The following is a 45,781-nucleotide window of genomic DNA, read 5'->3' as shown; positions in this document are numbered from 1 at the left end:
CCGCACACAGATAGGCGTGTCCTCGCGCCATGGGCACATAAGGTGATGTCGGCGCACCACACCTGGTTGGGACGCTCCACAGCCAGCTCCCGCAGCAAGTACGGGTAGATGCGGTGCCCTTCTCCAGGCTGGCTCGTGCGCGGACGACAGTAGATGGCCTCCAGCCCCATCTGACGTCGCAGACGCTGCAATCGCTTGCGGTTGGCCTTGATGCCATGGTCGCGCTCCAGCACCTTCAACAGGCGCCGGGTTCCCAAGCAAGGATCCTTGAGATAAAGCTCATCGAGCAACCTCATGATACGGCGGTCCTCGCCGCTCTCAGGCACAGCCTCATAGCCAAGCATCGAGCGGCACACCCCCAGCAGTTCACACTGGCTTCTCATGCTCAAAACGGGGTGTTCTTTTTCGACCAGCCCGGCAGGTCGTTCCAGATGCCGAGCTGTTTGGACTTTTTTTGCAGAAAGTCCACTTTCACGGCCAGCTCCCCGATCTTGGAGTGCAGCTGGGCTCGTTCGCGCTCGTGCTCCTCCTGGTCGGCACGGCCATGATCCTGACCAAAGACCCCGGCCATCCCTGCCTGTAGCGTCTTCTTCCAATCAGAGACCTGCACCGGATGGATGTCGTTTTCCTTGGCGATCTCAGCGATGGTCTTGAGGCCCTTGAGCGCTTCGAGCGCCACACGGGCCTTGAATTCGGGGTCGTGTCTTCTACGTTTGGCTTTCATTTTCGAGTTTCAGGTTCTGGTTTACTCCAGCCCCGCCCAAATCCAAAACTACAACTTCAGCACTGGTCCGATTTTCGGGGTCCACCTCATACTGCCGCGCCCGTGCCCGCCTGCCCAAGTTGCTCCTAAAGGCTGCCCGCCGCATGGCGCAATGCGTCTGCGCACATTTCAGCTCCAACAACCAAGGCAGGGTGCTGGTCATGGACGGCACTGGTATCACCCTGCAAGATACCTGGCACAACTCCCAGGCCTGTGCCTGCGGCCCCAGTCAAAAAAAGGCTGCGGCTTTCCCCTTATGAAGCTGGTGGGCCTCTTTGATTTGAGCTTAGGAGCGTGGCTGGCCACCGTCAAACGAGGAACCCGTGTCCATGATGCGGCCATGGCGTGGCGTCTCCTCAAGCACCTTCACCCAGGGGACATCCTGGTGGCTGACCGCGGATTTTGCTCCTACGCCTTCATCGCCGTGCTCAAAGAGCGGGGTGTCGAGGTGGTGATGCGAGTTCACCACTCACGCCAATGTGATCTGCGCAAAGGCCGATGGCTGGGCAAAGGTGACCGCATGAAGACTTGGTCCAGGCCGCCACGCATTGCCAAAAGCATCAACGCAGCGCGTCATCACACCCTCCCTGAGCAACTGCAGGTGTGTCTTTTGAGCGTCGAGATCGCGGTGAAGGCTCATCGTACACGCAAGTTGTGGCTGGTGAGCACTCTCATGGATGCGCGTGAGTGGAACGCCTCTGAGATCGCGAAGCTTTACCTGAAACGCTGGCAGGTGGAGTTGTTCTTTGCTGACATCAAGACCACCATGAACATGGACATGTTGCGCACGCGCAGCCCTCACATGGTGGCTCGTGAACTGCTTATGCACATGATCGCTTACAATGTGGTCTGGCTGCTGATGGCGCAGGCCGAGCCCCTCAGAGACCTTGAGTCCAAAGGCCACCTGAGCTTCAAAGGAACCAGGGACAGGATCGACCAGTGGCAGTGGAGCTTGTGGAGTGCTGCGAGCAACCGGCAGGCCCAAACGTGGTATGTACAGATGCTGCAGAGCATCGCAGATGACCCTGTGTTGGAGCGACCGTTTCGGCGGGAGCCGCGCTGCTTGAAGCGCAGGCCCAAGAATTACCAGTTATTGACTCGACCAAGACACCTGCTGAAGGAGGAACCTCACCGGGCGCAAAGAAAAACCAAAATCAAGGCCGCCGCTTAAGTCAGTGCCATTCTAGACAGGCTATTTGTAGAGAAAGCGGGTCAGCATCGTTCGACGCAACGGCATCAGAGGCCGCCCGACGAGAGCGGGCGACGACTGGTGGTGGAAATGAAAGCACTGAGTGAAGCGCATCCCCGGTGGGGACAGCGGCGCATTTGGCGGCTGTTGCGCAACCAGGGCTGGAAGATCAATCACAAGCGGGTGCATCGGCAGTAGTACCACGAGAAGTACCACGAGACAGGCTATGCGCACGCTGTCCTACGCTTGTGAGCAATTGGGCGTGTGCCAAGATCGCTTTGTCACGGTATTGGCAATCCGTCGAAGCCGAGCGATTCCGGGCTTGCTTCCTCCACCTCCGTATGAGTGGGCAGGCGCGAATCGGGGGAGGAGGTTAACACTCATCTCATGTCACGCGCATCGTCTGATACTGGCAAGGCAGGTAGGCTCAAGGGCTGGACGACCATTCGCTGGGGGAAGCTATCCCTCCGAGGGTGGGCTGAGCTTTTGGGTCTGGTGGCCGCGACGGCGTGCATCGTCGCCATCCTCTTTGTGCGACGTGAGTACGTGCCCTACCGGCCTGGTCACACCTTCAATGTGCACGACGCTACCTTCTTTGGCTCCGCCCATGCGGCGGCGGATGCCGTGCCCATAGAGGGCAACAAGGTGACTCTGCTGCACAATGGAAATGGCATCTTTCCACCCATGTTGGAAGCCATCCGGGGAGCCCGACACACCGTGAATTTTGAGGCGTTCCTGTTTCATTCCGGGAAGGTGGGAGACCAGTTCATTGAGGCATTTAATGAACGCGCCAGGGCTGGTGTGGAGGTTCGTATCCTGCTGGACGGCATCGGTTCCGGCACATCACTGAAGAACAGTGATGTGAAGAGGATGACGGACGCGGGTTGCCGGTTCGCCTATTATCACCCCACCCGGGCGCTGCGTCTGGACCGGATCAATCGCCGTACCCACCGTCGGGTGCTTGTGATCGACGGGAAGGTGGGATTCACCGGTGGGGCTGGTTTTGCCGACGAATGGGAGGGGGATGGTGCTAAAGTGGACAACTGGCGGGAGATCCATGCGAAGTTGGAAGGGCCGGTGGTGGCCAAGCTGCAAAGCGCCTTCCAGCAACACTGGTTGAGCGAAACAAAAGAACTGCTTACGGGCGCACATCACTTCCCGGTGCTGGAGAAGGCTGGCACGTTGAGGGTGCAGGCTACCAGTTCCAACGAATTCACCGTGGCAGCCCTGCCTCTGATCCAGGCGGTGGCCATGGCCGCGGCGGAGAAGACCATCTACATCACGAATCCCTATTGCACCCCGACCGAGGATCAAGTCTGGGTGTTGCGTGAGGCAGTGAAGCGCGGCGTCGACGTACGGATGATCCTGCCGGGCAAATACAACGACCAGCCTGCTACGAAGGCCGCCGGCCGCGGAAGCTACGGCGAGTTGCTCAAAGCCGGCGTTAAGATCTACGAGTTCAATCCCACAATGATCCACTCCAAGACCATGGTGGTGGATGGAATGTTCTCAATGATCGGTACCTCGAACCTGGACGCCAGGTCCTCCCTCATCAATGAAGAGATTGACATTTCAGTCTATGACGAAAGTTTTGGTGCGGAGATGAACCGTGTATTCCTGGAGGACTTCAAGAACTCCAGAGAATACACCCTGGAAGACTTCAAGAAGCGATCAATCAAGGAGCGTTTTGTGGAGTGGGTGGTAAAACCTTTCCGCTCTCAGCTTTAGCCCGCCGGACTGCAAGGGGGGCAGCATCGCTGGGAACAGAAATAACGTTATTTGGTGGGCATGGGGCTCGATCAAGCCCCTTCAATGGCTGCATCAGGCCTGCCCGTTCCTGACGTGCGTACAACTGCTCAAGGTTCAAGAATAGTGCCGTTGCTGCGGATGACTTCGCTGAACCAATGCGCGGAGTCCTTGAGGGTGCGGACTTGGCTCTCGTAGTCAACATGGATGAGGCCGAAGCGCTCCCGGTAGCCGCGGCTCCATTCAAAGTTGTCGAGCAGCGACCAGTGGAAATAACCGGCAAGCGGAATGCCCTCCGCATGGGCGCGATGCAACTGGCGGAGGTAGCGTGTCAGAAAATCAATCCTCTGTGCATCATGCACCCGGCCGTCGAGGGCGACCCAATCCATGGAGGAGAGGCCATTTTCGAAGACGTAGAGCGGCAGTCGATAGCGCTCATGGAAGAAGCGCGAGGCCCAGTACATCCCTTCGGGATGCAAGGGCCAACCGGTCAACGTGCGGGGTTCGCCGGGGCGCTCAGGAAGCACCTGCCATTGGGAATCGACGGCACTTTCAACAATGCGTCCGAAGTAGTAGTTGAATCCAAAGAAATCGAGCGGCTGCTGAATCTCCATGAGATCGGACGCGGGTAGGGCGTCCAGAAAAGCAGGCAGGTTCTGACTGAGGATCTTGGGATAACGGCCGTAGATCATCGGTTCGGGCCACCAGACATTGTCCAGCCAGAGGTCATGGTCCGGCCGCCATTCGGGTTCCAACGTGAGACGTCTCGCTGCTTCCACGCAGGCTGGATCGTCCGGTCGAGCGGGAATCCCGATCTTGGTGGCAATGGCGAAGCCGATCCTGGAACCATTGGAGCGTTGGCGGATGACGGGGACTGCCCGACCGTGAGCAAGATTTACATGATGGACGGCTTGCATGGTCTCCAGGTGCGAGAGCCTGAGTCCTGGAGCGTGGCTGCCCTCAGAGTAGCCCAGTCCGAGGAAGATCTGAGGTTCGTTAAAGGTGATCCAGTCCTTGACGCGATCACCAAGACGGGTGGCTACACCGTCAGCGTAGTCGGCGAAATGGCTGGCGATCTCGCGATTCAGCCAGCCTCCGCGTGCTTGAAGTGCTTGAGGCAGATCCCAGTGGTACAGGGTTAAATACGGGCGAATGCCAGCTTCAAGCAATCCATCGACCAGGCGAGAGTAGAAATCTAGACCCGCCTGGTTAATGCTTCCCGTGCCTTCGGGGAGAATGCGGGACCAGGATACGGAGAAACGAAATGCCTGGAGACCGATTTGCTTCATCAAGGCAATGGCCTCAGGCCAGCGGTGGTAGAAGTCACACGCGGTGGCAGTGGTGTCGCCATTGAGGACTCTTCCGGGCTGACGACAGAACTCGTCCCAGATCGACGGACCCCGGCCATCGGCGGTTGCCCCGCCTTCAATCTGGGCAGCTGCCGTGGCGGCACCCCAGACGAAGTGGTCAGGGAATCTAAAAGGCGTCGTCATCCCATTCATCCGTTTCCCCCTGTGCTGGCTAGCTGGCTTCCAATTGGAGCAGTTTTTGCGCATGGCGTGAAGCAAACAATTGGGGACTCAGAACCTGTTTGGATAAAAACATCTGGGTGTGGCAGGATAAATTAAGGGATTAAGATAAGAGAGGCTTCGCCGAGGCTGAGATCTGCCCCTCCGGGTTGCGGTCCTTTTGAGCCTGGACGGCGTTGCTCATCGGTTGTGAATCTCGATTCACGCCCTCTTCACGCCTTGCCCAGACTCAAAATGCCTCGCAACACACCCAGCGTTTTTATCCAAACAGGTTCTCAGGATTCAGCGGACGCAGACGAAGTGTCATTGTAGGAATTGCCCTTCTTTGAGAGCTGTACGCAAAGTCAGCTTTGATGGGGGTACCAGGTGCGGTTCCAGCAATTGACTATCGGAAAGGGGGAACGGAGTTAGTGTGGCCCAGCTCTACTTGATCCTTGTACTCAATTCCGCCAACAATATACTATCCGATAAAATAAACCCCCAATCATGCGTCGCTCAAATTCCCGTCTCGTCACCATTGCCCTGCTTCCGATTGCCTTGCTTACTGGCTGTGACTTCCGGCTCTCCACCAACGACTCTTCAAGCGGGTCGTCAGGCGGATCGAATCGGAAGGAAATTGCCGAGAGCATTGACAAGGAGGAGGCCCTTGAGGCGATTCGCCTTCAGTCCGTAACCGATCCAGGTGGGGAAAAGGCTGCGGCTTTTCGCAAGCAGATGGCGGAGCTGTTGTATGCTCAGAAGTTTGACGAAATGGAGATGGAAGCTGCCGCTGCGCGCGCCAGCAAGGAGGTGTTCGGCAACGGTTCCTGGAAAATCTCGCAGTTCTATCAGGCGTTTGAGCGCAAGAACCGCGATGCTCAGGGGCTCTGGAACGTGACGGAAGATGCTCTCCAGGCTTGGCAAAAGGCCTATCCGAACTCGGTGACGGCCCGCATCGCTTACGCTGACTTTCTCGTGGACTACGCCTGGCACGCGCGGGGCACCGGCTATGCCAACACAGTTACCCCTGAAGGATGGAGACTGATGAAAGAACGTCTCACCCAGGCGAACAAGGTCCTTGTTGAAGCTGGCAAGCTTCCCGAGAAGGATCCCGTGCTGTACCTCGTCGCCCTTCAGGTTGCCTTGGGGGTGGGACTCGATAAACCCGGTTATGAAAAGCTCATGGATGAAGCTCATGCGTTTGAGCCTACATTTTGGGGCTATGACGCCTCTCGTGCCTACTCCTTGTTGCCCCGATGGCATGGAGAGAAAGGCGAATGGGAAGCATTTGCTGCCAAGATGGCAGCACGCCCGGATGGTCTTGGTGCGGAAGGATACGCTCGCATTGTGATGCGCCTGGTGGACTTTCACGAAAACATCTTCAGGGAATCGAAGGCCTCCTGGCCCAAGACCAAGGAAGGGATCGAGATCCTGAAGAAGAAGTATCCTGACTCGGTGGAGATTCTCAGCTATGGCGCTCTTCTGGCCACCTGTGCCTACGACAATGCGACCGCCAAGGCGTACTTCGAGGAGCTCGGGGATCGATACCTTGAAGACAGCAATGTCTGGCCCTCGAAGGAGAGCTTCGTGCATTACCGCAAGTGGGCTCGCACGGGCAAGTGGTGAATGAAACTGGAGGGGGCTGAAAGTCTCTGGGCAAAGAGACGATTTCAATGGGCCGCTCGTGAAGGCACCAGCATAACCCCGGAAGAGCTCGCTGAGCCGCAATTGGGTGCCAACCGCACATAAGGCTGATCGGCTGGGGTGGAGAACTGAGAGAATCTATGAGAAGTGTCTTTGGAATACTCGCGCTGTTGTTAGGAGTGCTGCTGGCTCTTGCCCCGTTTCATTTTCTGGGAGGAAGAGCCAACGCGGCGGGTGACGGGGGGCCAAACTTTGTACCCGCATTCAAGGCGCTCTGTTCGCTGGGCGGTTCCGTGGTGGCCTTTCTTGTTGCTTGGTTTCTTCTGAAGCGTCGTATCTGAGAGCGGTGTTCAGCTAGAGGTGGGCATGCTCTTTCTTTGCGATTCTCACGGTACCGTATGCTGAGGTGTGAAGTGCATAGGGACTATCGCGAGGCTGCTGAAGAAGGCGGAAAGAGTGACGATTACGGTCATCAACCTCTCAATTTGGACGTGAACAATGGTGCCAGATCATGAAAGGCGTTGAACATGCTATGCGCCCCCAAATCAAAGTTGAAGCCGTCTCAGCAGACGCCATGAGCTGGTTGTTTGAAGGTCCTTTCAATCCGCCGGCGCTGGGCGATGAAGGATTTGATGAAGAGTATTGGCACGCGCAGGATGCCGTTCGACAGCAACTGGAGAGAATGGGGGGGCGTTTGTGATCCCATGCATGGCAATTTTGTGATGAACGACTCTCACAGGAGGTCCCGGTGGATGTCGGTTGAGCTGAGCAGTGAGGCGCTGGTGGGCACAGACTTCTTGCCTGCAATCATCGAGACACTGAACGAGTTGCCGATGAGCTACGCGATTTATGTATCACACGAGTGCCCTGAAGACCCTATCTTTCATCTGGTTGTGTTCCGTGATCGTATCGTGCACCAGACATCCAGTTCGAAGTGGCTGCGTCAGTTAGTGAGTGGGATTGGCTGGTAGGGCACCTTTGTATCGGACGATAGTTCAACCAGTCAGAACCCTGTTGACGGATGAGCCCGCGACAGAAGATGAAGCATTTCCCATCACATGAAAATTCACCACCTCAACTGCGGTATTCTGCACGCTCCGCCCGGGCCGAAGGCCTCATGCCATTGTTTGCTGATTGAGCATGAGGGCAGGTTGGTACTGGTGGATACAGGCATCGGCCTGGAGGATATCAAGCGACCTCTTGAGCGGATTGGGCCGTTTGCGATTAGAGCCGCAGGGTTTCAGTTTCACGAAGAACTGACGGCGGCGCGGCAGGTGGCGGGGCTCGGCTTTCGGGTGGGGGACGTGACAGACATTGTTCTCACCCATGGCGATCATGACCATGTAGGTGGATTGGCAGATTTCCCGGCGGCGAAGGTGCATGTGGCAGCCGAGGAGTTGGCCCAGATCGAGTCTGGCAACGGGCGATACTCAGCGGCTCAGTTTGCGCATGGCCCCCTGTGGGTTGTGCACGGGGTTTCATCTGAGCGCTGGTTCGGGTTGGAGGCTCGGCGGATGGCTTTGGTGCCGGGGTGCGATATTTACCTCGTACCGCTCTTTGGGCACACGCTCGGACATTGCGGGGTGGCAGTTCAGGTGGGTGAGCGATGGCTCTTGCATGTGGGGGATGCGTATTACCTGAAGGTGGAGCTCTCGATGGACGATCATCCGGTGTCGGCGCTGGCGGCGATGCGGGCCGAGGATGATGGGTTGCGGCGGGCGAGTTTGGCGGAGTTGCGCCGACTGGTGAAGGACAATGCGGCGGAGGTCGATCTGGTGGGCTACCATGATTTCAGTGAGTTTCCGACTGGGACGTGAAAGGGGGGGCGATTTGTCTCGCGGTTAGCGGCAATAGCGCGGGGGTCACTCCAGAAGTGGCAGGCGGTCATTGGGCTCAGGGGTATGACTCGATTCCTCGCTCCGCTCACGCAGCCGGTTGGCACAACCGTGCTACGCGGCAGGCGATAGCTGTGAGTAGCAGGGCGCTTTGACTCGGCATGGATAGCGTCCGGCAGCGCGAGTGACGCATCGAAATGCTGTACTACTTTGCCAGTGAAGCTGAAGGCTGCATCAGCTCTGCACCGCTATTCACGGTTCACGGAATAATATGCACCTCATCACCCACGCGGACCATGCCGAAGATCTTCTTGGCGATTTCGTTGGGCAGGCGGATGCAGCCATGGGAGGCAGGGCGTCCGGTCACGTAGCCGCTGTGCAGGCCGATGGAGCTGCAGTTGAGGCGCATGAAGTAGGGCATGGGCACCTTGTAGATGGTGGAGGTCCAGTCCTTGTACTTGTTCGTGATGACGTAGCGCCCGGCAGGGGTGCGGTAGCCAGCACGGCCGGTGGAGATCTTGGTGTCGATCTGCCGGACACCTTCGATTTCTACCCAGGCTTTCTGGTTGCTGAGATCCACTGTGACCAGAATGTGAGGTTCAGACTCAGGCTGGCGGCCCAGAAGGATGCGCATGACATACAGGAAGCGCTGGTCGGCGGCGAAATTGATCGCGTACCGATAGCTGGGCATGGTGTGCGACTGCTTGTTGGCCCCGTACTCCAGCAGGAGGGCGACGGCCTCGACATCGCCGCGGCCAGCGCAGGCCATGAGCGGGGTGATGTGCTTTTCTCTCTTCAGCTGCCAGCGCAGGAATTCATCGGCCACGGAGTTGACAATCTCGGACGAGACGGGGGACGCGAACGGCTTGCTGGGGTTACCACCTGCGGCCAGAAGGGCCTTCAGGAGGAAGGGGTGGCGCCGCAGGGAGGCCAGGGCTACGGGAGTCTGACCATCTGCCCCCGCCAAGTTGGGATCCGCCCCGTGGAGCAACAGAAAGATCGCCATGGCAGGCTGGCCGGAGCGAAGCGCCAGGCACAGGGGAGTGTCCTTCTCAGGGGTGATCTCGTTGGCCGAGTACCCTTCATTCAGCAGACCTGACACGAGTTCCTGATCGCCTGCGAGCACCGCCTCATAGATGCCAGGCTGACCGGGCACCTGATTTACTGCATTGGTAGGCAAGGTGGGGGCCACCGTCGCGGGCAACTCCGTCACCGCAGAGGGCCTGGGCACCTCGGTTACGGCACTGGAGCGCCGCGTGCTGGTCTCCATCGACAGGAGTTCTTCCGCCTCCAGGCTGGAGAACGCAAGAAGGGGCACGCACAAGGCCGCGAGGGAGAGCGGTTTCATGAATCGCCGTGGGTGAGGGTCGGGGAACAATGTGGGATAAAATACGATCTGCAAGCAGTGTCTCGTTTCTATTCGGAAGTGAGCCGGGTGGGGAAGTCTTAAAAGCGGCAAAAAAGTCGGAAAAGTTTGCGGCATGAGTCTGCGTTAGACTTTCTCCCCATTTTGCCCAGTTGCCCCTGATTGACTTTCGACCCCCACCATGAGACGCCGCGACTTTCTCCGATCTGCCACGCTGGGCACTGCCGCCCTCGCTATTTCCCCTGCGCCCGCACCGGGTGCGGAGGCCCCTTTTGCCTTTCGATACCTCACCAGCTCTGCGATGTACGGCAATCTCCCGCTGGAGGCGGTGATTGCTGAGACCCCGAAGACCGGGGCGGCGAGTCTGGATGTGTGGCCGCGTAGGCATGGTACCCAGCGGGAGCAGATGGACGAGCTCGGGCATGAGAAGGTGGCCGCCCTGCTGGAGACTCACAAGGTGAAGCTTGACTGCATCACCCGCTATGATCTGGGCCCGTTCAAGCTTCAGGAGGAGATGCTGGTGCTCAAAAAGTTTGGGGGGAAAGTGCTCGTCACGGGAGGCTCCGGTCCGGTGGGCCTGACGGGGCCGGACCTGAAAAAAGCGGTCCAAGAGTTTGTGGAGAAGCTGAAACCCCACCTGGCGAGGGCAGGGGAGCTCGGCTTGACCATCGCCATCGAGAACCACGGCAAGAACCTGATCGATGCACCTGACGCTATCCGCTGGCTCGCTGAGTTCGGCAAGGATCTGCCAATGGGCATTGAACTCGCGCCTTATCACTTGCCTCAGGATCCGGAGCTCATTGCTGGTCTCATTCGTGAACTCGGCAGCAAGCTCACGGTTTTTCTGGCCTGGGAGTACGGGATGGGATGTATGAAACCGATGCCCAAGGACGAGGAACTACAGCAACTGCCTGGTCGGGGCAAGCTGGACTTCGTCCCCATTGTGAAGGCGCTCAAGGAGATTCGGTTTGCCGGGTACACCCAGGTCTTCATGCATCCCACCCCGCGGGGCATCCCCATCCTGCCCACGGCGGAGCAAACGACGGCGGAGATCAATCACTCCCGGACCTATCTGGAAAACTGTCTCGCCAAGGCTTAGGCTGGCACATCCGGCCCTTCATTCATCCACTCCACAGCCCTGGCATGCTTCTGCTGCGCTATCTCACCCCTCTGGCATTCTGTCTGGCACTGGCCAGTAAATCTGCTGCCCATCCTGGTCAGGCGGATCCCGTTGAGTATCCCTTCGTGGCGGGCTTTGACCGCTTCTACTCTGCTGAGGATGATGAAGATCACCTCGCGCAGGGCGGGATGCTGCTGCTCCAGGAGTTCAACTGTACGGGCTGTCACGCAGCGCCCAAGAGCTGGGAGGATCGCCTGGAAACACGTCCAAAAGTGGCGCTGGATGGAGTCGGCAGCCGCTTGAGTGCCGACGAACTCTGGCTCTTCATCCGCAGTCCCCAGCATCGCAAGAAGGGCACCCTCATGCCGGGCCTGTTCGCGGGTGAGGATCGGGATCCGAAGGTGGTGGAGGCGCTCACGGTGTACCTCTCCAGCCTGAAGAAGGAGCCCAAGAAGTTTCCGCAAGGGGATGTGGAGCGGGGACGCCAGCTCTACCACACAATCGGCTGTGTGGCCTGCCATGAACCCGCAGCGCTTACGGACTACAAGCCCGTTGAGGCTCCGCCTGGACTTGATGTGGAAAAGCCGGGGCTGCCCTCTGTGCCCCTGCTGCTGGCGGACAAGTATGACTTCCACGCCCTGGCGGCGTTCCTCCAGGATCCGCTGAGCATCCGCCATGCCGGGCGCATGCCCGCGACAGAGCTCTCCGACCAGGAATCGGCCGACGTGGCGGCGTACCTCCAGTTAAACCGCGAACCCTCCAACACCATGGAGCGCACGCTGCTGGCGTTGCCTCCTCAAACCCCGGAGGAGGGGCGCAAGCAGTTCGTGGCCCAGGGCTGCACGGCCTGTCATGACGCTGGCAAGGTGGAGCCTCTGCCCCGCGTGAAGCCGCTGAAAGACTTGCGGGTGACGGAGGGATGCCTCTCCATTGCGAAGAAGGCGGGCATTCCAGACTACGGCATGAGCGATCTGCAGCGTCGGGCCATGCTGCTGGCGCTGAAAGACGTGCAGGGCACGACACCGCAACCGCGGTCCACCCTGCAGACCGTGGATGCCTTCCTCATGAAGATGAACTGCTACGCCTGCCACGAATGGCGGGGCACGGGTGGGCTGGAGGAGCCCCGGGCGCAGTACCTGACCGTGTACGAGGCCGCCGCGCACTCTCTGGGTGAACTGGGCCGTCTGCCGCCCAAGCTGGACGTGGCCGGGCGTAAACTGACGGATGAATGGTTTGCCAGGTTGCTCTGGGGCACAGGTGGCGGGGTGCGGTCTTACATGACCACCCGCATGCCCCGCTTTGGCCAGGACAACTGCGTGGGCTTCCTCCCGGCGCTCAAGGAGTCGGCCAAGCCTGAGAAACCGATCGCGATCGATACCAGCGGTCTGCTCAAGCACCATCGCTCTGAGCTGGGGCGCGGCCTCATGGGTGTGGGCACGGGCGGCCTGGGGTGTGTGTCCTGTCACGGGCTGAAGGATCGCAAGTCGCTGGGGGTGCCGGTGATCAATCTGACCCACACCGTGCACCGGTTGACGCCAGAGTATTTCAAAGAACTCCTGCTCAATCCCCAGGTCACGCAGCCTGGCACGCTGATGCCGCCGCTCTTCATGGGCCGGAAGAAGGCCGACCAGGAAATCGAGCAGCTCTGGACCTACCTCAAGGAGCTCGACCAATCCCGTTTGCCAGAGGGCCTTCTCCAGACTGGAGACTATGAGATCAAGCCGGAAAAATCAGATCGGCCGGTAGTGTTCCGCACTTTCCTAGAAGGGGCCGGCATGCAGGCCGTGACCGTAGGCAGCCCCAAGGGCGTGCACGCTGCATTCGACGCGCTCGAGATGCACTGGGCCGTGGTCTGGAAGGGACGCTTTATCGATGCCATGACCACCTGGGAAGAGCGGGCCATGACCCCCGCGAAACCGCTGGGTACCTTGGGACCTGCCCTGCCACCACGCATGCCTTTGACCCGCCTGAAATCCGCCAGTGATTCCTGGCCGGAAGCTTGTGGGGAGGCGGCAGGTTACCACTATGTTGGCTACCGTATGTCCAAAGATGGAACCCCCATCTTCCTCTATGAGGTGGGCGGGCTGAAGGTGGAGGATACGATGAGCCCGGCTCCCAAAGGGGACGGGCTGCTCAGGAAGATCAAGATCACCGGGGCCAGTGATGCGGTTGCAGAAGGCTGGTACTTCCTGGGCGTGGACAAGACCGCCCAACCCAAACCCGTGAGCCTGACCAAAGGAACGGTGGAGTTCGAGGAATACATCAAGTTTTAACGCCACATGCGAAAGTACATCTCCACCGGGCTGCCCATGCTGGCCGCCCTCCTCATGGCCCAGCTCCCATCGGTGGCGCATGCTGCCAGCGCGAATCCCGCCTACACGGTGACGCCATATGTGCTGCCGGATGGCGTGAAGCTGGAGGCCAGCGGCCTGGCGCTGCTGCCCGATGGGCGGCTGGCGGTCTCCGTCCGCAAGGGGGAGATCTGGATCCTGGAACATCCCGAGGCTGATCCCACGGATGCCAAGGCCGTGGGTTACCGTCTTTATGCCTCGGGCTTGCACGAGCCACTGGGGCTGCTCTGGCATGACGGTGCTCTCTATACGGTGCAGCGTTCGGAGTTGACCAAGATCCGTGACACTGACGGGGATGGCGTGGCTGATGAGTATCTGGCGGTGGCCAAGGGCTGGGGGGTAAGCGGAAACTACCACGAGTACGCCTACGGTCCGGTGCTGGACCGGGAGGGGAACTTCTGGATTACCCTGAATGCCTCGATGGGCGGGCCGGTGAAACTCGCCGGTCATCGCATGCAGGAGAAACACTGGCGTGGCTGGGCGGTGAGCGTCTCACCTGATGGCAAGCTGTCCCCGATGAGTGCAGGACTACGCTCGCCCTGCGGCATCGCCGTGAACGGGGAGGGGGACGTTTTCTGTACGGACCAGCAGGGCAACTGGTGGAGCACCAACCCGCTGCTTCACCTGCGCAAAGGTGCGTTCTTCGGTCACGCGGACTCGTTGCCGGATGCCCAGCTTCCGGAGTCGCCAGTGGCCGATCCCGGGAAACTGCCCCAGGGCATCACCGTGGTGGAGGCCTCCCGTCAGGTGAAGGGGTTTGCGCTGCCCGCTGTATGGTTTCCATATGTAAAGGCAGGGCAGAGCCCCACGGGGTTGGTTTGTGACCTCACGGGTGGAAAGTTTGGCCCGTTTGAGAAGCAGATGTTCGTGGGAGAGTTTGTGCTTTCTGGCGTGAACCGCGTCTTCCTGGAAAAAGTGGGCGGCGAGTACCAGGGGGCGGTGTTCCGTTTCCAAGACGGTTTGCAGAGCGCGGCTCTGAGCCTGGCCTTTCTAAAGGACGGTTCCCTGCTGGTGGGCGAGTCCAACCGGGGCTGGAACTCTCAGGGCACACGTTCATTCGGTCTGGAGCGCATCCAGTGGACTGGCCAGACACCCTTTGAGATTCAGAAGATGGAAGCGCAACCTGACGGCTTCCGGGTGACCTTTACCGATGAGGTCGATCCTGCGACCACCAGCGCCGTTGGCAGCTATCAGATGAGCAGCTACACCTACCTCTACCACCAGAAGTACGGTGGCGACGAGGTGGAGACCAAGCCCGTGACCATCTCCCGGGTTACCCTGGAGCCAGGCGCAAAAAGCGTCCTTCTGAAGTGCGAGGGCCTCCGGGAAGGCTATGTGCACGAATTAGTCGTCCCCGGTGTGCGGTCAAAAAAGGGGGCGCAACTGGCTCATGCTGAGGGTTATTATACATTAAACCGGATTCCCGGGAAATGAGTGGGATCAGGCCAGTGAAAATAATTTCAAAAAGATTCGCCCCGCATTGAACACAGTGGGTAGCAGCAACTCTAATCTATCTGTAGTGCTGAGTGAGTGATTACCAGCACTGCTGTCTTGAGAGTGATTGGTTGTTGTCAATCAAACCCGCGCAAGCGGGATATGTGTTGAGGTTGATGCCAAAAGGGCTGGGCGAATGGGAGTTCGCCCAGCCCAACTCTTTTTAGGGGCCATGCAACCGACACCAGCTGCCGCGAACGGTTGCAGGACCCATTTCCAACAATTTGGGATTCTTTGAACACTCTCCACCCTACCGATACTAACTCTTCTGTAGTGCTGAGTGAGTGATTACCAGCACTGCTGTCTTGAGAGTGATTGGTTGTTGTCAATTAAGCCCGCGCAAGCGGGATATGTGTTGAGGTTGATGCCAATAGGGCTGGGCGAATGGGAGTTCGCCCAGCCCAATTTTTTGTGGGGAGCTGGTCACTTTGCCTTTACAATGTAATAGCATCGATGATACAGATCGCATCGATGAAACTTACCCCCGTTATTTTAACTCTTGTGGCCCTGATCTTTCAGGCCTCCTGCGCCTCGAGTCCCCATACAGGGGATATCGTCTCTGAGAAGGTTGTCCACTTTGCGGGGAAAAGGTTCGTGCACCAGCGGATAGTGCGGAGTACCAATCCCTACGAGACGGAGCTTCGGACGATCCAAATTCGCTGAGGCTTATGAAGTTGGGCGTCCTCAGGGGTGCCCCGCCCGCACCACCTTCACCCAGGTGGTCTCACCACAGTGCGCAGCAGCCTTGGTTGCCAGGGCTGCTGCATCCGTTTCCGATTGCGCCACGGCAAAGACGGTCGAGCCAGAGCCCGACATGAGGGCCGCCCGGGTCTCTACTTGATCCAGCAGCCACATCTTAAGGGCGGGGAGGAGTGACCACTTCTCAAAGACCGGTCGCTCCAGATCGTTCACCATCGGGCCCCAAGGACAGAGTTGGGGAGCGTAGAGCACCCCATGCAGTTGGGTGGATGTGCTCCACTGCTTGTATGCCCATGGGGTGGGGATGCCAAAAGGCGGTTTGATCAGGACCACAGGGAGCTGCCAGGGGAAATCCAAGGGGGTCAGGACCTCGCCCCGGCCAGTGGCATCGCAAACGGCGTCGTACAGGAAAAAAGGCACATCAGACCCCAGCTGGGAGCCGAGGGTGACCAACGTTTCCTGGGACAGGGGATGTCCAGAGAGCAAGTTGAGCCCTCGCAGCGTCATGGCGGCGTTGCTGCTGCCGCCACCCAGTCCAGCCCCGTGGGGAATGCGCTTTTCCAGATGCAGGTTCCAAGATTGAGGGGTTCCCGTGGCCTTTTCAAAGGCACGCAGGGCCTTCATCACCAGATTCGTCTCATCGGTGGGCAGGGAGGCGTCAGAGCAGGTCAGTTGGCTGATCCTAGGAGTCGCTGAAGCCTCGGAAAAAGAAAGGGTGTCACTCAGGTCCAGCGGGCAGAGTCGGGTGTCCAGTGCGTGAAAGCCATCCTCCCGCTTCCCCAACACGCGCAGGTGCAGGTTGATCTTGGCAGGGCAGGAGAGTTGGAGAACGGGTGACGACATCGCCTTCGTGAATACGCGGTTCGGGCCTTCGGTCAACGAGGATGCTTTCCGATGCAAATGTTCAAAAAAGCCAGACAACTGTCCAAAAAACTTGTCAAATTCCTGCTAATTCAAGTAGCCTTGGCAAAAATTCACCAGGACCTTTGAGGAGGTTCATGGGGCGGACATCTGGCACGTTTTTGTCATTCACGTCATGAAGAATCTCAAGCGACCCCCCGCTAAGAAGTCGCCAGCCAAGACGGCCGCTCCACTTGCAAGGAAACCAGCGTTGGTAAAGTCAAAGGCTGTACCGGTCTCTATTCCGGCTTCTAAGAAGCCCGCCCCCAAGGCGGCTGCAAAAGCTACAGCGAAGCCCGCGGCTCCGACAGTGGTTTCCGTCGCCGCTTGGGAGGACGATCCGGAATCGGGCTTGAAGCTGGCTCATCGCTCGCCTGCCACCCTCACTCTGGGAAGCTTGCCGCTTCAACTCCGTGGAGAGGCTCCCAAGCCGGGTGTGTACCCGCCAGGGACCGACAATTTTCGATACTGGAATGCCGCCGACGCCCTCCGTCGGGCGAGGGAAGTCTGGAGGCCGCATCTTCCCGAGACTGTGCACTGGCAAGGTGGGGCACCTCTGGAGGTGGACGTGGCTGGCACGAACGACCTCAACGCCTACTATGACCGCAAGACCATTTCCTTCTTCACGGGAGAGGTCAAAGGCCGCGCCATCCATACTGCCGAAAGCCCTGACATTGTCGCCCACGAACTGGGCCACGCCGTGCTGGATGCCCTGAGGCCGGATCTGTGGGATGCTGCGCTTGATGAGGTGGCCGCATTTCACGAGTCCTTTGCCGATATCACGGCGTTGTTGACCGCATTGCAGCTGGAGTCGGTTTGTGAACACGTTATCAAAGAGACCGGCGGGCTGATTTATCAGAATTCCACACTGTCACGCATTGCCGTGCAGTATGGCAAGGCCGTGCATGATCTGAACTCCGGCTCTGCGCCGCCGGACTGCCTGCGGAACGCGGTGAATTCCTTGTTCTACCGGGAGCCCATGCACCTGCCGCCCATGGCGCCGCATTCGGAGTTGTCCTCAGATCCACACTCATTCTCCCGCGTTTTCACTTCAGGATTTTTCGAGGCCATGGCGGGCATGCTCAAGGTACATGCCGCTGAGCCGACTGCCGCTGATCTGCTCTCCGTCGCAAAAGACGCCGCTGCCTTGCTGGCCAAGGCCGTGCGTACCGCGGCGCTGAGCGCTGCCTTCTACAGCGAAGTGGCCGCGCAGGTGATCTGGGCGGACGCCGCCCTGTTCAGCGGCAAGTATGACGAGGTGCTCCGCAGCGCCTTTGTGCGTCGTGGTCTGTTGAGCCTGGAAGCGGTGCGCAGCCTGCGCGCTGAGGCCAACCGGGCGCTCAATGCCGGCAAACCCACCCCAGGAGGCGATGAGATGCCCCGTGGTCGCGACATGATGATGCGTGCTACGGCCTACGGCTTGGGCGAAGGGGCGCTGGTCGTGCGGACGGCGTCCTTCTCACGGCGTGGGATGATTGCTCCGGCCGCCCCGGATGCAGGGTCCACACCGGTGCCGGGAGTAGAACAGGCTACCCAATCATTTCTGGAAACGCTGTTCCGAAGGGGACGCGTTGATTTCAGCCTGTGCAAACCTGGATTGAGCAGTGTGCCGCACACGCATGTGAAGCGGAAGACCCACTATCTGGTGGAACAAAATGGACAGTATCACTTGCGTCGCCGATGTTTTGATGAAGGGTTCGAGGACTTGATCGTCTGAACGAACTTTTCCCATGAAACTCGAGAAGGTAAAGTATGTCCTCATGGCCCAGGACATGGAGCGGGCCGTTGCATTTTATGTCGACACCTTTGGCCTGAAAAAGGGCTTCGTCAGCCCATGGTGGTCGGAGTTGTTGTTTGGGGATGCCATCGTCGCCTTGCATGGTGGCGGGGAAGGGGAGCAGAGCGTCACCAGTCTAAGCCTCCAGGTGGATGATGCCGCGGCAGCTTGTGCCATCGTCGAAGCGGCGGGCGGGAGCATCGTGGAGCCTCCTGTGCAGCGGGAGGGCGAGCCCATCAAGCTGGGAAGGTTTGTGGATCCAGAGGGGAATCTGGTGATGCTGACGGAGTATGTGGGGTGAGAGGATGGCGTTTGGCTTAATGGGGAGTTCGATAAAACGATGGGCTGGCAGGGTGCGTTGAGCTTCTGCTGAGCCGTCCCGCATGCGGGACCTATCCCATCAAGGTAGCAAGTCGCCACTCATCACAACTCCTCCCTGGGTGTGCAAATTTGAGGGCTGTGGGCCCGGTTCATTCAGGGATGTTAGCGGTGGGCAGGCTTGATGAGTCCCAGCCTTCGGTTCTTTTGAACCTGTGATTTCACCAACTGGAACCTAAGTTTGCCAGCCTCACGACGATCCAATTCTGAAACCCATTGGCAGTCAAAACAGCGGTGCCATCGCTTTTCCCTGATGGCATTGTTCCCGCATGCGGGACGGCTCAGAAGCGAGTGTCCTCACCGAACTCGCTCTAATGCTCCGATCCGACCTGGAGGCAACGGACTGTGCCTCCAAGTGGTTGGTTGAATCGCACGTTCGTGGCCCTACCACTTGGCCGAGGGCGCCCAAGTCATGGACAGACGGTTGGTGCCGCTCGCAAAGAGGTTTGCGGATTTTGCGCTCTCCGGTTCGGGGTAGTCGAACACCTTGCCCTCGTAGTTGCGGATGAGGGTATGGTGGCTGTCCTTCGCGAGGACGTATTCCGGGTTCACCGGCACCTTGCCGCCGCCGCCGGGGGCGTCGATGACGAACTGGGGGACACCGTAGCCAGTGGTGTGGCCACGAAGACTTTCGATGATCTCCAGCCCCTTGCTCACGCTGGTGCGGAGGTGGGAGCTGCCTTGGATGAGGTCGCACTGGTAGAGATAGTACGGGCGCACACGGCTCATGAGAAGCTTGTGCACCAGGGCCTTCATCACTTCTGGATCGTCATTCACGCCGCGCAGCAGCACGCTCTGATTTCCCAGCGGGATGCCGTGGTTGGCCAGGCGTTCGAGAGCTTCTTTGACCTCAATCGTGATTTCACGCGGATGGTTGGTATGCACGCTCATCCACAAGGGATGGTACTTGGCGAGCATGGTGCACAGTTCGGGCGTGATGCGCTGGGGCAGGAAGATGGGCACCCGGGAACCAATACGCAGGAACTCGATATGGGGGATGGCGCGCAGGCGTTTGAGGATGCCTTCCAGCTTCGCGTCGGAGAAGAGCAGGGCGTCGCCACCGCTCAAGAGCACGTCACGCACCTCGGTGTGGGCTTCCAGATACTTGAAGACAGCTTCAAACTCTGTGTGCAGTTCCTGGTCACCTACGCCGCTCACCACGCGGCTGCGGGTGCAGTAGCGGCAGTAGCTCGCGCAGCGGTCCGTCACCAGGAAGAGCACGCGGTCTGGATAGCGGTGCACCAAGCCGGGAACTGGCATGTGGGAATCCTCGCCACAGGGGTCGGACATCTCATCTGGGTCGTCCCAGGTCTCCTCAATGCGGGGGATCACCTGACGGCGGATGGGGCAGTCTGGATCGGTGGGGTGGATCAGGTTGAAGAAATGGGGCGTGATCGCCATGGCCAGCTTGTTGCCGGAAAGCAGCACCCCGGCGCGCTCTTCCTCGCTCAAGACCAGATGCTCCTCCAGTTTGGCCAGGGAGTTGACCCGGTTCTTCAGCTGCCACTGGGCGCTGTTCCACTCCGCTTCGGATACGTTCTTGTCTTTCCAGTAGCCGGGGGCGTGGCTGCGGAACGCTTTTTCAGGAAGGCTGGATGTGAGCATGGAGTGTTGTGCCGTGATGCTAGAACGGCCGTTGTTGGTGTCAAATTCGTAAGAAGTACGACAGCTGCGGCTGTCTTGGTCTCCTTCTGGATTGAAACTTTTCATGGGGATTGGTTGCGGCGGGATGGAAATGTTTCAGCGTAGCGCTACCCTGTGTTAAAAAGACGCCATGTTGCAGCACGCCCGTGAAATTGCCCCCTCGGTCTCCTGGGAGATCCTTGTCCGGGTGAAACGCAGCGGCGGCATGTCCGTCAACGAACTGGCGGCGGAGTTGAAAATGTCCTACATGGGCGTCAAACAACACTGCGATGATCTGCGAAAGCAGGGTTATGTGGATACGTGGCGTCGCCCGAAAGGGACGGGCCGCCCCGAGAAAATTTATCGGCCAGCTCCCAAGCTCGATCTTGTGCTGACCAACTGGGGAAGTGAACTCTGCCTGGGACTGCTGGCCCACGCCGCCCAGGCGTATGGCGAGTCTGCCCCGGACCGCCTGCTGTACAGCTACCTCCAGCAAAAGGCGGAGCGCTGGGCATCGAAGATGAAGGGGAAGACCCTGCGCGAACGCCTTGTGGAACTGGTGAAGATGCGCAATGCGGACGGGTGGATGTCTGAGCTGGTGACGGATGAGCAAGGCACGCGGCTGCTCGACCACCACAGCCCTCTTGCCGAGGTGGCGCGGCTCTACCCAAATGTCTGGGAGATGGAGTCCCGGGCGCTGACCAAGGTCCTTGGCATTCCCATTGAGCGCACGGTGAATGGCACGCGCAGTGAGATGCGACTGATCACGGGCGATGAGGTGCCCGCGCCGGCGGTAGTGCCTGTTTCAACTCTGGTGGAAGAGGTGGCCCCCGTGTTGGAGACCGAACCTGTTCCAGAACCTGAACCTGAGCCGGACATTCAGCATGCCCCTGAGCCTCAGCCAGAGCCCGTGCCGATAGCGGAAGCTGAGGTCGAATTCGTCGAGCAGGCAGCGCCAGTGCCGGAGCCTACTCCTGCTCCAGTGGTCGAGGAAATCCCGTCATGGCCCGAGCCGCTCATGCCTCCAGTTTTTGCCGATGTGCCCGACGTTAAGTTCGAGCCGGAGGATGTGGTGGCGATCGTCGAGGAGGAGCCGGCTCCGGCAAACGAAGTGGAGGAGCCGGACGCACCCGCGCGCGCCTCGGCCTCGGCCGAGGTGGTGCCGACTGCTCCGGCTCCGAAGTCCAAGCAGACCACCGCGTCTGCCAAAAAAGGTCAGGCAGTGCAGGCTGACTTGTTCGATTTCTAGAGATTCGTACGAAGGGCAGCCCAAAGAGGGATTGCCCTCCACGGTCCAAGAGCCCGTTTACTTCTCGGTTTCTTTGTTCTCGCCAGCGGGCGCAGGCATTCCCAGGTCGGCGGCGATTTTTTCATGAAGGCGCACGACGTATTCCTGAAGGCGTTTTGGGGTGTTGGGATCTCTCTTGGGCAGCGCGGCAATGCGATCTTTGACAGGCAGAGCTTTTTCATCCAGCGCGTCCAGCCCGTTGAGTGCCTCCATAGCCGCAGGTTGGCTGCTCCGAGTGGGATCTGCCTCCTTCACCAAGAGATCAAGGCAGGCTGCCAGGTCAGCGGGGTTGCCGTACAGGCCGAGTGCGGAAGCGGCGGCGATGCGCACACTCGGGGAGGTGTCGCCGAAAAGAACAAGCAGGCGATCGTGACCAGCTTGAACCCCGGAGGCTCCCCGCATCTGGAGGCCTAGTACACCCCAGTAACGTATGATGGGATGAGCATGCGAGAGCGCGCTGACGAACGGGGTCGGGTCGGCATCCGTGTAGCGGGAGGCGCGAGATGCCAAATCGAACACCGCCTCAAACGGATAGGCCGCCTCTGTCTGGAAGGCGTCCCGGGGTGATTGCTGGTTCCCGGAAACTCGCAGCCGTTCAGCTTCTGGAATGAAACCCAAATCGCGAACCTGACGGGCCTGGTTCTCCAGCGCTTTCCGCAGGACGCTCAGACGTCCCTGCTGTTCGGGAACCTCTGCCAGATTGTGGACCTCCCAGGGATCAGATTGCAGATCATAGAGCTCTTCCACTGGCTTTGGCTCCCAGAAATGGCGTTGGTCGGTATTCAGCTTGCCAGCGGCGGCCAGATCCCGCCAGACGCGGGCGGTGGGCATCTGGAACATGTAGCCGAGATGCTGGCCGTAGGGCAGGTGCGGCATGAAGTGCCGCAGGTAGACGAAGCGGCCATCCGTGACACTGCGCAACAGGTCATAGCGTTCGTCCATGCGACCACGAAAGCCGTGCAGAAACTCCGGGGCTGGTGCGGGATGAGTCCCAGCGAAGGCTCGTCCTTGCAGATATGAGGGTGCTTCTTTCCCGATGAGGCTTAGCAGCGTGGGGGCCAGATCCACAAAGCTCACCAACCGATCGGTGGTGCCGCCTGCCTGGTAGCCCTGTGGGGCCAAGTGGGCGTACTTGGGTGGGAAACAGACGATGAGCGGCACCTGCAGTCCGCTGTTGTACGGCCATCGTTTGCTCCGGGGCATGCCCGCGCCGTGGTCGCCGTAGTAGAAGACGATGGTGATCTCGGCCAGCCCGGATTCTTCCAGCTCCTTCAGTCGCCGGCCCACCTCCTGATCCATCTCTGTGAGTTTGTCATAGTACTGCGCCCAATCGTGCCGCACTTCCGGCGTGTCTGGGTGATAAGGGGGGAGCGGGGCCGCAGCGGGGTCGTGCACCAGCTTGTGACCGGGTGTCCGGATCTGGCTCTCGTGCGAGATCGTCGTGTTAAAGACCGCGAAGAAGGGCTGACCTGCCGGCCGCTTCTTGTAGTGAGCCTTGGCGCTGCTTTCGTCCCAGGTGCCGTCGGGCTTCTCCAGGTTGTAGTCTTCTTTGCTGTTGTTCGTGCAGTAGTAGCCCGCTGCCCGCAGCAGTTGCGGATAGAGCTGGGTCCCGGCAGGCAGGGGAACCATGGAGCGCATGTGTTCACTGCCATCGCCAGTAGGGATTCGACCGCTGATAATAGTGGTGCGGGCCGGGGCGCACACGGGTGCGTTGGACCAGGCTTTGTTGTACCTCAGACCTCGGGCCGCCAGAGCATCGATGTTGGGCGTCCTGGCATACTTGTCGCCGTAGCAACCGAGCTGTGGACCGTTATCCTCGCTGGTCAGCCACAGAATATTGGGCGGGGCCTCTGCCTGGGACACGGCATGGGGAATGAACAACAGCAGGAAAAAGAGCAGAAGAGGGCGACGCGGAAGCATCCCGCTAAGACGAAGTCGGAGAGTCCTCAATTGCAACCATTTGCCCATGGGCCGAAAGCCTCTATGGTGGGCGCATGCCAGAGCACGTCATCCATCACAAGGTCAAACGGCCGTCGTCCATCACCGTGGGCGAGTTCTTTGAGCGAAATCGGGAGGCGCTCAAGCTCAAGCTGATGGGGACTGTGACGGGATTTTCCCGGAAAATCAATGAGCCCTCGGTCAACCGACCGGGCCTGGCCCTGAGCGGATTCTTCACCTACTTTGCCTACAAGCGGATCCAGGTCATCGGGAATTCAGAGGTCTCCTATCTCAACGGGCTGGCCCCCGAGGAAGCCAGCCGCCGGTTCCGACAGCTCTGCATGGCCGATATTCCGTGTCTGGTGGTAGCGAGGGAGAAACGCCTGAACCCAGATTTGATCCGGGTGGCGGATGAGAATGGCATCAGCGTCTTCCAGACCTCCATGGTGACCATGAAGTTCATCAATGCCGCCACCATCCGGTTGGACTGGGCGTTTGCGCCAACGACGGTCATTCACGGATGCCTCGTGGATGTCCAGGGGGTGGGAGTGCTGATCCAGGGCCCCAGCGGTAGTGGCAAGAGTGAGGCCGTTCTCGGATTGTTGGAGCGCGGGGCCAGCATGGTGGCGGATGATGCGGTGCACTTTCGCATGATTGAGGAGCGCGAGATCCACGGCCGGGCTCCTGACCTGACCCGCAATCTCATCGAAGTGCGAGGAATTGGTCTGTTGAATGTTGCCGCCATCTTCGGAGTGGGAGCAGTTCGGTTGTCTAAACGACTTGACCTGGTCACTCAATTGGTGCCCGATGCAGATCTGAGCGAAGTTGAACGGTTTGACGCGGGCACACACACGGTGAACATTCTGGGAATGGATGTTCCGCTTCTTCAGGTACCGGTCGTAGCCGGTCGTGATGTGGCCGGACTCATCGAAATTGCCGCCCTAAACCACAAACTGAGAACCTTTGGCTATAACAGCGCAGCGGAATTTGACCAAAGGCTCTTGAAAAAAATGGCGGATGAGCAATCAGGGTAGTCTCAGATCGCACTCTTGGCCGTTAGGAAAAAAGACAGCATGAGCACTTGCACCCAAGAATTTACCATCAGCAACAAACTGGGCATGCATGCGCGCCCTGCAGCGCAATTCGTCAAGAGAGCCAGCAAGTACAAGTGTAATGTCTGGGTGGAGAAAGATGACGAGCAAGTGAACGGCAAGAGCATCATGGGTCTCATGATGCTGGCTGCCGGTCACGGAGCGAAAATCATCGTCACCGCGGAGGGGGCCGATGCCGAGGCTGCCGTGAAGGAACTTGGCTCTCTTATCCAAAGTGGGTTTGACGACGGGGACTGACGCTGCTTGCATAGGCGCCTCAGTGAACCTTCTTATCCCTTGCTGGCATGATTCCCGCTAACGCGGGGGTCGTCATCTGCCTTCAAGGGGGTCATTCCTCATCTCTCATGCCCGAAACCGCCATCAAGACCGAGCGCGTATTTTTAGGCACGCCCGTCTCTGGCGGCGTGGCTCGCGGGGTCGTGCGTCTCATTGGAGGCGCATTCGAAGAACCTCACCGCCGGGTCATCCCGAAGGGAAAGATCGATGCAGAGATCGAGTGCTTCTACGCGGCCGTCGAGGCGACCCGCGAGGAACTGGAGGCCCTCATGGCGCGACTGGACGGAGAGGAGGACCGCCATTCCAGGGAGATCCTGGAAATGCATACCATGGTGCTGAACGACAGCCTCATCACTGACCAGGTGGAGGAGGCAATCCGGGAGTATCGGGAGTGTGCCGAGTACGCCTACTATCGGGTGGTGCGTAAATGCATCGACTCATTTCAGCGCATTCCCGACTCCTACATGCGCGAACGTGCGCTCGATATTCGTGATGTCGCCCAGCGCGTCTTGCGTCACCTCACCGGAGACAAGAGGGAAGTGGACCACTCGGACACTCCTGCAGTGTGCATTGCCCATGACCTGACTCCCAGTGAGACCGCACAGCTGGACCGCAATCAGGTCCTCGGTTTTGCGGTGGAGCTTGGCAGCAAGACGTCCCATACCGCCATCGTGGCCCGGTCGCTTAATCTCCCTGCCGTGGTGCGTCTGCATGGGATTTGCGAAGAACTTTACAATGGAGACGAGGTGCTCCTCGACGGGGATGAGGGCCTGTTAATCCTGAATCCCACCAAGGAAACCCTGGCGCGCTATCGCAAGCGTGAGGCCGCTGCGGAGAAGCGTGAGGCCGCCCTGCTGGCCCAATGTGGCGAGCCCGCAGTCACATTGGACGATCGGCGCATCACCGTCGCCGCCAACGCTGAGTTCGTGGAGGAGATTCCCCACATTCAGGAGTGTGGCGCTGAGGGGGTGGGACTCTTCCGCACAGAGTTCCTTTACCTGGAGAATCCTGATGCTCCTGAGGACAAGCTCATTGAGGTCTATACCGAGGTGGTGAAGGCGATGGCTCCCCAGTTGGTGGTCTTCCGCACCCTGGACCTTGGTGGTGACAAGCTCGACCCCGCGTATGCCGAGGAGGTGGAGCAGAACCCTTTCCTGGGCTGGCGGGGTATTCGAGTTTCCCTCGCCCGGCCTGAAGTCTTCAAGCGGCAGTTGCGGGCGATCCTGAAGGCGAGCCAGCATGGGCGCGTGGCCATCATGTACCCCATGGTGTCGAGTGTCCGCGAAGTCGTCGAGGCGAATCAATTGCTCGACGAATGTCAGGCCGAGCTCACAGCGGCAGGGGAGGCTTTTGATCCCAAGATCCAGCGGGGTGCCATGATTGAGATTCCCAGTGCCGCGGTCATAGCTGACCTGCTGGCGCCTCATGTGGACTTTTTTAGCATCGGCACGAACGACCTCGTACAGTACACCCTGGCGGTGGACCGGGTGAATGAGCGCGTCTCAGAACTTTACCAGCCCACTCATCCAGCCGTGTTGCGGTTGATCAAGACAGTGGTGGAGGCCGCGCACCGTCAGAACGTCTGGGTGGGAATGTGCGGGGAGATGGCTGGCGACATCGCCGTGACTCCGTTGCTGGTGGGTCTGGGGCTCGATGAACTGAGCGCCTCCAGTGGCCAGGTGGCCAAGGTCAAACACGCCATCCGGAAGCTCAATTCCGTCGATTGCGTGGAGTTGCTGGAACGCAGCCTGAAGGAGTCAGACGCCCTGAAGATCCAGCACGAGACGCAGAAGTTCGCCCGGAAGCATTACGGCGACCTGATGCCTGAGACGCACTAAGCTTTCTGGAGTCAAAAGGGGGGGCTCCGTCTGTCAGGCGGGCAACGCTGCTGCATGGGCGGTTTTTTTGCCTCGGGCTGGTTTTTGGCGAGCAGGGAGTCGGTCATTGACTGCAATGACTGCACGAAATGCATCGCCAAAGAGCAGGCGACGTGCAGGGTCGAGTTGAGCCGACAGCTTGACGAGCCAGTTCTGGAGCAACGCCTGAAGAGGCATTTGGGTCCACTCGTGTGCCAGAGCATCGCTTAGGTCGAGATCGATGGTGTGAATCTCAGCCTCCAGCTCGGAAGAAGGGGCGGGAACGGTGACGTCCACTCCATCCAGCAGGTCCATCATCCGGGCTGCTTTGCTGTTTTCCCAGACCGCCTCGTCCTCATCGTATTCGCTACCTGTAGCCATGTGGAAGACGGCATACTGCACCTGATCCCCGTACGTCCGCGCGGCTGAGAGCACGCCGTCGAAGCTCTCTTCGTCACTGGTCACCGGCATGGCTATCAGGATCTCCAGTCCGTCCTGTCCGAGAGATGCCAAAACGTTGGAGTGATCGAAGTACTCGGAGACTGCTTCAGCAAGCCCTGACTCCACCTCCAGCAGCACCAAATCGACCGCCTGGAGATAAGGTGCCAAGCCATTTTGATAGAGGGCATCTACCGGCAGGCGGTGGACTCCGTCTTCATCGTTACCTTCCACTTCCGTGAGGCAGAGCGCCAGATGAGGCACTTGATGGCGATCCAAATAACGCTGGAGGGCACGCATGAGAGTGGTTTTGCCGGACCCCGCGAAGTCGTTTTGGATGAGAATCAGCCTCTTCATAGAAAGTGGTGTGGTTTAACTTTGATAATATATATAAATACTATGATTATTGGTCAATATGAAAATTATGGTTTTATTAATAATTTCCGAGGTGCTGGTCTGATGCGACATAGTGCTGGTCGCAAATTTTTAAACAACCTGGAAAATCACCCCCATTTGGGTGGAATCCCGTCGCAGCACTGGGTGCCGTCTGAGGCCCGGGACCGCATAGGGGCTTATTTCCCGGGTGATTGGCCTTGCCCGTTAGGCTCGAATTGATCTCGCTGAGACAGGGGCAACGACTAAAGTCTCTTCAACGACTCTCTTCTAGAGGTACTGGCCCCGCAGATAGTCTTCCAGCGCTTCTTGCCACGCTCGTGGCGTGGTGCCGGAGAGTTCTACATAGCGGCTGATGTCGAAAGCAGTGAACTCTGGTCGGGTCGCTTTGAAGGCGGGGAAATTCACCCGAGACTGACCTTGGACGGTTGTTGCTCGCAATGGCAAACCGAGTGACGCAGCGATGTCGAGCGTCTTTTGCCCATATTCTTGCCAGGTGCAGGAACCGCTGTTGCAGAGGTGGAGGATGCCACAATACCGGGTGTCCGACATCATTGGCTCGATCCATTCTGCGAGATCATCACTGAAAGTAGGGCAGGAAACCTTGTCGGCGATGGCGAAGACTTCGTCGTTCTCCAGCGCTCGCTTAAGAATCATGTCCGGAAAGCTGGGGCGGTCTTTGCCAAAAAGCCAGGATACACGCGCTACCAGGAACTCGGGAGAGGCGTTCAAAACCGCTTGCTCGCCAGCCAGCTTGTGTCGCCCATAGACGTTGATGGGCTCTGCCGGATCGCTCTCCTTGCGGAGGATCGGGTCGTTCCCGGCGAAGACGTAGTCCGTGCTGATGTGAATCAGCCTCGCGCCATGACTTTTGCAGTAGTCGGCGAGGCGGGCCGGAGCCTCGGCATTTGTCTTTAGAGACTCTTCTGGGTGCTCCTCGCAGAGGTCCACGTTCGTCGTGCCAGCGGTGTAAATGACCACGTTGGGGTTGTGGCTTCGCAAGAACGGAGCGATGGCATCTGACTGCGAGAGGTCGAGGTCTGCGCGCCGCACCGGCAAGACATCATGCTTCGGGGCATACTTCGTCACGAGCGCTGAGCCCAGCCGCCCGCCCGCTCCAATGATGACAACCTTTCCGCCCTGAGTCATGCGAGCGGCCATAGTGGCGTGATCAGGGGGGGAGGCAAGAAGTTTCTGCTCGTCGCAATCCGGTGGCATCGATCAAAATCCTCCCCGCCCGGCCTTCGATCTTGCTCAGATTCAAGATCGTGCCACGATGGGGCGAGAATGAAGCGGGCACTCATCACTGGAATCACGGGTCAGGATGGCACCTATTTGGCGGAGCATCTTCTCTCTCTGGGCTACGAAGTGCATGGCTTGGTGCGCCAGACAAATTTGGAAAGCCTGGAGGGAGGCAGAACGGGGGAGGTGCTCAATCAGTGCCTCCTGCATGCGATCAGCCTGGACAGCTTTCCCGGGCTGCACCGCCTGATTAAGAAGTACAAGTTCGACGAGTGCTATCACCTCGCTTCAGTGAGCTTCGTGGGCGAGCATCTTGCAGATGGTTTTCACACGATGTTTGCCAACATCAGCGGTACCCATTTCCTGCTAGCCACCCTTCAGGATCTGCAACCGGACTGCCGGTTCTACTTTGCAGGGAGCAGTGAGATGTTTGGCCGGCCCACAGAGGCTCCCCAGTCGGAGCAGACGCCATTTCTTCCGCGCAATCCCTACGGGATCAGCAAGGTGACTTCTCATCATCTGGTGCGGAATTATCGGGAGTCGTACGGCATGTATTGCGTGACCGGCATTCTGTACAATCATGAGAGTCCCAGACGGCGTCCTGAGTTTGTGACGCGCAAAATCACTCGAGCAGTGGCCCGGATCGCGTCAGGGCAGAAATATCGCCTCGAACTGGGGAACCTGGACGCACGTCGAGACTGGGGCTATGCGCCGGATTACGTGCGTGCCATGCATTTGATGGTCAACCAGCCTGTGCCCAAAGACTATGTTCTCGCCACTGGCCATCTGCGCACCGTCCGTGAATTCTGCGCTGCTGCTTTCTCTCAAGTCGGATTGGACTGGCAGGAGCATGTCGTCAGTGTCGACCGCTTCTTTCGTCAGGAGGATGCCGTGCCTTTGGTGGGAGATTCCAGCCTCATTCGTGCGGAGCTTGGATGGTCACCCACGTTCACCTTCGAGGAGATGGTCCGTGAAATGGTCCAGCATGACGTAGCCCTCGTCAAATAGCAGAGCAGGGTAGTCGCGTGGAGTGGATGATCATTTTTCCAGATCGTTTTTCCGTGCTGAATCAGTTGCACCTCCCTTTTCACCTCCTGAAGACTGGTGAATCTGGCCGGAAAGTCGGTTGAGGGTATGAAGAGTGATCAAACACAGTGCCGTGACTCCGATGGCGATAAGATAGCGGTCGATGGCCACGGCGATGCCGATGGTGGCGGTGGTCAGCAGAGAGGCGGCCGTGGTAAGGCCGCGGGCTTTTCCCGCCGAATTGTCCCGGAATATGGTGCCAGCGCCAAGAAACGCGATGCCAGCGACGATGGCTTCGATCATGCGTGAAGGATCTGCTTGAACGATGGACCGGTCGGCCTGGTGGCTGACCTTTAGAGTGTCCGCGATCAGCATTTGACCAAGGCTGATGAAAATGAGCGAGGCGAGGGCCACCAGCATATGGGTTCGCAAGCCAGCCCACTTGCCGGCATTTTCGCGTTCCCAACCCAGCAGCCCGCCCAGGAAGAGGGCGACCAATGCTCTCAGGAGGACGGTCAGTTCATTGGTGGCGGATTCCCAAGTCATCTTGCCATATCATCGCCTTTGGTTCTGGAACTGGTTGGGGCGTCTGCATGAAGCTTGTGAGCTAGGTCGATGGCGTCGTATGGTGCGTGGACTTTGACGTCATTGTCGAAGTACGCATACACATCTTTGACTCCTGGGTGGGAGTGATCTCTGGGGGCGTGGGTCCGGCACCCGCGAGGTTGACGTCCGCGCGCCCATAAGTCGATCTTGCGCTGCCATGTTTTCAGTGCCGCCTGGGTATAACCGCTGACATAGAGTTCCTCATCTCCGTGAAGACGCAGGTAGATGAAATCACTGGTGAGGTCCTCCATGAACGGCCATCGACCGGCTGTGTCCGCCACCACGAGGGCCACGTCGAACTCGCGCAGTTGTTCCACGAACTCCGGGCAGACAAAAGAAGGATGGCGCACCTCAATCGCATGCCTCATGGGGCGAGGTTTGATCTTGGGGAAGGCGGTGCGCCCCTGCACCTTTGCGTTGTGTTTCCGCGCCAGCCGGAGCGCTGCGGTGGTGCTGGCAGGCAGCATCTTGAAAAAGGCCGTCATAAGTTCGGGCTGGTACTTGAAGCTCGGAGGGAACTGCCAGAGAACCGGGCCAAGTTTCTCCTTCAGACACAACATCCCGGAAGCAAAGAAGTTGGCCAGCGGCTCGGCGATGTCCTTCAGCCTTTTGACGTGGGTGATGTAGCGGGGTGCCTTGACGGCAAAGACGAAGTCCGGTGGGGTGGCATCGTACCAGGCTTGAAAGCTCTTGGGCCGCTGAAGGGAGTAGAAGGTGCCGTTGATCTCAATGGAGCGGACCTGACGGGAGGCGTACTCCAGTTCCCGCTTGTGGGTGAGTCCCTTTGGGTACCACTTTCCCCTCCAAGGGGCATAGGTCCATCCGGAGATGCCGATGCGAATTTCACCATGGACCTGGTGTCCTGGTGCCGTCTTCATGGTTTGGCCTCGACCGGTGTCACTGTCTTTTCAGCCTCCTCATGTCCATGGGACCAGAGAACGCCCCAGGTAACGATGGTGGCAATGAAGGCGAACAGAATGGCGAGGATGGTCCCGATGAGCAGGGCTCGATTCTTGGGGATGGGGGCGGGGTTGGGTGGTTCAAGTTTCATGAGATTCGCGAGGGTTGCAGGAGAGACCTCCTGCAACTGAATCGCGAGCTCCCATGCGATTGATCGCGAGGAAGGTGCTGGCTATCCCAGAAGCTCCGACGGCGGTTCGTTATCCGGAACGGTCATCACGGCGGGTTCTTGTCGCGGACCATGGGCGGCAGCGGGGCGGGTGTCGTCTGAACTGGCACCGTCGGTACACTCCGTCGCCGCACATACACCGCGCTCCTCACATCTGGCTCCTGACCGGGTGGGTCCACGAGCTTCCAGCCGCACATGCGGAGGATACTCAGCTTGCCGGGAGGCTTCTCCATGTAGATTTCCCAGGAGGCCCAATGGGGCACCCAGACCTCCTTGACCCACCAGTAGTCTTTATACACCCACGTCTCACCACGTACATGTTGTTGCTTGCTTGTGGGTGACCCCATTTCTGCCACCACCTCCACCGCAGTGGCGCCCGGGCGCAAGTTTGCGGGGTTCCCGCCCATTTTGTACGGCAGGACGCTCTGGCACGAGCTGAGGAAGGCGGCAAGGCTGAAGCTGGCCGCGGCCAGTAGGCGGGTCTTGAGCAGGCGTGACATTGGGAGGGATGTTGTTGGTGGAAACCTCTGTGGGAAACTATCCTAAGGGTCGTTCTTCTTGAAGAGACGTTTGAGCCAGCTCGCTCTGCGGGGAGGCGGATTCACGTCGTCTCCTTGGCCGGGTGGGGGAGTTGCGGGTGGCACCGCTGGGGATGTTGAGCGGGGTGCCGGTGTGTTGTTGAGGGGGCGACCCGCTTCCGCCATGGTCGCCGGATCGATGGGGATGCTGATCTGGGGTCCCAAAGTGGCCTGAATCACATCGTCGGCCGGGCCCTGAGGGTTGTCTGGATTGATGATGCGGGGCGTGATCAGGTAGAGCCGTTGGAAGCGACCGTTGGTGACTTTCTTGTTCTTGAAGGGCAGTCCCACCACCGGGATCTTGCTGAGAATGGGGATGCCAGATTCAGATTTCACTTCCTGGTTCCGATAGCGCCCGCCGATGAGGAGGCTCTCACCGGTCTGCACCACCGCCTGGGTGATGACCCGGTTGTCATTCGTGGAGGCTGCCACGTTGGGGCTGGCAATTTCAGCGTCGGTCAGCGAGCCGTCGCCTACTTCGATTCCGAGGTAGACCTTTCCTGGTCCGCCGTTCGGATGATTCATGATGCGGGGTAGCACGACGAGATCGAGGCCAGACGCCACCTTGTACAGGTAGGACTGGCGTTCCCCCGCTACGGGCAGTACGGCACTTGTCTGATCCGTGAGCCGGGCTGGCTGGTTGTCCATGGTCAACACCGAAGGACGGGAGAGCACTTGAGCTTTTCCCCGTTGTTCCAATGCGCGGATGTTGGAGAGCACGGCATAGCTGGATCCTACAATGAGTGTGGTCTGGTTCAGCCCCAATGCGCCGGTGGTGAGGGCAGCGGGGATCTCGGGCGGGTCCTTGTCAAAAGGAGAGCCGGTGATGGCACCCGTGGTGGGATTGGTGTCAAAGAATCGACGATCAGCCCCAAACCCGACCCGAAAAGGCACTTCCCGGCTCTCGATCTTCTGGGTGCCTCTGACGAGGAAACTACTTTGCCAGTCCAGACCGTCGCTCACCTCAAGGTCCACAATCGCCGCAGTAATTTCCACCATGAACCGGGGCACATCCAGCATGTCGATGATCTCGCGGTAGCGAGGCTCCCTGCCAGGATCATCAACGATGATGACGGCATTGCGAGTGGGGTCGGCGGTGATGAAGGGTTCGTCCGTGGCGGGTTTTGCCAGATCAGCAATCAGCATGTTCCGCAGGATTTGCACCACCCCCGCGCTTTCCCTCACATCCACGGCACCCGTGGCGGTGGCGCTGCCCAAGACTGTGGCACGGAGTTGGTTTCGCTCTGCCTCCGCGCGGGCGTATTTGAGCGGAAAGATCATCGCCGTTTTGCCAACAGGAGCTGGAGCGGCAGGGGCAGGGGCAGGGGCGGCGACGGAAGCGGCTTCCAATCTGAGGCCCAACTTGGCAGCGACGTTCTGCATGTGATTGAGGTAGGCGTCCGGCCCGCTGAGGCTGAGATTGGCAGTGGGTTGTTCAAACTTCATCTCCGGCCCCGCCATGCTGGACTGGAGTGCCGCCCGCAGAGCGTCGAAACTGGCTGGCACCAGCTTGTACCGACGGTCAAAGCCTGCATCAGGCTTGAAGACGAGGAGACTCCGTGTGCTTTTGAAGAAGCAGGCATCCAGACCGTTTTTGGTGAGCAGCTCCTGAAGAAAAGGGGTGCGCATCCCTGGGGAGGGGGCGGTGAATTTCTTAAGACCGTCCACGTTTTGGAATTCAGGGGTGATGCCTTCCCCCCGGCAGAGCTGAGTGACTGTGGCCTTGAGCTTCGCCGCCTCCGTAGCGGCGGAGGCATCCGTTGTTGCTTTGAAGACCTCCGTTGGCTGCCGCCAGAAGCTATCGTCCACTGTGATAGCGTGGATCTGGTTCGAGGTGGTGATGAGGAGGGACAGCAGCCATAACAGCAACTGGCGGAGCAGGCGCTGGCTTAGGAGGGGGGGGAGGGAGGATTGCCGGCTCATTTCATTCGGGGGGCGGCGGTTTGGGCGGGAAACAGGGATGGATCTGCCGGGATGGGGGCGGCCTGGGGCATGGGAAGTTCCGGACCCAGCGGATGAACTTCCTCCGGTGACACGAGACGCGGGGTAATGAGAAACAACCGTTGCAGCTTCAGGTCGGAGTTCTGCCGGTCCTTAAAGGCCAGACCCACCAGCGGGATGCGGCTCAAGATGGGAACGGCTCCGACTTGCTTGCGTTGTTCATGCCGATAGCGTCCTCCCAGCAGGAGACTCTGGCCTTCCTGCACCAGTGCCCGAGTGTAGATGGAGCTTTCCGCCAGCAGGGCCGTAGGTTTGGCTGTGGCATTCACAGTGCCGTCATTCGCCGTGGCGGTGATGTTGTCGTCCTTGATTTCGATCTCCAGAAGGATGGCTTTGCCATCAGGTCGTTCCATCACCACCGGCTTGATGCGGAGGGCCAGGGGAGCATTGATGCGGAAGAGATCGGCGTTGAATTCTCCAGGCACGGGAAGCAGGAGGGAATTGTTGTCATAGAAGAGGGCCTCAGTGTTCGCCACCGTCAAAAGGACCGGCCGGGAGACGACTTGGGCGCGGCCGTTGGTCTCCAGGGCCTGGATCCGCGCGGCGAGTTTGCCGCTGGTCCCCGTGATGAGCGTGGAGACATTCAACCCAACGGGGTGAAACACCTTGTCCGCGGTAAGCACTCCCGCCGGAGTGGTCAGGACACGGAGGCCATTGTTCGCCGCCTCCCCGCCAAACCTGAGCCCGCCGTCAAAGGAACTGGCGGCGGTGCCGACGGCTTCCGTTATTTCCTCCCTGCCCAATCCTGCCCAGTCCACTCCCCACTCGAGTGTGTCATTGGCATTCACGTCCATGATGGACGCGCTGATCTCGACCAGCTGGGGGGCTACATCCAGCTGCGCGACGATCTTCTCGTAGATGGGGATTCGCTCCTCCAGATCGCAAACGATGAGGCGGTTTGTGGCCCGTTCCGCGATGACCACCCCGCGGAGTGTGGGCACATTGGTGGCCGGAGGCACGGGCCCGCTCTTGGAGACCATGCCTGATTCGTACCCTCGCTTGTCGGCCCCGGCGGTGTCGAACTTGGCGATGGTCGGCTGCTGGGGGATAAACTCCTGGGGATACACTCTCACCACCCCCTCAGGCAGAAGTTTCTGCACCGGTGGCATGACTTGGATACGGGAGTTTTCCGATTCGCTGGAATTGTCGCCAGTGTCGGCCCCGCCCGAGCCGGGGGCGACAGGAGCGTTTTCCAAGTTGTTGGCGATTTTGTTGTTGAAGGAGCTGTCTCTCAGCAGTTGTTCCAGCACGGCAGCTGACTCCTGTTGTCCAGCCATGGGGAAAGGTTTGTAGTAATCCGTGCCAAGGTTGTTTCCTAGGCGCTGGGCGGTGCCTGCCAGAACGAGAGCCTTTTCAAACACATCGGTCCCTCCGCTGGAAAGCCGCCGTGGTGCATTGGTGCCGAAGATCTTTCCTGTGATCTCAACAAACGCGGTTGCCACACCGGGGATTTTCACCTGGGTGGGAAGGTCGGTTGCAGATCTCGGCGCGGTGTTCAAGGCCTGCCCCTCCACAGAGGCGTGGCGTAGCTGGAAGATCTTCACCACCATCTTGCCAATCTTGAGAAAATCGCGTGGCGGCTGGACGGAGGGCACGGCTGCCGCGGACTCGAGAGGGCTGTGTGTCCCGACGCCACCGGTAGGGTCTGCGATGAGGGCGGGGTCGGTCACCTTGCCTGGAGAGGGTGTGCCCAGGGAGGCTGAGATGGCTTTTCCATTGAAGATGGCAGTTGGGGCAGATTCATTGGCGCGCGATTGCGGTGCAGGGGAGAAGCCAAACATGCGTTCAGAACGAACTCGGTCTGCTTCGCGAGCCACCTCATCCATGGCCAGAGGGTGGCCTTCGATCCTGCACCGGTTGTCCGCGTACTTCTCCATCTTGAGATTGGTGCGGGATGCCAGTTCCATGGCGAGGCTTTGCCATCCGGCATCGTCCATCGGCAGGTACAGTTCCTGGGTGGCGCTCCAGGGGGCAAGATGGAGCAAAACAAACTTGGGACCCGTCGCGGCGGGAGTTTCGGGCTTCTTGAAGTAGTAGCGAACCGGGAACTCCGCAGCCAGCCGCGCAATGGCCCGGGTGACATCTTCCGTGGGCACTCCGCGTTTCCATTCCTTGAAGGAGGCTTCTTCCTGCTTTTGAGGATCAGTGATGGTGTGGTTGGCTTTGACCCACCGCAGGTGGTAGGCGGTTTCACTCCACCTCAGCAGGTCATTGCGGCCGGGGCCTGCCAGCGGCTCCACGGTTTCAATGTGACTTTTGACCAGACTTTCCACGAACCCGGCCGGGGTAGTGGCCTTTTCGAGCTGATCTTTGACAGACGTTGACGGCTTGACGTCCGGCGATCCTGCGGCGGGTGGGTTGCCGGGTGTTGGGGCGAGTCCCGGCGTTGGGGACGGCGCCCCCCCCTGCGGAAAGCCCGCTGGCGGAGCTGCCAGCAGCGCCATGGAGCAGAGCGAATAGACCGTGTGGCGCAGAAGGGAACTCATGATAGAAACGGGCTGGGTCTGGTTAAGGGATCGGCATGCCCAGTTCGTCGGCCCATGCCAGCACTTGGGTGAGGACGCCTTCAGTAAAGCGGATCCCGTGGTTGAGGGTCGGTGTACCCTGGGTGTGTATGCCCACGACGAAGGCATCTAGCTCATCCGTCACATGAAAGATCGGCCCGCCGCTTTGACCGTTCTCGCTGTCAATCCGGTGACTTAGCAAGGTGTCGCCTGCGGCTTGTACCAAGCCAGCGGCCGCCCAGACATTCAGGCTGCGATCAACGGGGTAGCCTGCAACAAAGCAGTTCAATCCAGTGATTTCTACGTCACTGAGCACGCGAGTACCGATCCAAGGAGCGCTGGAAGGCAACATCACCAGGCCGTAGTCGAACTCAGGGTCCTGCAAGGTCTCCCATCGCGGGTGTACCCTGTACACGGTGCTGGTGGTTGCCTCCGCAACGGTGCGACCATGCTGGAGACCGGGGAAGACGTTGATAGAGACTGCGCGGTTGCCCCGGCCCAACAGACAGTGACCTGCCGTCAGCAACAACCTTTGCCCCACACAGAACCCTGAACCACGGAAGGTCTCACCGCTCTGAAAGGTGGCCTCCAAATAGGAGACCGCTCTCCACGGGAAGTGCTCACTGTCGCGGGCATGCCGTTGATCATTCCCTGGGTTCAGCACATCCCGAGTTGCCATGCGAGGGGGCGCTAGGGGGGGCTGAGAAGTGGTAGTGGAAGGCGTTCTCGGCGGCGCTGGCAGGGCGGCCGGGAGATTGTTGGCCACAGGGTAGATCGGCAGGGCGGCTGCGTAGTCGGCAGACGCTTTTTCATCCGCTTGCCATCCTTTTCGTGCTGACACCTTTCGGGCCGTTCTAGATGGACTCTTCCTGCCTGGCAGCGGAATGGCTCGGCCAGTTTTGCGGCGAGGGCCCAGTAGCACCGGGGTCTGGGTAAACCCCAGACGTTGCATGCGTTTGCGAGTTTCCTTTAGCAATTGTTGGAAGGTTACGCCCCTCCCTCCCAGGCCCAGTTCGCGGAGAGCTTGGGCAGTGCAGTAGGTGAAGGCTCCGTGGGAGACTGAGCCGTGATCATATTCTGCAGCCAGTTCAGCCTCCTGGCAGGCCTGTAGCAGGATGGGTAGGTAGGGCCCGTTGTGTCCCAGTTCGGTACGGAGGCTGTCGTAGGCGTCGTCATCAGTCTGACGCAGTACATTGGCCCGGCCGATTTTTCTCAGGATCCCGTTTTTTCCAAAGTATCTGGCTTTATCGTCAGGCTGCATGGTGCGGGACTTGGGAGCCATGCCATGAGTGGCACGCAGCAGCGGAGAGAGGGGGCGCTCCTCCCAGATGCTGAGCTCTGCATTCCACTGCATCCCGCGGTGGCGGATGTCACCTGGGGGCTCAATACCTCGAACCCGTTGGGGGCCCCGATGAGTGCCGCCCGCGTGGCAGCAGTCCATGATGGCTACGAAGTCGGCATCATAGGGAAGCTGCGAGTAAAGCCGCCACAGATCATCATCCACGATGGCGGAGTCGCGGGTAAAATTGAAATCATGGGCCACCAGGCACTCGTCCTGGCGATCGACCACCTCACCTGTGCTGTAGGACTCCAGCTGGGCACCGTGACCGCTGAAAAAAAGCACCCGGCTATCTCCTGGCGATGCCCCCTCCAGCAGCCAGTCGAGCCGTTCACGAATGCTGGAGGCGGTGGCGCGCTCATTGTGCAACATGCGGATCTGCTCGGGGGCCATTCCGCACTCTTGCAGGACGGAGCTCATTAAATAGGTGTCGTTCACACAACCCTTGAGCTCGGGGATTGAGGAGTGCTGGTAGCGGTCTATCCCAATGAGCAGAGCCCGGTGCGTCGGCTGGAAGACAGATGAACTGGACTTTGCCGACTTGGCGGTAAATCGGGAATTGGTCCGGCCAAGGGATGGTGGCGTTTCGTTGCGGGACAGTACGCCGGTGCGTCGCAACACGTCCGGCCAAAGCCATTCCCGGGCTGCAGGATGGTCGAGATATCCATGGCGATCTGCTCCTTCGGCAATCACCTCATGGTTCAAGGAACCATCTCCGGTGATGAACGGGGTCAGGACCTCAATAAACTGGGGGGCCTTGAGAGTGAGGGATGTTGCAAAGGATCGATCATGGGGATTATGCAAATGGTACCAGCGAACGGCATCCACCGGCACGATGCGTCCTCCGTAGACGTTGCGAACGGTGGGATGCCCCAAAGGGGAGCCCAGTGTCACAAGCAGACATTTCCTGGCCAGGCCGGGATTCCTGACCAGGCAGTCGTACACCACCAGTGAGCTGGCTCCTGCGGCAATGACGAGAAGCGGAGACTTCCTGCTGGACGCTTGCTCACGCAGAGACAATTCCAACTGATCTCGAAGCTTCAATCGCAGGCGGGGATTTCGTACCCAGGCCATGATCAGGTTGGCGCAATCCGCCAGCTGCTCATTCGCGGCAGACACCACCTGGGTGCCTCGCAACACGTCTCCCATACCGCGAATCGCCTGCCCTTGGGCAAGGTGGGCCACCGCCTCCTGGCGGGTGGGTTCGTCAGCATCTGCCGCCCTATCCAGCCAGTCCGTCAGCGGGAAGGCGGCGGCCTGCACCTTGGCGCCTGGGTGCCACAGGCCGAGTTCTTCTTGCAAAACCTTGTGCCACGACTGCCATACTTCCAGATGGCGCTTGTAGCGCCCTTCGCCGTGAATCCAAAGGACCTTCATGCAAGTGGTGGAGCTGAAGATGAAAATTTGACACCGGGCATCTGCCCAAGATGACTGGCCCTTCTACAGTGGGATCGTGAAAAATGGCAACTGGTTTCTCGGCGAAGTTTTTCGACCTGCTTGGGGGTGTTTGTGGCATGGCCATGTGGGCCGCAATTTCGGACGCCATTGGTGCCATGTGCAAAAAGAATGCCGGGTCCCTCCCTAAAGAGAGACCCGGCCGCGCCAATGGAGAATGGAAAGGAAAAACTCTGTCTGGATTATCTGGTGGGTGCCGGTGTTGGTGTTGCCGCAGGTTTCTTCACCGGAGTGCTGGGCAGGGTGGTGATGCCGAGCTTGAAGGCGGCGCGGGGCTCCTGACCCAGCAGCTGGAGATTGAACCACTCCGCCATGCGGGTGGTGTCCTGGGGCATCTCCTGCCAGCCGCCGTGGCCAGCGCCGTCACGAATGACAAGCTCGCACTTCACGCCAAGCTCCTGGCACTTTTCGTGGAATCGGGTGGATTGAGTGTGGGAGACCTGCGGATCGGCATTGCCGTGCACGATGAAGATAGGGGGCTGGCCTTTGTGCGCCCAGTAGATCGGGGAGAGTTCACGTCCCAGTTTCTCGCGGCCTTCTGGCGTGTCTGACTCGAGGCCGAACGCTGCCTTGTACGCGGCGAGGCGCCCGATCCCCACGGCGTTGTCACCGGGCTCAAACCAGTTGAGGTAGTCAGTGGGTGGGTAGAAACAGGCCACGGCATTGACGGCGCTGCTCTCGCGGTCTACTGGGTCCTTGGCTTTGGGATCTCCATCGCCACCGCGGGTGGCGAGCATGAGGCTGAGGTGTCCGCCGGCGCTGCTGCCCGTGACGCCCAGCTTGTTGGGATCCACGCCGTATTTGGCGGCATTGGCGCGAATGAAGCGCACGGCTCTATGGAGGTCGGCGACGATCTCCGTCACTTGAAAGCGGGGCTGGGTGCCATGCACCACGACGAAGGTGGTGAAGCCAGCCTGCGGCCAGCCGCCGTCATTGATGCCGTTGTGGTTGGACTTCCAGCCTCCACTGATGATCTTGATCACTCCAGCACCGTTGGGCTTGGCCGGCTTGAAGATGTCCATGGTCAGGGCCACGCCATCGTGCTTGGTGTAGATCACATCGGTGATACGTTCGACTGGAGCGGGGGACTCGGCTTGAGCGGTGCTCCAACTGAGCGTGAGGCTTATGGCGAGGAGGGAGAGGAATCGTATTGGTTGTTTCATGGAATCAATTTTGAGGAATGTGAGGTTGATGTTCATCAGGCGCTGGCAGAAGGGCGCTCATCCAGTGCTCCTTGTTCCTTCAGGAACTGAAGTTGCTGTACTATCTGGCGGTCACGCAGTGCCACCACTGCGGCGGCGTCCCGCTGGGTCCAATCATAGAACCCTTGTCCCGCTTTCATGCCGGTGTGGCCATCTTGAACACGGGTGGTGAGGGAGCGTGCGGGTTCACGATTGGCGGCCAGATGGGGGAAGAGGTAAGTCTCGATGCTCTGCACCAGGGGGAGACCCACAAGGTCCATGTTTTCAAACGGGCCCAAGGCTGGCAGGCGGAGTGCAAAAGTCCACTTCACGACGCGGTCCACATCCTGCGCCGTGCACACCCCGGCATCCACGAGGGCCAGAGCCTCCCGCCACATGGCGTGCTGGAGGCGGTTGCCGATGAAGCCGGGTACATCGGCACAGCGCACGGCGATTTTGCCCGCGTGCTGGAGCAGGGTCATCGCCCGTTCCACCTGAGTTTCTGGCGTGCCTTCACCAGGGATGACCTCCACTACAGGAATGAGGTGTGGGGGATTCCAGAAGTGCGCTCCCACCAGGATGCCTTCCAGGCCACTGCCCCGGGCCATGTCCGTGACGCAGAGGGCGCTGGTGCAGGTCATGATGAGGGCTCTGCGCTCCCGGCAATGGGTGAGTTGACTGAGGAGAGCCGTCTTTTGGTCCATCTCTTCCGCCACGCATTCAAGAATGGCATCCGAGGTCTGATCCACCCGTTCAAGGCGGGATTCGATCGTCAACGTACCGCCTGCATACGGAGCGGGGCCGAAGTGCTGGTCCAGAAAGGCCTCAGTGGCGAGCGTGGTTTCCTTGATCTGGGGGTGTTTGACCTCGTTTCGAGCCCAGAGCGTCACTTCATGTCCGGCCCGGCGAAACAGTACGGCGGCCGCTGCGCCCATCTGTCCAGCTCCGAGGATGCCAATGCGTTGAGGTGCGAGCGATGGGACAGGGGAGGTGGCAGTGGACATGGGTGTAAAGTGAGCTGGCTATAACGGTGAGTGCGCGGCAATCCAATCTCGCCGGGGGGAGAAAATGGCGGGATTCAACTGGATTCACCCCCCGGTCCCCGCTAGCGTGGACACAGGCTTTTTCCCTGACAAGAACTCCGCATGACAGACTCGCCGGAAACGGATGCCATCAGTGCGATCGACCTTGCTGGTCACGCAGCAGGCTGGCCGAATGCGTTGGTTTCGCATCTTGAAGCGCATGTCCTGGCGGATTATTTCCGGGGCAGCCGGTGGTTCGGTGGCAAGCGGCGGACCGTGCAGCAACTGCGTCTGGCCCATGAGGTGCCAGGGTCGTGGCCAGTCGAGTCCCGACTTTTCCTCGCTGAAGTGACCTATGCCGACTTTGAAAGGGAGGAATATCTCATGCCCTTGGCGGTGGTGTCGAAGGTTCGGCTTGAACACGAGGTGGAGGGAAAGCCTGCTACGGTGGTCACCCAATTGGGGCCGGGCGACTGCGTGGTAGATGCGCTCTCTCTTCCGGCCTTCCGGGCTGCCCTACTGGCGGTTTTGACCGGGGCCGATGCCGTTGCAGGAGGACTGAAGTCCGCAGGGGAGGGGCTGGCCACCGTCTTGGAGGAAGGCGGCAAAGATACCCGGCTCATGAGTGTGGAGCAGTCCAATGCCTCCATCGCGGTGGGTTCCCGGCTGTGGCTCAAGGTTTACCGCAAGCCGGAGCGCGGTCTGCAGGTGGAAGTGGAGGTGATGGATCATCTGCACCGTTCAGGTGCCTTCCCCCACATCCCGCCCGTTCACGGGAGTTTGAGCCTTGCTTCGGAGCAGGGTGATTCGACAGTGGCAGTTCTGATGGAGAAAGTCAGCCATCTCGGTGACGGCTGGGCCTCAGCACTCACCTGTCTGACCCATGGGTTCAACGAGTTGATCGCCAGTGATACCGCTGATTCTGCGGCCGTGGGGCGAGTGTTCCCAGCGCCCATGCAGCGATTACTGGCTCGCGCCCGGCAACTGGGGCGGCGGACGGGGGAATTGCACAAGGCTCTGGCGGTGACGGGGGGCGGAGAACTGGCCTTCGCCCCAGAGCCGTGGACGGCAGAAGATGCGCAGCAATTGCAGCAGGCAACCCGCGTTGCGGTGGAGCGGCTCCTGACGAGTCTTCAAGCAGGTGCAGCGTCGTTGCCACACGGGTGCGCCTCCCTGGCGCAGCAGGTTCTGGACGGTCGGGATGCCCTGCTGGCCATCCTGGGAAGGCCAGCCTCCGCATTGGCCGGGGGGCAGAAGATTCGCATTCATGGGGACCTTCACCTCGCGCAGGTGCTGGACACGGGGTTGGATTTCGTATTCATCGACTTCGAAGGTGAGCCCGCTTTGCCAATGAGCGAACGAAGAGCCAAGCGTCCGCCCCTGAAGGATGTCGCTGGTATGCTGCGCTCTTTTCAATATGCGGCGGCAGCGGCACTAAAGAGTCGCCCTGCGGAGGAGCGCTCGGCGCTGGAGGAGGTGGCATTGGCCTGGGCCTCCGAGGCCTGCCAGGATTTTCTGGAAGGATACTGGGAAACCACCGCAGGGGCGGTCATTCTTCCAGAATCATCGCTCGCTTTCGACCACCAGTTGACGATCCTGCTGCTGGAGAAGGCGGCGGCAGAGGTGCAATACGAATTGAGCTACCGTCCCTCTTGGGCAGACATCCCATTGCGGGCGGTTTGCAGTTTGATAAATCCAGACAAAACCGCGTTCTCGAACTCGTTGTGATCCAACACCGTGGCAGCCTCCTGCCCGGCGAAGGCATTGAACAAATCTATATCATGCGCCCCAAGCTCTTTGTACTCGGGTTGGCCTTAGCCTTGGCAACTTCAAGCAGTCTCACCAGTTGTAAAAACCCCGTCAAAAAGCTGAGAGGAGACCGGGCCTTCATCACATACCGTCCTCCGCCTGAGGGCACTCACTATGTGAAGGTGGCTGTCAAAGACCTGATCGACGTCAAAGGCGAGGTCACAACAGCAGGCTCTGAATACCTCTACAAGCACGCGGCTCCGGCTCGACAGGACGCGGCGTGTCTGGGCCCTGTGCGCCAGAGAAATGTCTGGATTGTGGGGAAGACGAACCTCAACGAACTGGCGTTGGGAGCGACGGGCATCAATCACTACTTCGGCACGCCAAAGAACCGGCTGACTGGCCGAGGTCGTCTCATGCCGGGCGGCTCCTCCAGCGGATCGGCGGTGGCGGTGGCCAACGGCAAGGCCGACATCGCGATCGGCACGGATACGGCGGGTTCCATCCGCACGCCATCCGCGTGCTGTGGCGTTTTTGGTCTAAAAACGACAAAAGGCCTCATCTCCCTGAAAGGAGTGCACCCCATTTCGCCCAAGAACTTGGATACCGTGGGTCCGATGGCCAAGACCGTTCCGAAGTTGGTGGAGGGGATGGACCTGCTCAAGCCGGGATCGGCGGCCGAGTATGCAGAGCAGGTGGCGGATCAACCCAGCGGCCGGGGGATTCGGGTGGGCCGGTTGTACATTCCGGGCACGGATAAGGCCGTGGATGAGGCGGTGGACCGGGCCCTTACAGATGCAGGATTTAAGATTGTCCGGCTCAACAAGGCCTTTGAGGAGGCGTGGGATCAGGCCAAGACCCATGGCAATACGATTGCGGTGGCCGAGGGGTATGAGAGTGACAAGGACTTCCTCGACAAGCGAGGCGTTTCTTCTGCGACCAAGGCCGCCCTCTTACTCGGAGATTTGAAGCATGACCGCCAAAGTTATGATGAGGCTCTCGCCTGGAAAACGACCTGGCAACGCATGCTGAGCCGAAAATTTTTGCAGGTCGATTTCATCGCTTTGCCCACTTTGAAGGGACCTCCGCTGCGGATCCCCTTCATTGGCAAGACTGCCGTTTTTGAAGCGCTTGTGCTGGGCTATCAGAATACAGTGCCAGTGAATTACGCCGGAAATCCCGCCGTGGCTATTCCCATACCCCTTGACAACAAACGGATTCCGGTCACCAGTCTCCAGCTTATTGGACCCAAAAATAGTGAAGCAAAGCTTTTGAACGCCGCCAGAATCGTTGCGTCCAAGAGCGCATGATGTGCCTTCCCCCTTACCGCCTTGGCAATCGTGCTGGGGTACTTCTCACGTCGGTCCTGCTGCTTGCCGGGACCTGTGTTCAGGCTGAGACCCCTGAGCAGCTCATGAAGGAAGCTGATACTCACGATACGAAACTGGAGGCCGCGCAGGCGCTGGAAGACTACTTGAAGCTTGAGCAGCTCCAGCCGAACAACGCGGACGTGCTCGTGCGGATCGCACGACAGTATCGGCATCTGATGGCGGATGCCAGGTCCTCCAGCGAGAAACAGCGGCTGGGAGCTACCGCTCTGGAGTACGGCCGCCGGGCTGCGGCGCTCGCTCCGATGAACTCCGACGCTCAGCTCTCCTGTGCGATCAGTTATGGCAAGATGCTCCCACTGCAGAGCAACAAGGAACAGGTGGCCTGCTCCAAGTTGATCAAGGAAGGCGCGGAAAAGGCGATCAAACTGAACTCCAACAATGACCTGGCCTGGCACATCTTGGGCCGTTGGCATCGTGGGGTGGCGAGTGTTGGTGCGGTGAAAAAGGCCCTGGCGTCCATGATCTACGACAAGCTGCCTGACGCGACCAATGAGGAAGCCGCAGAGTGTCTGGAGAAGGCCGCGAAGCTCAATCCCAACCGATTGATGCACCAGATCGAGCTTGGTCGTACCTACGCCCAGATGGGACGTACAGAAGAGGCTCGCCGCTGCTTGAAGAAGGGGTTGGCGATGCCTTCGCTTGAGAAGGACGACGCCGCCATGAAAGAGGCCGGGCGGGAGGCGCTCGCTTCACTGAACTAAGAACCTGTTTGGATAAAAACATCCGGGTGTGGCAGGTTCAATTAAGGGAATGAGATAAAAGCGGCTTCGCCGAGCCTGAGAACTGCCCCCTCCGGGTTGCGGTCCTTTTGAGCCTGGACGGCGTTGCTCATCGGTTGTGAATCTCGATTCACGCCCTCTTCGC

Annotated in this window: 34 protein-coding genes and 1 pseudogene; 18 read left to right on the top strand and 17 right to left on the bottom strand. The window is 59.4% G+C overall.

Going from position 1 to position 45,781, the window contains the following annotated elements:
- A pseudogene (locus BV034_RS35100) lies at positions 1 to 724 on the bottom strand (IS3 family transposase); the annotation flags it as partial.
- Here BV034_RS35100 and BV034_RS20360 point away from each other — a divergent pair.
- Both BV034_RS20360 and BV034_RS20355 read left to right on the top strand, forming a co-directional pair.
- Complete coding sequence (locus BV034_RS20360; RefSeq protein WP_081887979.1) at positions 618 to 1,934, top strand: IS4 family transposase; 1,317 nt, start codon at positions 618 to 620, stop codon at positions 1,932 to 1,934. The pseudogene BV034_RS35100 and the gene BV034_RS20360 sit on opposite strands and share 107 nt — an antisense overlap.
- 405 nt (positions 1,935 to 2,339) lie before the next feature.
- A complete protein-coding gene (locus BV034_RS20355) occupies positions 2,340 to 3,680 on the top strand; it encodes a phospholipase D-like domain-containing protein (RefSeq protein WP_081887977.1) in 1,341 nt (446 codons plus the stop codon).
- 128 nt (positions 3,681 to 3,808) lie between these two features.
- Here BV034_RS20355 and BV034_RS20350 read toward each other — a convergent pair whose 3' ends face one another.
- The gene (locus tag BV034_RS20350) at positions 3,809 to 5,191 is read right to left on the bottom strand and encodes a GH1 family beta-glucosidase (protein ID WP_265593242.1); all 1,383 of its coding nucleotides are present in this window, start codon (positions 5,189 to 5,191) and stop codon (positions 3,809 to 3,811) included.
- A 522-nt stretch (positions 5,192 to 5,713) separates the two neighbouring features.
- On the opposite strand from BV034_RS20350, the gene BV034_RS20345 reads away from it, so the two are divergent.
- From BV034_RS20345 to BV034_RS20335, 3 genes are all read left to right on the top strand, one after another.
- On the top strand, positions 5,714 to 6,832 hold the full coding sequence (locus tag BV034_RS20345) for a DUF4034 domain-containing protein (protein ID WP_050028816.1): 1,119 nt from the start codon (positions 5,714 to 5,716) through the stop codon (positions 6,830 to 6,832).
- A 529-nt stretch (positions 6,833 to 7,361) separates the two neighbouring features.
- The gene (locus BV034_RS36275) at positions 7,362 to 7,550 is read left to right on the top strand and encodes a hypothetical protein (protein WP_265593241.1); all 189 of its coding nucleotides are present in this window, start codon (positions 7,362 to 7,364) and stop codon (positions 7,548 to 7,550) included.
- Positions 7,551 to 7,908: 358 nt separating this feature from the next.
- Positions 7,909 to 8,667 carry an MBL fold metallo-hydrolase gene (locus BV034_RS20335; protein ID WP_050028814.1) on the top strand — a complete coding sequence of 253 codons (759 nt, stop codon included), beginning with the start codon at positions 7,909 to 7,911 and terminating at the stop codon, positions 8,665 to 8,667.
- Positions 8,668 to 8,944: 277 nt separating this feature from the next.
- On the opposite strand, the gene BV034_RS20330 is transcribed toward BV034_RS20335, so the two are convergent.
- On the bottom strand, positions 8,945 to 10,033 hold the full coding sequence (locus tag BV034_RS20330) for a L,D-transpeptidase family protein (protein WP_050028813.1): 1,089 nt from the start codon (positions 10,031 to 10,033) through the stop codon (positions 8,945 to 8,947).
- Positions 10,034 to 10,232: 199 nt separating this feature from the next.
- On the opposite strand from BV034_RS20330, the gene BV034_RS20325 reads away from it, so the two are divergent.
- The 3 genes from BV034_RS20325 to BV034_RS20315 are packed head-to-tail and all read left to right on the top strand — an operon-like array spanning position 10,233 to position 14,956.
- Positions 10,233 to 11,150, top strand: coding sequence for a sugar phosphate isomerase/epimerase (locus BV034_RS20325; RefSeq protein WP_050028812.1), 918 nt, complete (start codon positions 10,233 to 10,235; stop codon positions 11,148 to 11,150).
- Positions 11,151 to 11,194: 44 nt separating this feature from the next.
- Positions 11,195 to 13,444, top strand: a complete 2,250-nt coding sequence (locus tag BV034_RS20320) for a c-type cytochrome (protein ID WP_050028811.1) — start codon at positions 11,195 to 11,197, stop codon at positions 13,442 to 13,444.
- 6 nt (positions 13,445 to 13,450) lie between these two features.
- Positions 13,451 to 14,956, top strand: a complete 1,506-nt coding sequence (locus tag BV034_RS20315; RefSeq protein WP_050028810.1) for a hypothetical protein — start codon at positions 13,451 to 13,453, stop codon at positions 14,954 to 14,956.
- A gap of 744 nt (positions 14,957 to 15,700) precedes the next feature.
- Here the strand turns inward: BV034_RS20315 and ispE are convergent.
- Positions 15,701 to 16,558, bottom strand: coding sequence for a 4-(cytidine 5'-diphospho)-2-C-methyl-D-erythritol kinase (gene ispE / locus BV034_RS20305; RefSeq protein WP_050028808.1), 858 nt, complete (start codon positions 16,556 to 16,558; stop codon positions 15,701 to 15,703).
- Positions 16,559 to 16,751: 193 nt separating this feature from the next.
- On the opposite strand from ispE, the gene BV034_RS20300 reads away from it, so the two are divergent.
- Together BV034_RS20300 and BV034_RS20295 are read left to right on the top strand one after the other, a co-directional pair.
- The gene (locus tag BV034_RS20300) at positions 16,752 to 18,332 is read left to right on the top strand and encodes a hypothetical protein (protein WP_265593240.1); all 1,581 of its coding nucleotides are present in this window, start codon (positions 16,752 to 16,754) and stop codon (positions 18,330 to 18,332) included.
- 13 nt (positions 18,333 to 18,345) lie between these two features.
- Positions 18,346 to 18,693: a VOC family protein gene (locus BV034_RS20295; protein WP_050028806.1), complete on the top strand. Its 348-nt coding sequence runs from the start codon at positions 18,346 to 18,348 to the stop codon at positions 18,691 to 18,693.
- A gap of 461 nt (positions 18,694 to 19,154) precedes the next feature.
- Here the strand turns inward: BV034_RS20295 and BV034_RS20290 are convergent, their stop codons facing one another.
- The gene (locus BV034_RS20290) at positions 19,155 to 20,375 is read right to left on the bottom strand and encodes a KamA family radical SAM protein (protein WP_050028824.1); all 1,221 of its coding nucleotides are present in this window, start codon (positions 20,373 to 20,375) and stop codon (positions 19,155 to 19,157) included.
- Positions 20,376 to 20,544: 169 nt separating this feature from the next.
- Here BV034_RS20290 and BV034_RS20285 point away from each other — a divergent pair, with 169 nt between their 5' ends.
- Complete coding sequence (locus BV034_RS20285) at positions 20,545 to 21,642, top strand: winged helix-turn-helix transcriptional regulator (RefSeq protein ID WP_050028805.1); 1,098 nt, start codon at positions 20,545 to 20,547, stop codon at positions 21,640 to 21,642.
- Between the two features lie 57 nt (positions 21,643 to 21,699).
- Here BV034_RS20285 and BV034_RS20280 read toward each other — a convergent pair whose 3' ends face one another.
- The gene (locus BV034_RS20280) at positions 21,700 to 23,601 is read right to left on the bottom strand and encodes a sulfatase-like hydrolase/transferase (RefSeq protein WP_050028804.1); all 1,902 of its coding nucleotides are present in this window, start codon (positions 23,599 to 23,601) and stop codon (positions 21,700 to 21,702) included.
- 74 nt (positions 23,602 to 23,675) lie between these two features.
- Here BV034_RS20280 and hprK point away from each other — a divergent pair, with 74 nt between their 5' ends.
- From hprK to ptsP, 3 genes are all read left to right on the top strand, one after another.
- Positions 23,676 to 24,653, top strand: a complete 978-nt coding sequence (gene hprK, locus BV034_RS20275) for an HPr(Ser) kinase/phosphatase (RefSeq protein WP_038167477.1) — start codon at positions 23,676 to 23,678, stop codon at positions 24,651 to 24,653.
- 39 nt (positions 24,654 to 24,692) lie between these two features.
- Positions 24,693 to 24,968, top strand: a complete 276-nt coding sequence (locus tag BV034_RS20270) for an HPr family phosphocarrier protein (protein WP_009961215.1) — start codon at positions 24,693 to 24,695, stop codon at positions 24,966 to 24,968.
- Between the two features lie 107 nt (positions 24,969 to 25,075).
- A complete protein-coding gene (gene ptsP / locus BV034_RS20265; RefSeq protein WP_050028803.1) occupies positions 25,076 to 26,845 on the top strand; it encodes a phosphoenolpyruvate--protein phosphotransferase in 1,770 nt (589 codons plus the stop codon).
- Between the two features lie 33 nt (positions 26,846 to 26,878).
- Here ptsP and BV034_RS20260 read toward each other — a convergent pair whose 3' ends face one another.
- On the bottom strand, positions 26,879 to 27,658 hold the full coding sequence (locus BV034_RS20260) for a hypothetical protein (protein ID WP_050028802.1): 780 nt from the start codon (positions 27,656 to 27,658) through the stop codon (positions 26,879 to 26,881).
- A gap of 306 nt (positions 27,659 to 27,964) precedes the next feature.
- On the bottom strand, positions 27,965 to 28,855 hold the full coding sequence (rfbD, locus tag BV034_RS20255; protein WP_050028801.1) for a dTDP-4-dehydrorhamnose reductase: 891 nt from the start codon (positions 28,853 to 28,855) through the stop codon (positions 27,965 to 27,967).
- Between the two features lie 126 nt (positions 28,856 to 28,981).
- Here rfbD and BV034_RS20250 point away from each other — a divergent pair, with 126 nt between their 5' ends.
- Positions 28,982 to 29,944: a GDP-mannose 4,6-dehydratase gene (locus BV034_RS20250; protein WP_050028800.1), complete on the top strand. Its 963-nt coding sequence runs from the start codon at positions 28,982 to 28,984 to the stop codon at positions 29,942 to 29,944.
- 30 nt (positions 29,945 to 29,974) lie between these two features.
- Here the strand turns inward: BV034_RS20250 and BV034_RS20245 are convergent, their stop codons facing one another.
- The 9 genes from BV034_RS20245 to BV034_RS20205 form a co-directional block, all read right to left on the bottom strand.
- Positions 29,975 to 30,508: an MgtC/SapB family protein gene (locus BV034_RS20245; protein WP_050028799.1), complete on the bottom strand. Its 534-nt coding sequence runs from the start codon at positions 30,506 to 30,508 to the stop codon at positions 29,975 to 29,977.
- Positions 30,505 to 31,446 (bottom strand): DUF72 domain-containing protein, encoded by a 942-nt coding sequence (locus BV034_RS20240; protein WP_050028798.1) that lies wholly within the window; start codon positions 31,444 to 31,446, stop codon positions 30,505 to 30,507. Before BV034_RS20240 ends, BV034_RS20245 begins: the two co-directional genes overlap by 4 nt.
- Positions 31,443 to 31,619: a hypothetical protein gene (locus BV034_RS20235; RefSeq protein WP_265593238.1), complete on the bottom strand. Its 177-nt coding sequence runs from the start codon at positions 31,617 to 31,619 to the stop codon at positions 31,443 to 31,445. Before BV034_RS20235 ends, BV034_RS20240 begins: the two co-directional genes overlap by 4 nt.
- A gap of 125 nt (positions 31,620 to 31,744) precedes the next feature.
- The gene (locus BV034_RS20230; RefSeq protein ID WP_050028796.1) at positions 31,745 to 32,197 is read right to left on the bottom strand and encodes a hypothetical protein; all 453 of its coding nucleotides are present in this window, start codon (positions 32,195 to 32,197) and stop codon (positions 31,745 to 31,747) included.
- 42 nt (positions 32,198 to 32,239) lie between these two features.
- Positions 32,240 to 34,198, bottom strand: coding sequence for a secretin N-terminal domain-containing protein (locus BV034_RS20225; RefSeq protein ID WP_050028795.1), 1,959 nt, complete (start codon positions 34,196 to 34,198; stop codon positions 32,240 to 32,242).
- Positions 34,195 to 36,762: a secretin N-terminal domain-containing protein gene (locus tag BV034_RS20220; protein ID WP_050028794.1), complete on the bottom strand. Its 2,568-nt coding sequence runs from the start codon at positions 36,760 to 36,762 to the stop codon at positions 34,195 to 34,197. Before BV034_RS20220 ends, BV034_RS20225 begins: the two co-directional genes overlap by 4 nt.
- A gap of 22 nt (positions 36,763 to 36,784) precedes the next feature.
- Positions 36,785 to 39,496, bottom strand: a complete 2,712-nt coding sequence (locus BV034_RS20215; RefSeq protein ID WP_050028793.1) for a caspase family protein — start codon at positions 39,494 to 39,496, stop codon at positions 36,785 to 36,787.
- A gap of 260 nt (positions 39,497 to 39,756) precedes the next feature.
- Positions 39,757 to 40,737, bottom strand: a complete 981-nt coding sequence (locus tag BV034_RS20210; RefSeq protein WP_050028823.1) for an alpha/beta hydrolase — start codon at positions 40,735 to 40,737, stop codon at positions 39,757 to 39,759.
- Between the two features lie 35 nt (positions 40,738 to 40,772).
- The gene (locus BV034_RS20205) at positions 40,773 to 41,759 is read right to left on the bottom strand and encodes a 3-hydroxyacyl-CoA dehydrogenase NAD-binding domain-containing protein (protein WP_081887972.1); all 987 of its coding nucleotides are present in this window, start codon (positions 41,757 to 41,759) and stop codon (positions 40,773 to 40,775) included.
- 141 nt (positions 41,760 to 41,900) lie between these two features.
- On the opposite strand from BV034_RS20205, the gene BV034_RS20200 reads away from it, so the two are divergent.
- The 3 genes from BV034_RS20200 (at position 41,901) to BV034_RS20190 (ending at position 45,618) form a co-directional block, all read left to right on the top strand.
- Positions 41,901 to 43,505: a hypothetical protein gene (locus tag BV034_RS20200; RefSeq protein WP_050028792.1), complete on the top strand. Its 1,605-nt coding sequence runs from the start codon at positions 41,901 to 41,903 to the stop codon at positions 43,503 to 43,505.
- A complete protein-coding gene (locus BV034_RS20195) occupies positions 43,502 to 44,836 on the top strand; it encodes an amidase (protein WP_265593237.1) in 1,335 nt (444 codons plus the stop codon). The genes BV034_RS20200 and BV034_RS20195 overlap by 4 nt, the downstream gene beginning before the upstream one ends.
- Before the next feature lie 104 nt (positions 44,837 to 44,940).
- On the top strand, positions 44,941 to 45,618 hold the full coding sequence (locus tag BV034_RS20190) for a hypothetical protein (protein ID WP_265593236.1): 678 nt from the start codon (positions 44,941 to 44,943) through the stop codon (positions 45,616 to 45,618).
- Positions 45,619 to 45,781: the final 163 nt, after the last annotated feature.

Source organism: Verrucomicrobium sp. BvORR034, from assembly GCF_000739635.1.
In the GTDB taxonomy this organism is placed as follows: Bacteria; Verrucomicrobiota; Verrucomicrobiia; order Verrucomicrobiales; family Verrucomicrobiaceae; genus Verrucomicrobium.
The sequence above is the reverse complement of the archived record's forward strand: the minus strand, read 5'-3'. Positions and strand labels throughout refer to the sequence as shown.

What these genes read in the sequence shown, in the direction of transcription:
- BV034_RS20360 (WP_081887979.1), top strand. Translation starts at nt 618, where the DNA reads ATGTCGTTTTCCTTGGCGATCTCAGCGATGGTCTTGAGGCCCTTGAGC.
- BV034_RS20355 (WP_081887977.1), top strand. Translation starts at nt 2,340, where the DNA reads ATGTCACGCGCATCGTCTGATACTGGCAAGGCAGGTAGGCTCAAGGGC.
- BV034_RS20350 (WP_265593242.1), bottom strand. Translation starts at nt 5,191, where the DNA reads ATGACGACGCCTTTTAGATTCCCTGACCACTTCGTCTGGGGTGCCGCC.
- BV034_RS20345 (WP_050028816.1), top strand. Translation starts at nt 5,714, where the DNA reads ATGCGTCGCTCAAATTCCCGTCTCGTCACCATTGCCCTGCTTCCGATT.
- BV034_RS36275 (WP_265593241.1), top strand. Translation starts at nt 7,362, where the DNA reads ATGAAAGGCGTTGAACATGCTATGCGCCCCCAAATCAAAGTTGAAGCC.
- BV034_RS20335 (WP_050028814.1), top strand. Translation starts at nt 7,909, where the DNA reads ATGAAAATTCACCACCTCAACTGCGGTATTCTGCACGCTCCGCCCGGG.
- BV034_RS20330 (WP_050028813.1), bottom strand. Translation starts at nt 10,033, where the DNA reads ATGAAACCGCTCTCCCTCGCGGCCTTGTGCGTGCCCCTTCTTGCGTTC.
- BV034_RS20325 (WP_050028812.1), top strand. Translation starts at nt 10,233, where the DNA reads ATGAGACGCCGCGACTTTCTCCGATCTGCCACGCTGGGCACTGCCGCC.
- BV034_RS20320 (WP_050028811.1), top strand. Translation starts at nt 11,195, where the DNA reads ATGCTTCTGCTGCGCTATCTCACCCCTCTGGCATTCTGTCTGGCACTG.
- BV034_RS20315 (WP_050028810.1), top strand. Translation starts at nt 13,451, where the DNA reads ATGCGAAAGTACATCTCCACCGGGCTGCCCATGCTGGCCGCCCTCCTC.
- ispE (WP_050028808.1), bottom strand. Translation starts at nt 16,558, where the DNA reads ATGTCGTCACCCGTTCTCCAACTCTCCTGCCCTGCCAAGATCAACCTG.
- BV034_RS20300 (WP_265593240.1), top strand. Translation starts at nt 16,752, where the DNA reads ATGAAGAATCTCAAGCGACCCCCCGCTAAGAAGTCGCCAGCCAAGACG.
- BV034_RS20295 (WP_050028806.1), top strand. Translation starts at nt 18,346, where the DNA reads ATGAAACTCGAGAAGGTAAAGTATGTCCTCATGGCCCAGGACATGGAG.
- BV034_RS20290 (WP_050028824.1), bottom strand. Translation starts at nt 20,375, where the DNA reads ATGCTCACATCCAGCCTTCCTGAAAAAGCGTTCCGCAGCCACGCCCCC.
- BV034_RS20285 (WP_050028805.1), top strand. Translation starts at nt 20,545, where the DNA reads ATGTTGCAGCACGCCCGTGAAATTGCCCCCTCGGTCTCCTGGGAGATC.
- BV034_RS20280 (WP_050028804.1), bottom strand. Translation starts at nt 23,601, where the DNA reads ATGCTTCCGCGTCGCCCTCTTCTGCTCTTTTTCCTGCTGTTGTTCATT.
- hprK (WP_038167477.1), top strand. Translation starts at nt 23,676, where the DNA reads ATGCCAGAGCACGTCATCCATCACAAGGTCAAACGGCCGTCGTCCATC.
- BV034_RS20270 (WP_009961215.1), top strand. Translation starts at nt 24,693, where the DNA reads ATGAGCACTTGCACCCAAGAATTTACCATCAGCAACAAACTGGGCATG.
- ptsP (WP_050028803.1), top strand. Translation starts at nt 25,076, where the DNA reads ATGCCCGAAACCGCCATCAAGACCGAGCGCGTATTTTTAGGCACGCCC.
- BV034_RS20260 (WP_050028802.1), bottom strand. Translation starts at nt 27,658, where the DNA reads ATGAAGAGGCTGATTCTCATCCAAAACGACTTCGCGGGGTCCGGCAAA.
- rfbD (WP_050028801.1), bottom strand. Translation starts at nt 28,855, where the DNA reads ATGGCCGCTCGCATGACTCAGGGCGGAAAGGTTGTCATCATTGGAGCG.
- BV034_RS20250 (WP_050028800.1), top strand. Translation starts at nt 28,982, where the DNA reads ATGAAGCGGGCACTCATCACTGGAATCACGGGTCAGGATGGCACCTAT.
- BV034_RS20245 (WP_050028799.1), bottom strand. Translation starts at nt 30,508, where the DNA reads ATGACTTGGGAATCCGCCACCAATGAACTGACCGTCCTCCTGAGAGCA.
- BV034_RS20240 (WP_050028798.1), bottom strand. Translation starts at nt 31,446, where the DNA reads ATGAAGACGGCACCAGGACACCAGGTCCATGGTGAAATTCGCATCGGC.
- BV034_RS20235 (WP_265593238.1), bottom strand. Translation starts at nt 31,619, where the DNA reads ATGAAACTTGAACCACCCAACCCCGCCCCCATCCCCAAGAATCGAGCC.
- BV034_RS20230 (WP_050028796.1), bottom strand. Translation starts at nt 32,197, where the DNA reads ATGTCACGCCTGCTCAAGACCCGCCTACTGGCCGCGGCCAGCTTCAGC.
- BV034_RS20225 (WP_050028795.1), bottom strand. Translation starts at nt 34,198, where the DNA reads ATGAGCCGGCAATCCTCCCTCCCCCCCCTCCTAAGCCAGCGCCTGCTC.
- BV034_RS20220 (WP_050028794.1), bottom strand. Translation starts at nt 36,762, where the DNA reads ATGAGTTCCCTTCTGCGCCACACGGTCTATTCGCTCTGCTCCATGGCG.
- BV034_RS20215 (WP_050028793.1), bottom strand. Translation starts at nt 39,496, where the DNA reads ATGAAGGTCCTTTGGATTCACGGCGAAGGGCGCTACAAGCGCCATCTG.
- BV034_RS20210 (WP_050028823.1), bottom strand. Translation starts at nt 40,737, where the DNA reads ATGAAACAACCAATACGATTCCTCTCCCTCCTCGCCATAAGCCTCACG.
- BV034_RS20205 (WP_081887972.1), bottom strand. Translation starts at nt 41,759, where the DNA reads ATGTCCACTGCCACCTCCCCTGTCCCATCGCTCGCACCTCAACGCATT.
- BV034_RS20200 (WP_050028792.1), top strand. Translation starts at nt 41,901, where the DNA reads ATGACAGACTCGCCGGAAACGGATGCCATCAGTGCGATCGACCTTGCT.
- BV034_RS20190 (WP_265593236.1), top strand. Translation starts at nt 44,941, where the DNA reads ATGAAGGAAGCTGATACTCACGATACGAAACTGGAGGCCGCGCAGGCG.